At 71.4% G+C, this 55,193-nt stretch carries 55 protein-coding genes (2 of these 55 cut by a window edge); 23 read left to right on the top strand and 32 right to left on the bottom strand.

The genetic code is table 11. The features are described from left to right. Positions 1-705, bottom strand: partial view of an IclR family transcriptional regulator domain-containing protein gene (locus tag HNR67_RS44595; RefSeq protein WP_185003840.1) — the 5' portion only. Its footprint begins 747 nt before the window's first position; only the first 705 of its 1,452 coding nucleotides appear in the window; its start codon is at positions 703-705; its stop codon lies beyond the left edge, outside the window. Between the two features lie 119 nt (positions 706-824). Then, entirely contained in the window at positions 825-1,280 is a 456-nt protein-coding gene (locus tag HNR67_RS20420) for a MarR family winged helix-turn-helix transcriptional regulator (protein ID WP_185003839.1), read from the bottom strand. 54 nt (positions 1,281-1,334) lie between these two features. On the opposite strand from HNR67_RS20420, the gene HNR67_RS20415 reads away from it, so the two are divergent. Continuing rightward, on the top strand, positions 1,335-2,792 hold the full coding sequence (locus tag HNR67_RS20415) for an aldehyde dehydrogenase family protein (protein ID WP_185003838.1): 1,458 nt from the start codon (positions 1,335-1,337) through the stop codon (positions 2,790-2,792). Between the two features lie 487 nt (positions 2,793-3,279). On the opposite strand, the gene HNR67_RS20410 is transcribed toward HNR67_RS20415, so the two are convergent. Beyond that, a complete protein-coding gene (locus HNR67_RS20410; RefSeq protein WP_185003837.1) occupies positions 3,280-3,711 on the bottom strand; it encodes a GNAT family N-acetyltransferase in 432 nt (143 codons plus the stop codon). Positions 3,712-3,930: 219 nt separating this feature from the next. On the opposite strand from HNR67_RS20410, the gene HNR67_RS20405 reads away from it, so the two are divergent. Next, positions 3,931-4,191: a hypothetical protein gene (locus HNR67_RS20405; protein ID WP_185003836.1), complete on the top strand. Its 261-nt coding sequence runs from the start codon at positions 3,931-3,933 to the stop codon at positions 4,189-4,191. 42 nt (positions 4,192-4,233) lie between these two features. Here the strand turns inward: HNR67_RS20405 and HNR67_RS20400 are convergent, their stop codons facing one another. Continuing rightward, positions 4,234-5,826 carry a phytoene desaturase family protein gene (locus HNR67_RS20400; protein WP_185003835.1) on the bottom strand — a complete coding sequence of 531 codons (1,593 nt, stop codon included), beginning with the start codon at positions 5,824-5,826 and terminating at the stop codon, positions 4,234-4,236. Between the two features lie 486 nt (positions 5,827-6,312). On the opposite strand from HNR67_RS20400, the gene HNR67_RS20395 reads away from it, so the two are divergent. The 3 genes from HNR67_RS20395 to HNR67_RS20385 are packed head-to-tail and all read left to right on the top strand — an operon-like array spanning position 6,313 to position 9,176. Further along, a complete protein-coding gene (locus HNR67_RS20395; RefSeq protein ID WP_185003834.1) occupies positions 6,313-7,173 on the top strand; it encodes a DUF4436 family protein in 861 nt (286 codons plus the stop codon). Positions 7,174-7,182: 9 nt separating this feature from the next. Continuing rightward, a complete protein-coding gene (locus HNR67_RS20390; protein ID WP_185003833.1) occupies positions 7,183-8,103 on the top strand; it encodes an alpha/beta hydrolase in 921 nt (306 codons plus the stop codon). Positions 8,104-8,123: 20 nt separating this feature from the next. After that, on the top strand, positions 8,124-9,176 hold the full coding sequence (locus HNR67_RS20385; protein ID WP_312987693.1) for a copper resistance D family protein: 1,053 nt from the start codon (positions 8,124-8,126) through the stop codon (positions 9,174-9,176). Here HNR67_RS20385 and HNR67_RS20380 read toward each other — a convergent pair. Beyond that, complete coding sequence (locus tag HNR67_RS20380; RefSeq protein ID WP_185003831.1) at positions 9,169-10,305, bottom strand: hypothetical protein; 1,137 nt, start codon at positions 10,303-10,305, stop codon at positions 9,169-9,171. The two genes, HNR67_RS20385 and HNR67_RS20380, sit on opposite strands and share 8 nt — an antisense overlap. Positions 10,306-10,538: 233 nt before the next feature. Here HNR67_RS20380 and HNR67_RS20375 point away from each other — a divergent pair, with 233 nt between their 5' ends. Both HNR67_RS20375 and HNR67_RS20370 read left to right on the top strand, forming a co-directional pair. Then, positions 10,539-11,159 (top strand): Crp/Fnr family transcriptional regulator, encoded by a 621-nt coding sequence (locus HNR67_RS20375; protein ID WP_185003830.1) that lies wholly within the window; start codon positions 10,539-10,541, stop codon positions 11,157-11,159. 105 nt (positions 11,160-11,264) lie between these two features. Further along, positions 11,265-11,504 carry a hypothetical protein gene (locus HNR67_RS20370; protein ID WP_185003829.1) on the top strand — a complete coding sequence of 80 codons (240 nt, stop codon included), beginning with the start codon at positions 11,265-11,267 and terminating at the stop codon, positions 11,502-11,504. On the opposite strand, the gene HNR67_RS20365 is transcribed toward HNR67_RS20370, so the two are convergent. Beyond that, entirely contained in the window at positions 11,470-12,618 is a 1,149-nt protein-coding gene (locus HNR67_RS20365) for a mechanosensitive ion channel family protein (protein WP_312987691.1), read from the bottom strand. The two genes, HNR67_RS20370 and HNR67_RS20365, sit on opposite strands and share 35 nt — an antisense overlap. 181 nt (positions 12,619-12,799) lie before the next feature. Here HNR67_RS20365 and HNR67_RS20360 point away from each other — a divergent pair, with 181 nt between their 5' ends. Further along, entirely contained in the window at positions 12,800-13,768 is a 969-nt protein-coding gene (locus tag HNR67_RS20360; RefSeq protein WP_185003827.1) for a hypothetical protein, read from the top strand. A gap of 172 nt (positions 13,769-13,940) precedes the next feature. Then, the gene (locus tag HNR67_RS20355) at positions 13,941-14,528 is read left to right on the top strand and encodes a hypothetical protein (protein WP_185003826.1); all 588 of its coding nucleotides are present in this window, start codon (positions 13,941-13,943) and stop codon (positions 14,526-14,528) included. 8 nt (positions 14,529-14,536) lie between these two features. Here the strand turns inward: HNR67_RS20355 and HNR67_RS20350 are convergent, their stop codons facing one another. Then, positions 14,537-15,436 (bottom strand): LysR family transcriptional regulator, encoded by a 900-nt coding sequence (locus HNR67_RS20350; protein ID WP_221489985.1) that lies wholly within the window; start codon positions 15,434-15,436, stop codon positions 14,537-14,539. Positions 15,437-15,497: 61 nt separating this feature from the next. Here HNR67_RS20350 and HNR67_RS20345 point away from each other — a divergent pair, with 61 nt between their 5' ends. Next, on the top strand, positions 15,498-16,022 hold the full coding sequence (locus HNR67_RS20345) for a nuclear transport factor 2 family protein (RefSeq protein ID WP_185003825.1): 525 nt from the start codon (positions 15,498-15,500) through the stop codon (positions 16,020-16,022). On the opposite strand, the gene HNR67_RS20340 is transcribed toward HNR67_RS20345, so the two are convergent. Next, positions 16,009-16,647 (bottom strand): maleylpyruvate isomerase N-terminal domain-containing protein, encoded by a 639-nt coding sequence (locus tag HNR67_RS20340; RefSeq protein WP_185003824.1) that lies wholly within the window; start codon positions 16,645-16,647, stop codon positions 16,009-16,011. The two genes, HNR67_RS20345 and HNR67_RS20340, sit on opposite strands and share 14 nt — an antisense overlap. Positions 16,648-16,721: 74 nt before the next feature. Here HNR67_RS20340 and HNR67_RS20335 point away from each other — a divergent pair, with 74 nt between their 5' ends. Genes HNR67_RS20335 through HNR67_RS20320 form a run of 4 tightly spaced genes read left to right on the top strand, consistent with a single transcriptional unit; the run spans position 16,722 to position 20,357 of the window. Beyond that, positions 16,722-17,945: an efflux RND transporter periplasmic adaptor subunit gene (locus tag HNR67_RS20335; protein WP_185003823.1), complete on the top strand. Its 1,224-nt coding sequence runs from the start codon at positions 16,722-16,724 to the stop codon at positions 17,943-17,945. After that, positions 17,942-18,646 carry an ABC transporter ATP-binding protein gene (locus HNR67_RS20330; RefSeq protein ID WP_312987686.1) on the top strand — a complete coding sequence of 235 codons (705 nt, stop codon included), beginning with the start codon at positions 17,942-17,944 and terminating at the stop codon, positions 18,644-18,646. The genes HNR67_RS20335 and HNR67_RS20330 overlap by 4 nt, the downstream gene beginning before the upstream one ends. Continuing rightward, positions 18,643-19,830: an ABC transporter permease gene (locus HNR67_RS20325; protein ID WP_185003822.1), complete on the top strand. Its 1,188-nt coding sequence runs from the start codon at positions 18,643-18,645 to the stop codon at positions 19,828-19,830. Before HNR67_RS20330 ends, HNR67_RS20325 begins: the two co-directional genes overlap by 4 nt. Before the next feature lie 20 nt (positions 19,831-19,850). Next, a complete protein-coding gene (locus HNR67_RS20320) occupies positions 19,851-20,357 on the top strand; it encodes a DUF5666 domain-containing protein (protein ID WP_185003821.1) in 507 nt (168 codons plus the stop codon). Here HNR67_RS20320 and HNR67_RS20315 read toward each other — a convergent pair. From HNR67_RS20315 to HNR67_RS20290, 6 genes are all read right to left on the bottom strand, one after another. Beyond that, positions 20,335-22,446 carry a putative bifunctional diguanylate cyclase/phosphodiesterase gene (locus HNR67_RS20315; RefSeq protein WP_185003820.1) on the bottom strand — a complete coding sequence of 704 codons (2,112 nt, stop codon included), beginning with the start codon at positions 22,444-22,446 and terminating at the stop codon, positions 20,335-20,337. The two genes, HNR67_RS20320 and HNR67_RS20315, sit on opposite strands and share 23 nt — an antisense overlap. 153 nt (positions 22,447-22,599) lie before the next feature. Further along, complete coding sequence (locus tag HNR67_RS20310) at positions 22,600-23,748, bottom strand: WXG100-like domain-containing protein (protein ID WP_185003819.1); 1,149 nt, start codon at positions 23,746-23,748, stop codon at positions 22,600-22,602. Continuing rightward, the gene (locus HNR67_RS20305; protein WP_185003818.1) at positions 23,735-24,064 is read right to left on the bottom strand and encodes a hypothetical protein; all 330 of its coding nucleotides are present in this window, start codon (positions 24,062-24,064) and stop codon (positions 23,735-23,737) included. The genes HNR67_RS20310 and HNR67_RS20305 overlap by 14 nt, the downstream gene beginning before the upstream one ends. Further along, complete coding sequence (locus tag HNR67_RS20300) at positions 24,061-24,366, bottom strand: YbaB/EbfC family nucleoid-associated protein (RefSeq protein WP_312987683.1); 306 nt, start codon at positions 24,364-24,366, stop codon at positions 24,061-24,063. Before HNR67_RS20300 ends, HNR67_RS20305 begins: the two co-directional genes overlap by 4 nt. Positions 24,367-24,370: 4 nt before the next feature. Further along, positions 24,371-24,640 carry a YbaB/EbfC family nucleoid-associated protein gene (locus HNR67_RS20295; protein ID WP_185003817.1) on the bottom strand — a complete coding sequence of 90 codons (270 nt, stop codon included), beginning with the start codon at positions 24,638-24,640 and terminating at the stop codon, positions 24,371-24,373. A 54-nt stretch (positions 24,641-24,694) separates the two neighbouring features. Next, on the bottom strand, positions 24,695-25,870 hold the full coding sequence (locus HNR67_RS20290; RefSeq protein ID WP_185003816.1) for a DUF1015 family protein: 1,176 nt from the start codon (positions 25,868-25,870) through the stop codon (positions 24,695-24,697). A 99-nt stretch (positions 25,871-25,969) separates the two neighbouring features. Between HNR67_RS20290 and HNR67_RS20285 the strand changes: the two genes are divergently transcribed. From HNR67_RS20285 to HNR67_RS20265, 5 genes are all read left to right on the top strand, one after another. Then, positions 25,970-26,857, top strand: a complete 888-nt coding sequence (locus HNR67_RS20285) for an AraC family transcriptional regulator (RefSeq protein ID WP_185003815.1) — start codon at positions 25,970-25,972, stop codon at positions 26,855-26,857. A gap of 75 nt (positions 26,858-26,932) precedes the next feature. Further along, positions 26,933-27,655, top strand: coding sequence for a hypothetical protein (locus HNR67_RS20280; protein ID WP_185003814.1), 723 nt, complete (start codon positions 26,933-26,935; stop codon positions 27,653-27,655). 2 nt (positions 27,656-27,657) lie between these two features. Then, on the top strand, positions 27,658-27,999 hold the full coding sequence (locus HNR67_RS20275) for a hypothetical protein (RefSeq protein WP_185003813.1): 342 nt from the start codon (positions 27,658-27,660) through the stop codon (positions 27,997-27,999). A 15-nt stretch (positions 28,000-28,014) separates the two neighbouring features. Then, complete coding sequence (locus HNR67_RS20270; RefSeq protein WP_185003812.1) at positions 28,015-28,737, top strand: hypothetical protein; 723 nt, start codon at positions 28,015-28,017, stop codon at positions 28,735-28,737. 24 nt (positions 28,738-28,761) lie between these two features. Next, positions 28,762-29,388 (top strand): hypothetical protein, encoded by a 627-nt coding sequence (locus HNR67_RS20265; protein ID WP_185003811.1) that lies wholly within the window; start codon positions 28,762-28,764, stop codon positions 29,386-29,388. A 17-nt stretch (positions 29,389-29,405) separates the two neighbouring features. Here HNR67_RS20265 and HNR67_RS20260 read toward each other — a convergent pair whose 3' ends face one another. Next, on the bottom strand, positions 29,406-29,852 hold the full coding sequence (locus tag HNR67_RS20260; RefSeq protein WP_185003810.1) for a hypothetical protein: 447 nt from the start codon (positions 29,850-29,852) through the stop codon (positions 29,406-29,408). Between the two features lie 453 nt (positions 29,853-30,305). Between HNR67_RS20260 and HNR67_RS20255 the strand changes: the two genes are divergently transcribed. Both HNR67_RS20255 and HNR67_RS20250 read left to right on the top strand, forming a co-directional pair. After that, on the top strand, positions 30,306-30,758 hold the full coding sequence (locus HNR67_RS20255; RefSeq protein ID WP_185003809.1) for a hypothetical protein: 453 nt from the start codon (positions 30,306-30,308) through the stop codon (positions 30,756-30,758). Next, positions 30,755-32,494, top strand: coding sequence for an alpha/beta hydrolase (locus HNR67_RS20250; RefSeq protein ID WP_185003808.1), 1,740 nt, complete (start codon positions 30,755-30,757; stop codon positions 32,492-32,494). The genes HNR67_RS20255 and HNR67_RS20250 overlap by 4 nt, the downstream gene beginning before the upstream one ends. A gap of 45 nt (positions 32,495-32,539) precedes the next feature. Here HNR67_RS20250 and HNR67_RS20245 read toward each other — a convergent pair whose 3' ends face one another. Next, the gene (locus tag HNR67_RS20245) at positions 32,540-33,925 is read right to left on the bottom strand and encodes an aminotransferase-like domain-containing protein (RefSeq protein WP_185003807.1); all 1,386 of its coding nucleotides are present in this window, start codon (positions 33,923-33,925) and stop codon (positions 32,540-32,542) included. On the opposite strand from HNR67_RS20245, the gene HNR67_RS20240 reads away from it, so the two are divergent. Next, positions 33,924-35,132 (top strand): aminotransferase class V-fold PLP-dependent enzyme, encoded by a 1,209-nt coding sequence (locus HNR67_RS20240; protein ID WP_185003806.1) that lies wholly within the window; start codon positions 33,924-33,926, stop codon positions 35,130-35,132. The genes HNR67_RS20245 and HNR67_RS20240 overlap by 2 nt on opposite strands. Before the next feature lie 56 nt (positions 35,133-35,188). Here the strand turns inward: HNR67_RS20240 and HNR67_RS20235 are convergent, their stop codons facing one another. Then, the gene (locus HNR67_RS20235; RefSeq protein ID WP_185003805.1) at positions 35,189-35,812 is read right to left on the bottom strand and encodes a superoxide dismutase; all 624 of its coding nucleotides are present in this window, start codon (positions 35,810-35,812) and stop codon (positions 35,189-35,191) included. A gap of 123 nt (positions 35,813-35,935) precedes the next feature. Here HNR67_RS20235 and HNR67_RS20230 point away from each other — a divergent pair, with 123 nt between their 5' ends. Further along, positions 35,936-36,703 carry an SDR family NAD(P)-dependent oxidoreductase gene (locus tag HNR67_RS20230; protein ID WP_185003804.1) on the top strand — a complete coding sequence of 256 codons (768 nt, stop codon included), beginning with the start codon at positions 35,936-35,938 and terminating at the stop codon, positions 36,701-36,703. A 15-nt stretch (positions 36,704-36,718) separates the two neighbouring features. Here HNR67_RS20230 and HNR67_RS20225 read toward each other — a convergent pair whose 3' ends face one another. The 15 genes in view from HNR67_RS20225 to HNR67_RS20155 are tightly spaced (at most 13 nt apart) and all read right to left on the bottom strand, a layout consistent with a single transcriptional unit that may run on beyond the window. Further along, the gene (locus HNR67_RS20225) at positions 36,719-38,173 is read right to left on the bottom strand and encodes a DUF6519 domain-containing protein (protein ID WP_185003803.1); all 1,455 of its coding nucleotides are present in this window, start codon (positions 38,171-38,173) and stop codon (positions 36,719-36,721) included. Positions 38,174-38,184: 11 nt separating this feature from the next. Further along, on the bottom strand, positions 38,185-40,377 hold the full coding sequence (locus HNR67_RS20220) for a hypothetical protein (RefSeq protein ID WP_185003802.1): 2,193 nt from the start codon (positions 40,375-40,377) through the stop codon (positions 38,185-38,187). Then, a complete protein-coding gene (locus HNR67_RS20215; RefSeq protein WP_185003801.1) occupies positions 40,374-43,568 on the bottom strand; it encodes a putative baseplate assembly protein in 3,195 nt (1,064 codons plus the stop codon). The genes HNR67_RS20220 and HNR67_RS20215 overlap by 4 nt, the downstream gene beginning before the upstream one ends. Beyond that, positions 43,565-46,282 (bottom strand): putative baseplate assembly protein, encoded by a 2,718-nt coding sequence (locus tag HNR67_RS20210; protein WP_185003800.1) that lies wholly within the window; start codon positions 46,280-46,282, stop codon positions 43,565-43,567. The genes HNR67_RS20215 and HNR67_RS20210 overlap by 4 nt, the downstream gene beginning before the upstream one ends. Further along, positions 46,279-46,641 carry a GPW/gp25 family protein gene (locus HNR67_RS20205; protein WP_185003799.1) on the bottom strand — a complete coding sequence of 121 codons (363 nt, stop codon included), beginning with the start codon at positions 46,639-46,641 and terminating at the stop codon, positions 46,279-46,281. The genes HNR67_RS20210 and HNR67_RS20205 overlap by 4 nt, the downstream gene beginning before the upstream one ends. Continuing rightward, complete coding sequence (locus HNR67_RS20200) at positions 46,641-46,976, bottom strand: hypothetical protein (RefSeq protein WP_185003798.1); 336 nt, start codon at positions 46,974-46,976, stop codon at positions 46,641-46,643. The genes HNR67_RS20205 and HNR67_RS20200 overlap by 1 nt, the downstream gene beginning before the upstream one ends. 13 nt (positions 46,977-46,989) lie before the next feature. After that, positions 46,990-47,502 carry a phage baseplate assembly protein V gene (locus HNR67_RS20195; RefSeq protein WP_185003797.1) on the bottom strand — a complete coding sequence of 171 codons (513 nt, stop codon included), beginning with the start codon at positions 47,500-47,502 and terminating at the stop codon, positions 46,990-46,992. After that, complete coding sequence (locus tag HNR67_RS20190; RefSeq protein WP_185003796.1) at positions 47,499-48,626, bottom strand: hypothetical protein; 1,128 nt, start codon at positions 48,624-48,626, stop codon at positions 47,499-47,501. Before HNR67_RS20190 ends, HNR67_RS20195 begins: the two co-directional genes overlap by 4 nt. After that, positions 48,616-48,921 (bottom strand): LysM peptidoglycan-binding domain-containing protein, encoded by a 306-nt coding sequence (locus HNR67_RS20185; RefSeq protein ID WP_185010896.1) that lies wholly within the window; start codon positions 48,919-48,921, stop codon positions 48,616-48,618. Before HNR67_RS20185 ends, HNR67_RS20190 begins: the two co-directional genes overlap by 11 nt. A 12-nt stretch (positions 48,922-48,933) precedes the next feature. After that, positions 48,934-49,590, bottom strand: a complete 657-nt coding sequence (locus HNR67_RS20180; RefSeq protein ID WP_185003795.1) for a hypothetical protein — start codon at positions 49,588-49,590, stop codon at positions 48,934-48,936. Beyond that, a complete protein-coding gene (locus HNR67_RS20175; protein WP_185003794.1) occupies positions 49,587-50,663 on the bottom strand; it encodes a hypothetical protein in 1,077 nt (358 codons plus the stop codon). The genes HNR67_RS20180 and HNR67_RS20175 overlap by 4 nt, the downstream gene beginning before the upstream one ends. Before the next feature lies 1 nt (position 50,664). After that, on the bottom strand, positions 50,665-52,029 hold the full coding sequence (locus tag HNR67_RS20170; protein WP_185003793.1) for an eCIS core domain-containing protein: 1,365 nt from the start codon (positions 52,027-52,029) through the stop codon (positions 50,665-50,667). Then, entirely contained in the window at positions 52,026-52,280 is a 255-nt protein-coding gene (locus HNR67_RS20165; RefSeq protein ID WP_185003792.1) for a hypothetical protein, read from the bottom strand. The genes HNR67_RS20170 and HNR67_RS20165 overlap by 4 nt, the downstream gene beginning before the upstream one ends. Beyond that, positions 52,273-54,381 (bottom strand): ATP-binding protein, encoded by a 2,109-nt coding sequence (locus HNR67_RS46285; RefSeq protein ID WP_185003791.1) that lies wholly within the window; start codon positions 54,379-54,381, stop codon positions 52,273-52,275. The genes HNR67_RS20165 and HNR67_RS46285 overlap by 8 nt, the downstream gene beginning before the upstream one ends. After that, positions 54,378-55,193: the 3' portion of a DUF4255 domain-containing protein gene (locus tag HNR67_RS20155; RefSeq protein WP_185003790.1), read on the bottom strand. The gene runs 408 nt beyond the window's last position; the window shows 816 of its 1,224 coding nt (coding positions 409-1,224); its start codon lies off the right edge, out of view — the gene reads right to left on this strand; its stop codon occupies positions 54,378-54,380. Before HNR67_RS20155 ends, HNR67_RS46285 begins: the two co-directional genes overlap by 4 nt.

Here is a 55,193-nt window from a genome sequence, read left to right as displayed (position 1 = left end):
GTCCGGGGTGTGCCTGCTGGTGTGGCTGAGCACGCTGACCGCGCCCAGCTGACCGCGCCCGCGCACCGGCACCGCCAGGGCGAGCAGCCCGGGTTCCACCCACTCCTCGTCCAGGCACCAGCCCGCCTTCCAGGCCCGGTGCACCCGCAGGTGGAACAGGCGCAGCCGGTCGAAGGGCTCCTCGCGCAGCGGCGGCACCGCGGGAAAGCCGTGGTCGAGCGGGTCCGCGGCCCTGGCCTGGGACCACTCGTAGTACTGCTCGGCCTCCCAGCCCGCGGCCAGCACCACGCCTGCCGCGGACCGGTCGGCCGGCAGCAGGCCGCCGATGTGGAAGGCGAGGTACATCGCCCGCCGCCGCGCGGACTGGGCCACCAGCCGCGCGCCGCCGACATCGGGCACGGCCAGCGACACCGATTCGTCCAGTTCGGCCGACAGCCTGGCCAGCAGCGGGCGCAGCGGCTCGACCAGGCCCGATCCGACCAGGTAGGCGTTGCCGAAGATCAGCAACTGGGGAGTGGGCAGCAGGTCGGGACCTTCGGCGCGCAGCAGGCCCAGATGCAGCAGGGTGGCCGTGATCCGGTCGACGGTGGACCGCGGCAGCCCGGTCAGCCGGACCAGGTCGGCCCGGCGCAGCCTGGCTCCCTGGTGCGCGCCGATCACGCGCAACACCGTGAGTCCGCGTTCCAAAGGCCCGTTCTCCGGCACGGTCCGTCCCTTCCCGCCGATGGCTGTTGACGGCCCAGCTTGCGTCACGCCAGACTGCACCGCACTCAGAACGAACAAAACTTCGCTATGCGAACGCCGGAGGGTCATGTGCCCATCCTTCATTCATGCGACCGCAACCGATCAGCCAGCTCCGCCAGACCGGCGGCCAGTCCCCGGAACCGCTCGGGGTCCAGCCCCTCCACGAACGCCGTCCGCACCAGCGCGGCATGCCCAGGCGCGGCGGCGCGCAGCCGGGCCCAGCCCGCCGAGGTGAGTTCGGCGATCACGCCACGCACATCGGTCGGGCAGCTCCGCCGGGTCACCAGACCCAGTTTCTCCAGCTGCGCCACCTGATAGCTCAGCCCGCTCTTGGAGGTGACCGCGGCCTCGGCCAGCTCGGTCATCCGCAGCTCGCCACCGGCCTCGGACAGGCGCACCAGCACCTCGTACTGCGGATGCGACAGCCCGTTCTCCCTGAGCTGCTGCTCCACCAGGCGGTTCAGCAGGGCGCCCGCGGTCAGGAAGTCCTGCCACGCGGTCAGCTCCGACCCGTCCAGCCAACGCGGTTCGTCCACAACCCCCCACCCTACCCCCTTAGTTCAAACTTGAACCTCACCGGAGGAGATCCCGTGCGCACCCGCCAGCTCCTGATCAACGGCGCCGAACGCCCCGCCGCGAACCAGCGCACCACCCCCGACCACTCCCCCTGGACCGGCGAGGTGTTCGCCGAGGTCGCCGCGGCGAGTCCGGCCGATGTCACCCTCGCCACCGAGGCCGCCCAGGCGGCGTTCCCGGCCTGGGCGGCGGCCCGGCCCAGTGAGCGGCGCGCGGTCCTGCTCAAGGCCGCCGACCTGCTGGAACAGCGCGCCGAAGAGGTGGTCGAGCTGATCTCCGCGGAGACCGGCGGCACCCGCGGCTGGGGCCTGTTCAACGTCGACCTGGCAGGCCAGATCCTGCGTGAGGCCGCCGCCGCGGCCACCCAGCCGGTGGGCGAGGTGCTGACCACGGAGTTCGGCGGCCAACTCTCCCTGGCCGTGCGCGAACCGGCTGGCGTGGTGGCCGCGTTCTCGCCGTGGAACGCCCCGGTGATCCTGGGCATCCGGTCGATCGCGGTGCCGCTGGCGGTCGGCAACACGGTGGTGCTCAAGCCGACCGAGGACGCCCCCATCGCGGCCGGCTACTTCCTGGCCGACCTGCTGCACGAGGCCGGTCTGCCGCCCGGCGTGCTCAACGTGATCAGCAACGCCAGGGCGGACGCCGCCGAGATCGCCCGCGCCCTGATCGCCGATCCCAGGGTCCGGCTGGTCAACTTCACCGGCTCCACCGGCGTCGGCCGCCTGATCGGCATCGCCGCCGCCGAACACCTCAAGCCCGCGATCCTGGAGCTGGGCGGCAAGAACTCGGTGCTGGTGCTCGACGACGCCGATCTGGACCACGCCGCCGCCGCCGTCAACTTCGGCGCCTTCGCCAACACCGGCCAGATCTGCATGTCCGCGGACCGGGTCCTGGTGCAGCGGAAGGTCGCCGAGGAGTTCACCGCCAAACTCGCCGCCCGCGCCGCCACGCTGCGCCAGGGCGCCCCCACCGACCCGACAACCACCCTCGGCCCGTTGATCAGCGCCAACTCGGCCAACCGGGTGGCCACCCTGGTCGCCGAAACGGTCGAGGCGGGCGCCACCCTGCACACCGGCGGCGGCCCGGCCGAGGGCGCGGGCTACCCCGCCACCGTGTTGTCGGGCATCACCCCCGACATGCGCATCCACCACGAGGAGGTCTTCGGCCCGGTCTGCACCGTGCTCACCTTCGACACCGACGAGGAGGCCATCGCACTGGCCAACAGCACCGACTACGGCCTGAGCACCGGCATCCTGACCACCCACCAGGGCCGCGGCCTGACCATCGCCCGCCAGCTGCACACCGGCATCGCGCACGTCGGCGACCAGTCCGTGGCCGACGAACCCCAGGCCCCCTTCGGCGGCGTGGGCCAGAGCGGCTACGGCAAGTTCGGCGGCCGCTGGGGCGTGGACGCCTTCACCACCACCCGCTGGATCACCCTGGGCCCCCAGCACAGCAACTACCCGATCTAGACCCGTCAGCCCGCGGCCAGCCGATCAGGCAGCCGGACGGGCAGCCGACGGCTGTCTCCGCGCCCCGGCGGGCAGACAGGCGGGCTGAGGCAAATGGCCTGGCGGGCGACTGATCAGCGGTCGGCGGGCCGAGCAATCGCGGCCAACTGCGAGCGACGGATGGCGGCGGCGATCGGCGCCAGGAGGAGGAGGAGGAGGAGGAGGAGGAGGCGCGGCGGGAGGCGGCGGCAGCAGCGCTCGACAGTCGGCGCGGCGATCGGCGACGGGCGGGCGGCAGCAGCGGCCACGTGGTCGGCGGTCGGCAACGGCTGGCGGCGGCAGCGGTCGGCTGTTGTCGGTGATCAGCGGCGGGAGTCGGCGACAGCGGCGGCTGGCGGCTGGCGGCTGGCGGCTGGCGGCTGGCGGCTGGCGGCTGGCGGCTGGCGGCGCGATTGTCGCGGTGTTCCGCTCGCGGGAGTCGACCGCTCAGGTCCACCCCCGCGCCGCCCTACTCCGCGAGCCGTTTGAACAAGTGCACATCCTCATGCCCGCCGGGAATCCCCAACGTCCGCCCCGTCTCCACGAACCCGTGCCGCCGGTAGAACCCCGGCGCCTGAAAAGTGAAGGAGGACACCGAGATCCGGTCGCAGCCGCGGCGGCGTGCCTCGGCCTCGGCGGCCTGCACCAGGCGGCTGCCCCAGCCGTCCTGGCGGCTGTCCGCGCGTACCCACACCAGGTCGATTCCGGCCAGGGCGCCCCAGGTCCAGGCGACCAGGCCCGCGACCAGGTCACCCTTGTCGTCGGTGACTCGAACCGTGAACTCGGTTCGTTCGGCGTTGCCGGTGGCGGTGTTGTTGAACGCGATCAGTTCCTCGGTCAGCCGCTGTTCCAGGGCGGCGTCGGCGGGGCCGGTGGTGAGGGTGTGCGGCGGGGTGGTCATGGTGCGGAGTGTGGCAGCCGGGGCCGGCCGGGGGCTGGGGATTTCCGGGGTTGGCGATCTTGGGGCGGACACTGTGGCATCCGTGCCGGGGGTGCGCTTGGCGAGGTCACCCGCTTGGGCGGGGGGTTGCCCGGATCGGATGATCAACTCTTGCCGCGGGTCTGGTGGCGTGTTCGGATTCCGCCGCAGCAGTGCAGGAACGTCGATAGGAGAAAGCTCATGCGTCGTCGTCTCGCCCAGGTCGCCGCCACCGGTTTGGTCGTCGCCGGACTGTTCGGAGCAGGTGCCGGTACCGCACTGGCCACCGAACGGGACAGCCACGACGGCGGCCCCTCGGTCTCGGCGAGCCTGTCCCCGATCGGCGCCAACGTCGACCTGAGCCCGCTGACGTTGGACCTCAACGACAACGACCTGGACATCAGCCTGTCCGAGGGCGTGCACGGCACCCTGCTGGGCATCCGAATCGACATCGACCTCTGAGTCACCCGACCGTCGCGGCCCCGTCCGGCGGGGCCGCGGTGGTCAGCGGTAGATCATCCGGTGCAGGCCGCCGATCATTGTGGCGTACACCTCGCCGGTGATTCCGTTGCGGGCCAAGGCCGCGCGGGCCGCGTTGGCGCCGGGACCGCCGTGCACCGCGCCGCCAGGGTGGGCGCCGGCACCGGCCAGGTACAGGCGATCGATCGGGGTGTCGGCGCGGCCAAGGCCGGGCAGGGGACGGAAGACCAACTGCTGGCTCAGGGCCGTGGTGCCCGCGCTGACGCCGCCCTCGACCAGGCTGGCGTTGCGGCCCTGGAGATCGGGCGGGGACTGCACCGCGCGGCCCAGGATCATCGAGCGGAAGCCGGGTGCGTGCCGTTCCAGCAGGGATTCGGCCAGGTCGGTGTAGCGGTGCAGGCGGTCCGGGGTCCAGTCCAGGCCGCGGGGCACATGGAAGTAGGCCCAGACCGCCTCGGTGCCCGCCGGGGAACGGCTGGGGTCGGCGGTGGTCATCTGTCCCAGCAGGACGAACGGGTGCACGGGTTCTGTGCCGCAGGCCAGGTCGGTGGCGAAGCGGCTGATGCCGTTGAGGTCCGCGCCCAGGTGCACCACCGCGGCGCCGTGGGCCTCCGGGGTCAGCCAGGGGATCGGGCCGGACAGCGCCCAGTTGATCTTGACGGTGGCGTCGTCGTAGGTGAAGTGGGACAGGTCCCGCACCAGGCGGGCGGGTAGCCGGTCCAGGCCGACCAGGTCGCGGTAGAGCGGGATCGGGTGCACGTCGGCGAGCACCGCCTTGCGGGCCCGGTAGCGCTCGCCGGTCACGTCCTCGACGCCGACCGCGATCCCCCTGGCGGTCAGCACCCTGGCCACCCTCCGTCCACAGTGGACTCCGCCACCGCGTTCGGCGAGCCGGGCCACCAGTGCCGCGGTCAGCGCCCCCGCGCCACCGGCCGGGACCGGGAACCCGACCTCCTGGGCGAGCATGCTCAGCAGCCAGCCGAACACCGCGCTGCCCGCGCCGTCGGGGCTGAGGTCGGTGTGCATCGCGTTGCCCGCGAACAGCACCCGCGCGCCCTCCCCCGCGAACCGCTCGCCGGTGAAGCCACGCACCGAGGACAGGCCGAGCCGGGCGAACCGCAGGCCGTCGGCCGCACCCAGGGCCCGGCCCAGCGCGAGGGCCGGGCGGACCGGCGGGAAGGGGCGCAGGATCGCGTCGATGAGGCTGTCCCGGACCCGTTGCCACAGCTCGTACTCGGCCAGCCAGGCGTCACCGTCGGCCGCGGCGAAGGTGCTGACCGAGGCGGCGGTGTCGGCGAGGGTGGCGCCGAGGCGGACGCCGCGCTGGTCGGGCAGGACGTGTGCGAGCGGGTGCGGGGCGTGCCGCCAGCGCAGGCCGTGCCGGGCCAGGTCCAGGCCGGCCAGGATCGGGGAGGCGACGCCGAAGGGGTAGCAGGAGGAGAACAGGTCGTTGTGGAAGCCGGGGGCGGTGATCTCGGCCGTGCGCACCGAGCCGCCGGGGGTGTCCTCGGCCTCCAGGACCAGGACGTCCCAGCCCGCGTCGGCCAGCAGGTTCGCCGCGACCAGGCCGTTCGGGCCGGAGCCGATGACGATCGCGTCCACCTCGGGCACCGCCATGCCGAACCCCTTTCCCCGCCCGGTCCGACGGTAGCCGACTCGCGGCGGGGGTGGGGGGCGCCGGGCCTGCGAGGGGATGGGGGGCGGGGCTGCCGGGGGCGGAGGTGGGGGCAGGGGGCACCGGGGCCCGCGAAGGGGCAAGGGGCGGGGCTGGCCGGGGGTGGGGGTTGGGGGCTCCGGTTTTTTTTGGGGAGGGGGGGGAGGAGGGGAGGAAAGGAGGGAGAGAGGTGGGGCGTCCGGCCGTCGGCCGGGCGGGGCGACGGGGGCGAGGGCGGAGGCGTCGGAGGTCGAGGGCGGGCGTCGAGGGCGGGCATCGGGCGACGGGGGTCGGGGGTCGGGGGTCGGGCGACGAGGACGGAGGCATCGGGGGTCGAGTGGCGAGAGCGGGGGCACGGGCGGGGGCGGGGGCGGGGGCGGGGGCGACGAGAGCAGGGGCCTCGGCGTGCCAGCCCGCCATCCGCGACGTCTTGCCCTAACCTGGCCGCCGTGAGCGTCGCGACCGCCAAACGGCGCAAGTGGACCTACTTCATCACCCCCCTCGGCGTACTGCTCGCGGTCGCCGTCGGCATCCTCGCCTACTACCACGAGCGCGATACCCGCGAAGGCTTCTACGAGATCGGGGACACCGGCCAGGCCGAGCGGATCGATCTGGGGGTGGTCGTGCAGCGGGTGGACGCGCCCGCGCGGGAGCTGGTGTTGCAGGTGCTGGTGTCGCCGCATGGGGCGGTTCGGGATGGTGGGGATGAGCGGGCCGCAGCCAAGGATCTCGTGGTGGACAGCTCCTCGGTGGCGGCGGTTCCGCTGCGGTTCCGGGCGGGTGAGCGGATCTCGGCCAAGGAGCTGCGGGTTCCCCTGGATGACGGGGTGGTTTCCGACTTCCCGTTCGACCGTTACCGGACCCAGCTCTACTTCGAGGTCACCGCGGGCGGCACGCACGTGCCCACCACGATGAACTACGCCGACCACGACCCGTTCTTCCTCTCCCGGGTCACCGGCGGGGATGCCGCGGACGGGGAGGTGCGGGCGGATCTGCTGATCAAGCGCTCGCGCAGCACCTTCATCCTGGCCTGGTTCCAGGTGATCGTGATGTGGGCGCTGGCGTTGTCGGTGCTGGCTGGGGCGTTGCACATCGTCCGGCGCCGGCTGGGGCTGGTGTGGCCGGCACTGGGGTGGATGGCGGCCACGTTGTTCGCGCTGGTGGGGTTCCGCAACGCCGCCCCTGGGCTGCCGCCGATCGGGTCGATGATCGACTACTGCGCGTTCTTCTGGGCCGAGGCGGTGATCACCCTGGCGCTGGTCATGGTGGTGGTCAAGGGCATCCGGTTGAAGCAGAAGGCACCGGCATAGGATCGGGCGGTGGCCTTGCATCCTGTTGTCCGGCTGGGACTGTGGCTGGCGCAGCGGGTGCGGATGCCGGAGATGACCTCCCTCGATGACTACCGGGACTGGGACGCGCGGTCCTACCGGGTGATCCACCGGCTGATGGCCCGGCCGCCGCGGCCCGCCCGGCTGCTCGCCCGGCGGATCCCGGTGCCCGGTGGCGAGATCCTGCTGCGGATCTATCTGCCGCACGGGTCCGGACCGTTCCCGGCGCACGTGTTCGCGCACGGCGGGGCGTTCTGGATGGGCTCGATCGAGGACACCGATCCGTTGTGCCGCTGGTACTGCGCGCACGCGGGGTGCGTGATCGTGTCGGTGGCCTACCGGCTCGCGCCCGAGCACCCGTACCCGACACCGGTTGAGGACGTGTACGCGGCTTTCCGGTGGACCCGGGAACACGCCGCACAACTGGGCGTGGACCCGGCGCGGGTGTCCATTGGCGGGGTGTCGGCGGGGGCGGGGCTGGCGGCCGCGGCCACGCTGATGGCGCGGGATCGCGGGACTCCCTTGCCGGTTGCCCAGGTGCTGGAGATCCCGTTCCTGGACACCACGTTGGGCACCGCGGTGGACACCGGGGTGGGACTGTCCACTGTGTACCTGCGGGAGGCCGCAGGCCTCTACACCGGCGGCGGCGAGCACGCCTTGGCCGAGTACGCCTCCCCCGGGCTGGCCGCCGACCTCGCCGGGCTGCCGCCGACGCTGGTGCTCACCTGCGAGTACGACACCCTGCGCGGCAGCGGAACCGCCTACGTCGAGCGGCTGCGCGCGGCCGGGGTCGCGGTGGAGTGGTTCGACCTGCCTGGGCACATCCACGGCTCCAGTTACCTGACCCGGCTGCTGCCCTCGTCCAGGCGTTATGTCGACACGGTCGTCCACTGGCTGCGTACCGGCCGGTAACGGATGGCAGGATGCCGGGTGTGAGCCTGGGTGTGGATGGGGAGCGGGCCGAGGCGCCGGAGGTCTCGCCCGTACTGGCCCGTACGGTGCTGGCGTTGTGCCTGGTCGTGGCCGGGATCGCGGCGGCGCTGGCCGGGACGGCGCTGGTGCCGCTGGTGGAGGTGCCCGGACTGCCGACGCCCTGGGCGCTGGTGACCTTCGGGTTGCCGGTGGTGCGGGTGCTCCTGGACATCGCCGCGGTGGCCACCGTCGGGCTGAGCCTGCTGCCCAAGCTGGTCGGCATCGACGACCCCGAGCACACCGACGGCGTGCTGTCCGCGGCCCGCCGGTTCACCGTGTGGACCGCGGCGGTGTGGCTGGTGTGCGCGCTGGCCTCGGTGGTGTTGCAGGCCACCGACCTTTCCCCCGGCACCGCGCCCACCCCAGGACTGGTCTACGACTACGTGCTGCTGGTCGGGGCGGGCAAGGGACTGCTGGTCAGCGCGGGGTGCGCACTGGCCTGCGTGCTGATCGGGCGGTTGGCGGTGCGGCACGGCGAGGCGGTGCCCGCCGAGTTGCGGATCTTCGTCGCGGTGTTCGGCATCCTGCTGCTGCCGCTGACCGGGCACGCCTCCAACTGGAAGTGGCACGACGTCAGCATGGTCTCGATGGAGCTGCACGTGATGGGCGCGGCGATCTGGACCGGCGGGCTCGCGGTGATCGCCACCCTGCTGCTCGGCCACGGCGAACTCCTCGCCCGCGCGCTGCCCAAGTTCTCCAAGCTGGCCACCGTCGCCCTGTTCCTGGTCGGCGCGACCGGGCTGTTCAACGGCCTGGTCGAACTCCAGCTCACCCCCGGCGGCGGCCTGCCCGGCGCGCTGTTCACCAGCGTCTACGGGCAGCTCATCGTGGCCAAGACGGTGTTCCTGGTGGTGCTGGCCGGACTCGGCGCGCACATCAGGTTCCGGCTGCTGCCCCGGATCGCCCGCCGGGAGCGCACCGCGCTGTTCGGCTGGGCGAGTCTGGAGGTCGGCGTGATGGGCCTGGCCTACGGGATCGCGGTCGTGCTCACCAGGGCCCCGGTGATCAGCTAGCCGGCCAGGGGCTGCGCGCGGGCAGCACGTGCCAGCCCCGCCGCTGGTGCAGCCAGACCACCGCCGACCAGCTCGCGGCGAGCAGGATCGCGGCTGGCACCGCCGAGCCGTAGTCCACCGGCGGCGCGACCAGCACGAAGCCCTGCAGCGCGACCGCGCCGTAGCCGAGGCCGATGGCCAGCACCGAACCGATCGGGGCCCGCGCCCACTCCGGCACCGGCAGCAGGAAGGCCAGGTCCACGCCGAGCGCGGCCAGCACGAAGAAGAACGGCACCGCCGAGGGCGGGAAGTCGATCCCGGCCAGCAGCGGCCACAGCACCGCGCGGAAGCCCACGTACCCGGCCGCGATCAGCGTCGCGGTCCACCGGCGGCCGACCATCGCCCTGGCCATGGCCAGCACCAGCAGTGCCGCGGTGCAGGCCCACACCGGGTACACCCAGTCCGGCACCGGCAGCGAGAAGGCCACCAGGGAGTCCCGGTCCACGCTCGGCTTGCCGATCTGGTCGGCGGCGAACTGCAGCAGGATCGGCTCGGCGTAGGGCGAACCGCGGTCCCAGGCCGCCACCGAGAGCACGCCGTACTCCTGGTGCTGGTTGGGGAACCACACGTTCTCCAGGAAGAACAGCCACAGCAGGCCCAGCACCACCGGCCGGGCCCGGTTCTCCGGGGCGTCGACCCACCAGGCCCGGATCGCGCCGGCGATCATCACCGCGGTGCCCAGGTAGAGCAGCGCGTGCGAGACGCTCCATGAGGTGATGTCCAGGCCGTTGACCCGGTGGTTGATCAGGTCCAGCGGCACCGCGGTGAAGAAGATGCCGGCGCCCCACTGCATCAGGCGCAGGCCGAGCCGGTCGGTGCCGTAGCCGGTGTAGCCGTGGAAGAGCACCAGGGCGACCACGATCGCGTTGCCGGTGATGTTGATCAGGTGCGGCGGCGCGAGGTCGTCGCGCAGCCACTTGAAGTGCCAGGACACATCCCAGGACGCGCCGAGGACCTTGAGGAACAACGCGACGAGCCAGAGCCGGAACAGACCGCTCAGCAGCTCCGGCGGGGTCTCCCGGCCCGGAGCCCCTCTGGTCCAGTAGCGCTGCGCCAGATCCGCCAGTCGGCTTCTTGCCCCCGTGCTCATTCTCCGGATGATGCACCTCAACCCGCCGCTCGCGCGGAAAAAGCGGCAATTTCGACACTCGTGTCGGACTGTTCTCAGCGGATCGCAACCGATCCGTGATGAGCGTGATCGTGGTCACGGAAGGAGAAACCCCCGTGGGGGAGCCTGAGAACCGAACAACCGTCGGGCATCGGGGAAGGCGGCCTTCGATCGGCACTTTCTGGGGGCTCCTCGAGCCAGCCGAGCGTGCCGCGATGCGTTCGGCCGGTACCCGGCGGCGGTTCTCACCCGGTGCGGTGATCTGGAGCCAGGGCGAGCCGTCCCAGCACGTCTTCGTGGTGCTGGAAGGGCGTATCCGGGTCAGCACCGGCTCGGTGGCCGGGCGGGAGGCCGTGCTGGCGATCTGCGGACCCGGCGAGATCGTCGGGGAGTTGTCCGCGGTCGACGGCCGGACCCGCTCGGCCAACGTGGCCGCGGTGGACCAGGTCGAGGTGCTGGTGGTGCCCGCGGCCCGGCTGGACCGGCTGTGCGAGGAGCACCCCAGGGTGGCCTGGGCGATGCTGAAGGTGGTGGCCGACCGGTTGCGCCAGTCCGACCGGCGGCGCAGCGAGTACGTGGACGGTTCGGTCACCCACCGCACGGTGGCGTTGCTGCTGGACCTGGCCGAGCAGTACGGGCGCCCGGTGGCCGCCGGGGTGGAGATCGCGTTGTCGATCAGCCAGCAGCAGCTCGCCGACACCGTGTCGGTGTCCAGGGAGTCCCTGGCCAGGGTGCTGCGCGAGCTGCGGGACCGGCGGCTGGTGGACACCGGCAGGCAGCGGATCACCGTGCTGGACCTGCCCGGGTTGCGGGCGCTGGCCGCCGAGTCGGCGTGAGCTGGCGGACATCCCTGGAGTTGTGTGTCAGGTGACGCAATGGACCTGCGGAAACGGGTTTACACCTGTGCCCTGGAGAGTTCACCCGGGGAAGGGGTCAGCGTCATGAGTCAGCAGGAACAGGTTCGTCCGGACCAGTCGACGGTGAGCAGCCGACTGGTCATCACGTTGCTGTACACCGCGGTCCAGGTGTGGGCGCTGGTGCTGGTGGTCAACCGGTTCCCGGCCGAGGGTCTCCTCCAGCTCGCGCTGGCGGTGGCCCTGGCCGGGACGGTGTTGTCGGTGCTCAACGCCTGGGAAGAGGTGTTGCTCAGTTCTCGGCGGGGTTCCCGGCAGGACCGCTGAAGGCATGAGTGCGTTCCCTGCCGTCGGCGGTGTCGCCGAAGAGCCGGGCGTCCGCGTCGTCCGCGGGCGCCGGCTCGTCCCGGCCGCCACCGGGGCGGGCCTGCTCGACCCGCAGCCGGGGCAGCGCGTCGGCGTGCTGTTCGCGCAGCCAGCGGGCCAGGTCCTCGCGGACCAGGCAGCGCAGGTCCCACAGGCTGCCCGCGTCCGCGGCGCTGACCAGGGCCCGCACCCGGAGGAGGGTGTTGATCGCCTGGGTCACCTGGAGCACGCACACCCGGCCGTCCCACAGCTCACTGGCCTCCAGTGCCCGGCGCAGTTCGGCGCGCATCGCCTCCACCGGCACCGCGAAGTCCACGTCCAGCTCGACCGTGCCGAGCAGCCGGGATTCGCGGCGGGTCCAGTTCTCGAAGGGCTTGGCCATGAAGTAGGAGGTGGGCAGGATGAGCCGCCGGTCGTCCCACAGGTGCACCACCACGTAGGTCAGGGTGATGTCCTCGATCCGGCCCCATTCCTGTTCCACCACCACGACGTCCTCGATCCGGATCGCGTCGCTGAAGGCGATCTGCACCCCGGCGAAGACGTTGCCCAGCAGGGACTGCGCGGCCAGCGCGGAGATCGCGCCGATCACACCGGCGGAGGCGAGCAGGCTGGTGCCGGCGGCGCGGGCGCCGGGGAAGGTCATCAGCATCGCGCCGATGGTGAGCACCGCGATCACCGCCACCGCGACCCGGCGGATCAGGGTGATCTGGGTGTGCATCCGGCGGGCCTGCCGGTTGTCCGCCCGGTCCAGCCGGATCCGGGCCAGGGAGGCGTCCTCGAAGACCAGCACCAGCGCGATCACCAGCCAGGCGCCCGCGCCGATCAGTGCAAGGCCGAGGCCGTGCAGCACCGGTTCGCGCCAGCCGCCGCCGGGCGCGCCCAGCAGCAGGGACAGTTGCAGCGCGAACAGCACGGCCAGCACCTGGGCAGGCCGGTAGCCGCGGCGGGCCAGACTGGCCAGTACCCTGACGCGCCTGCCGAGCCGACGGATCAGCCGGTGCAGCAGGTACACGCCCAGGATCGCGGCGGCGACCGCGGCCAGCGCGCCCACGCCGAGCAGCAGGTACCAGGGCACGATGCTCCTTTCGTTGTGGGACAACGTCTCCCTGTGCGTTACCCGGACCGGCGGCATCACACACCGTGATCCGCCGCACGGTCGCCTGAGCGGGCGGAAACCGGTGCCCCTTGGTACCGGGATGACGATTTCCCGAGCTGCCCTGCTGTGCTGGATCCCGGCACGCACGAGGGAGTCCGACATGCGCAGAGCGAGAATCCTGTTGGTGCTACTGGCCTTGCTGGCCACGGTCAGCCCCGCGGCGCAGGCCGCGCCCGCCGTGCTGGCCTGGCAGCAGCCCTGGCCGGTTGGCGGGGTGGCCAGTCACCGGCCGTCGGTGGCCGCCTGCGGTGGCGGCACCTACCTGCTGTGGCGGGAACCGAGCGGACGGCTCGGCTTCGCCACCTGGGACCAGATGCGCCGCTGGCTGCCCAGGGCGCTGACCGTGACCACCCCGGAGGTGCCCACGCTGGCCTGCGACAACGGGGTGCTCACCATCCTGTGGCAGGACACCGCGACCCCGCCGAGGATCCAGGCCATCCGCAGCACCACCGCGGGCCAGACCTGGTCGCCGCCGCAACCGGTCGGCCCGCCCGGCGCCGGGGTCGGCCTGGCCGCCTCCGGCGGACCGAGCACCGGCGGTACGCACCCGTTCTACCTGGCCTGGCGGGGTGTGGGCGCGGACAGTCAGCTCTACGTGGCGGCCAGGGTGGGGGCGACCTGGCAGCCCGCGCGGGCGGTGCCGGGGGTGAGCAGCGAGGCGCCGCCGGACATCGACGCGTTCAGCGACCGGGTGCTGCTGACCTACCTTGGCGCGCAGGGTTCGGTGCGGATGAGCGCCGCGGGGCTGACGCCGATCGCCTGGGGGCCGTTCCCGAATCCGTGGGTTGGGCTGAGCACGCACACCCCGACCGCGACCCCGGCCCAGTCCAGCGGTGGGTTCCTGGCGCCGTTCGTGGTGTGGAAGGGCAGTGGCACGGACACCCGGCTGCACTACACGGCCAGGATCGGCACCGCCTGGCAGCCGTTGACCACGCTCACCGGCGCGGCCACCGATGTGGATCCGGCCACCGCGCCCGCGGTCTCCGGCGGGTCGGCGCTGTGGCGCGGGGTGGTGCTGGTGTGGCGGAATCCGGGCAGCGGACAGCTGATGTCCAGCTTCGGGCACTAGCGGCTGACGGTTGGCCCGCTGATCGCGGTGGGGGTGCGGTAGACGTGCATTCACTGTCGGGGTAACGACCCACCTCCCCTGCGCGACATGGTCGTGCGCACCACACGAACGCCGAGCGGGGGATCAACTTCATGGCCATCCAGCAGGCGATCGGCAATCCGGACGAATTCCGATGACCGACGCCAGCGACATCGACAAGGCGGAATATGACAGCCTCAGAGCGGAAAGCCTCTTCCACCAGACCAACGCGAGTGCGATTTTCGGCCTGAACCTGGTGGGCATGGGCGTGGGCATCACCGCCTCCAGCAAGATCGATGCCGCGCTGCTGGTACTCGCGGTGATCTCGTGCGTCCTCTGGCTCCGCTACTGCGACCATCTCATGGCCGTCTTTCGCATCGCGGCCTACCTGAACAGACACCTGCGGCCACGCCTAGTCGCCGGGCTCGGTGAACCCGTTCTCGATTGGGAGAACTTCCTGCGGTCCGCCGGGTCCGACGACAGGACTCGAATGCCGCGGCTTCCGTCAGCCGATTCCCGCATCGGATTCATCGTCGCCTCGCTGGGATTCATGCTGCCACCACCATTGCTGTGCGCGACCTTTCTCACGCAGAGGTGGAGCAGCGAGCAGGGCACCGCCTGGACTCCACTTGTGCTCGCCACCTCCCTCGCGGTGTTGATGTGGATGTACTCGATGGGACGCGGCTATCAGGTGATGCGCTGGATCCGCGCGACAGACCGCTGGATAAGCGGATCGCCTTAGGCATGTCCTCAAACGGACTGGCCCTGGCCGAGGCTGTCCAGGACCGCGCGGACGAAGGCGTGCAGCAGCGGGTCCGCGCGCTCCCGCGGCCAGGCCAGCGCGATCCGCAGTGGGTCGATGTCGGTGATGGGCAGCCAGGTCAGCTCGGGGTGGGTGTAGAAGCGGGCCATCGACTCCGGACTGATGCAGATCGCGGCGCCGGTGGCCACGCCCTCCAGCATCTCCTCCACGTTGTCGTTCTCCGGTCCCCAGCGGGGTGTGGAGCCGTCGGGGCGGGGGTTGACCGCCCACCAGTCGACCCAGGCGGACGGGGCGCGGCGGGTCCACATGACCGGGTCCTCGCGCAGGTCGCCGATGGTGACGGAATCCTTGTCCGCCAACGGGTGGGTGCGGGCCAGGGCGGCCCAGCGGGCTTCGGTGGCGACCGGTTCGACGTGCAGGCCGGTGGTGTCGGCGGGCAGCCACAGGAAGGCGATGTCCACCGCGCCCTCGCGCAGGGCCTGGGGTTCGCCGCCCCAGTCCAGGCGTTTGGGTTCGATCTTGCCGGGATGTCGTTGGGACAGCAGGGTTCTGGCCTGCCGGGCCAGTGGGCCCCAGCCGGTGGCGACGAAGCCGACCCGGAGTGCGCCGCGTTCGGCCGCGGCGGCCGAGCGGACCAGGCGCTGGGTGTGCTCCCACTCGGTGAGGTGGGTGCGGGCGGCGGCCAGTAGCGCGGTGCCCGCGGCGGTGAGGCGGACCTCGGTGCTGCTGCGCTGGAACAACTCGACGTCCAGGCGGGATTCGAGTTGCCGGATCTGGCGGCTCAGCGACGGTTGGGCGAGGTAGAGCGTCTTGGCCGCGGCGGTGAAGCTGAGGTGTTCGGCGACCGCGATGAAGTAGCGCAGCAGCCGGGTGTCCACGTCAGCCATGCCCGAACGGTATGGGCACGGGTATTGGACCGCGGTGAAGCCCGCGCGGTTGCCTGGGGTCATGACAGAGCGAATGGTGAGCCGGGCCAACCTGTTGCGGGCCGGGGGCGCGGGGCTGGCGGCGGCCGCGTTGCTGGGCGGGACGGCGCAGGCGGGTGGCCGGGACCATCCCAACGTGGCCTTGATCCGCCGCTACTACGCCGCCTACGCCAAGGGTGATCTCCGGGCGCTGCGGGAGTTCTTCGCGCCGGAGATCCGCTGGACCATCCCCGGCCACCACCCGCTGTCCGGCACCAAGGTCGGGGTGCGGGAGGTGCTGGCCTTCTTCGCCGAGCTGGGCCGGGCCGGGTTCCGTGCCGAGGTGTTGTTCCTCGGCGCGGACGGCGACTGGGTGGTGGACCTGCACCGCGGCTGGAGCACCAGCCCGCCGGGACTGGACATCACCTGGGTGCTGGCCTACCGGATCCAGCGCGGCAAGATCGTCGAGGCGATCAACTTCGCCGCCGACCAGCACGCCGCGGACGCCTTCTTCTGGCAGCGCTACCCCCTGGCGCCACTGCCGGACCGCCTGCTCAGAACGCGGTGATACTCGCCGGTGCGCGCTCGGCTCGGGTGAGCGCGCGCAGCACCGCGGGCGCGCCGTGCCGGCGCAGGGCCAGGCGGCTGAGCAGGTCCACCACCGCCTCGACCGCGGCGGGCGGGAAGTCCGGGGTGGGCACGCCGAGGCTGACCGCCAGGTCGTCGCTGTGCACGGTCAGCTCCATCATGCGGGTGAGGAGCATGTCCTCCAGGGTCAGCGACCACGGTCCCCAGAACTGGATGCGCACCGTGCGCTCCGGGGTCTCCGGCAGCGTCTCGGTCAGGGTGGCGATGGCCGCGTCCACCGTGTCGGCCAGCGCGGCCGGTCCGTCGGCGGCGGCTTCCTCACCGCTGTCCCGGATGCGCACGTTGAGTTCGTGGTCCAGGTCGGCGTCCACCCAGGCCACCCGGCTGTAGTGCTCCGGCAGCGAGATGGGCAGCTCGGGCGGGATGGGCCCGGCCAGGATCGTGGGCAGCGCGGTGACCTGGAAGGCCAGGTGACCGGCCAGTCCGGCCACCGAGAACTCCGGCAGCGCGCTCGGCTTGTCCCAGGACCCGGCCAGCGCCGGGTGCCGCAACAACCGCGCGGCCACCCGTGCGGTGGCCAGGAAGTCGGACCGGGTGGTCGGCAACGGGTTCCCCTCTCCCAGGCAATTCCCAGGGAACGCCCAGCGCGCTCCCACATCCGGCTTCGAGCATGCCAGCCATGACGAGGTCTCGGCGTGCCCTGGTGTTGAACCTAGCCCTGGGCGCGGTACTGGTCGCGGCCGCGGTGGCCGCGTACTTCGCGCTGCGCCCCGCCACCGCGGCCGGCACCCCGCAGAGCCGGACGGTGGCGGCGGGCAAGGCGACGGTGACCGCCACGGTGACCGCGGCCGGGTCGGTGCAGAGCGCGAACACGGTGGGCGCCAACTTCGGCACCACCGGCACGGTCAAGCAGATCCTGGTCAAGGTCGGCGCGAAGGTGACCAAGGGCCAGGCCCTGGCAAAGCTGGACACGGTGCCGTTGCAGGCCAAGGTGGATGAGGCGAACGCGAACCTGGACGCCGCCCAGCAGAGCCTGACCGCCGCCCAGACCACCACGAATCCCAACGGCCCCGACCCGGCCACGGTGGCCCAGCGCCGCAGCCAGCTCACCCAGGCCAGAACCGCGGTGACCGAGGCGAAGACCAACCTGACCGCGGCCACCCTCACCGCGCCCTCGGACGGCACGGTCATCTCGATCTCCGGCACGGTCGGCGCGCAGGCGGGCACCGGCGGGACCGGCGGCGGCGCGAGCAGCGGATCCGGCGGCACCGGGAGCGGCAGCACCGCCGCGAACACCAGTAGTGCCACCGGGTTCGTGGTGCTGTCGGACCTGAGCGACTTCCAGGTGCGGGCCACCATCGCCGAGATCGACGTGGCCAAGGTCAAACCCGACCAGCTCGCCAGCGTCACCGTGAACGCGTTGCCGGACCAGCAGTTCGCGGCCAAGGTCACCCAGGTCGACCTGACACCGTCGAGCACCGGGAACGTGGTGCAGTACGGGGCCACCCTGGTCCTGGACGGAGCCCCCGACGGGTTGAAGCCGGGGCAGTCGGCGAGTGTGCGGATCGTGGTGGCGCGGGCGGAGAACGCGCTGTCCGTGCCGACCTTCACCGTGCAGGGCTCCGGCGCGACCAGCCGGGTCACCGTCCTGGCGAACGGGCAGCCGGTGACCAGGACGGTGCAGGTCGGGATCAAGGGCGAGGCGCTGACCGAGATCACCGGCGGACTCACCGAGGGCGACCAGGTGGTGGTGCCCACCGCGCAGGGCACCACGCAGCAGGGCGGCGCGGGCGGATTCGGCGGTGGCCGGGGCGGCGGCGTGGCACCCGGCGGCGGAGCCGGTGGCGGTGCGGGCGGGGCTGGAGCCGGTGGTGGCGCGGGTGCCGGGACGGGTGCCCGGTGACCACTGTGGACAGTCCGCCGGTGATCCAGATCAACCGGCTCACCAAGACCTACGGCGCGGGCGCGACCGCGGTGGCCGCGTTGCGCGGGGTCGACCTGACCGTGCGCCGCGGCGACTACCTGGCCATCATGGGCGCCTCCGGCTCCGGCAAGTCGACCATGCTGAACATCCTGGGCTGCCTGGACATCCCCACCGCCGGGCGCTACCGCCTGGACGGCATCGACATCGGCGCGTTCACCGAGGCCCAGCTGGCCCTGCTGCGCAACCGGCGGATCGGCTTCGTCTTCCAGTCCTTCCACCTGGTCCCCCGGGTCTCCGCACTGTCCAATGTGGAGCTTCCGATGATCTACGCCGGACTGGGCCGCAAACACCGCAGGGAACGTGCCATGGCCGCCCTGGAACTGGTCGGGTTGCAGGACCGCGGGCACCACCTGCCCACCGAACTCTCCGGCGGCCAGCAGCAACGGGTCGCGGTGGCCAGGGCACTGGTCAACGCGCCCGCCCTGCTGCTGGCCGATGAACCCACCGGCAACCTGGACAGCCAGAGCAGCGCCGAACTGCTCGGCGTGCTGGACCGGCTCAACGCGCTCGGCCGCACCATCGTGATCATCACCCACGAGGACGAGGTGGCCGCGCACGCGAACCGGGTGATCCGCCTGGTGGACGGGCGGATCGTGGCCGACACCGGGAGCCGTCGATGAGCCTGTGGGAGATCCTGCGGGTCGCGGTCCGCGGGCTGCTGGCCAACAAACTCCGCTCGGTGCTGACCACCATGGGCATCACCATCGGGGTGGCCGCGGTGATCCTGCTGACCGCGGTGGGCAACGGGGCCTCGGCCGCGGTGGAACGCAGCATCGCCGGGCTTGGCACCAACCTGCTCACCGTCTCCCCCGCCCGCGGCACCGCCCGCCCGCTCACCACCCTGGACGCGGAAGCCTTGGCGGACAAGCTGATCGCACCCGACGTCGGCGCGGTGGCACCGATCGTCACCGCGCAGGCCACCGCCACCTACCGCGGGGTGAGCCAGCAGGTCGGGCAGCTCATCGGCACCCGGCCCGGCTACTTCGAGATCACCAACTCCCCGATCGGCTCCGGCGCGGCCTTCACCGAGGCCGATGTGACCGAGGCGCGCAAGGTGGTGGTGATCGGCCAGACCGTGGCCCAGGAGGTCTTCGGCGGCACCGACCCGCTCGGCTTGTCCTTGCAGTTGAACAACATTCCCTTCACCGTGGTCGGCGTGCTGGCACCCAAGGGCGCCACCGGGTTGCAGAACGCCGACGACACGGTGATCGCGCCGCTGAGCACCACCCAGTACGCGCTGTCCGGGGTCGGCTCGCTCAACCAGATCGTGGTCCAGGCATCCTCGGCCGACACCCTGTCCGCGGCGCAGGCGCAGGTCACCGCGGTGCTGAACCAGCGACACGGCATCACCGGTGACGCGGTCTCGGACTTCCGGATCGCCAACCAGCAGCAGCTGCTCACCGCGCGCACCCAGACCACCGAGACCTTCACCGTGCTGCTGGCCGCGGTGGCCGCGTTGTCGTTGCTGGTGGGCGGGATCGGCATCACCAACATCATGCTGGTCACGGTCACCGAGCGGATCAGGGAGATCGGCATCCGCAAGGCCATCGGCGCGCCCCGGCTGGCCATCTCCGGGCAGTTCGTCATCGAGGCCACCGTGCTGAGCATGGTCGGCGGCGGGCTGGGCGCGCTGATCGGCGTGCTCGCCGCCCAGTTCACCATCGCCGGGATCCAGCCGGTGGTGCAGCCCTCCGCGGTGGCCCTCGCCTTCGGCGTGTCCGTCCTCATCGGACTGTTCTTCGGCAGCTACCCGGCCGCCAGGGCCGCCCGGCTGCGCCCCATCGAAGCCCTGCGCCACGAATGAACCCCAAGGAGATTTTCCCCATGAGCACCCCCGACCCCGAACAGGTGCTGGCCACCCCCGTGGACGACAAGGATCTCGGCGAGCAGCTCACCGAGGCGGGCAAGGGCCCGTCGAAGCTGACCATCGGACTGGCCGCCGCCGCGCTGACCGCGGTCGCCTTCGCCGGTGGCCTGTGGGCCGCCACCGCCTTCGGTTCCGACTCGGCCAGCGCCGCGCCCGGTCAGCGCGGCGGTGCGGGCGGTGTCCGGCCCAGCGGCGCACCCCAGGCACCCGGCGGTCAGGGCCCCGGCGGCGCCCGCGGTGGCGCGGTCGGCACCGTGGACCGGATCGAGGGCGACACGCTCTACCTCAAGGGCGCCAACGGAACCGAGGTCAAGGTCAAGCTCGGCACGGACACCACCGTGCACCTCACCCAGCCCGGCAAGGTCAGCGATCTGGCCCCCGGCGACTCGGTGACGGTGACCGGTGAGCGGGCCGCGGACGGGTCGGTGACCGCCCGTCAGGTCACAGAGCAGCCCCCGCGCTGACCCCGCTGAACGCCTCGGCCGGGCGGGGCAGCCCGAGTTGCCTGCCCTGACCGGCGTCCACCCCGATCGCGGTCAGCCAGTCCAGTTTGGCCCGGCTGTCCACCCCGGAGGCGATCACCTTGAACCCGACCTGGTGCGCCAGTTCGGTCAGCGTGGCCACCGCGCGGGCCACCGGCGAACCCGGATCGGGGTCCTCACCGAGGCGGTCCACCAGCGCCCGGTCGAAGCGCGCGGCGTAGATGGGCAGGTCGGGCAGCCGGACGAAATCGGTGACATCGCGGCCGAACTCGTCCAGCCCGACCACCACGCCCATGTCGGTGAGCACCCGCAGGTTGTCGGCGGCGTCGCTGTCCTCCCTGGCCACCGTGCGCAGCGGCAGCCGCAACCGCAGCCGCTGCGGTGGCAGTCCGGCCTCGGCCAGTGCCTTGCGCACGGTGTCCACCAGGTCCGGGTCCTGGGACTGGTACGGGGTCAGGGTGGCCAGCACGATCGGCGGCTCGCCCTCGCTCGGCCGCCATTCCGCGGCGTCCCGGCAGGCCCGCTTGAGCACCCAGCGGCCCAGCGCCAGGATCAGCCCGGTGCTCTCGGCCAGCTCGACGCAGCGGTCGTGCGGCAGCGGTCCCAACTCCGGATGCGCCCACTCCACCAGCACCTCGGTGGCGATCAGCTCCCCGCCGCCGAGCCAGCGGATCGGCTCGTAGCGCAGGCTGAACTCGCCGTTCTCCACCGCGCCCGGCATGGACGCGGCCAGCTTGAACCGGGCCCGGTCGCGGGCCTCCCGCGCCGGGTCGAACAGGCCCCACTGCGCCTTCCCGCTGGCCTTGACCCGGTGCAACGTCAGGTCGGCCTGGCGCAGCAGCTCGGCGGCCACCATGCCCTTGGCCGGGCGCTGCACGATGCCGATGCTGGCCGAGACCGCCACCCCGTAACCGTCCAGGTAGGTGGGTTCGGCCAGTTCCTCGTTGATCCGGGCGGCCAGCGCGGCCACGTCCGGCGGGGTCGGCGAATCCTCGATCAGGATGGCGAACTCGTCGCTGCCGAACCGGGCGACCATGGCGTTGTACCCGGTCACCGCGGCCCGCAGCCGCTGCGCGGTGGTCTTGAGCAGCTCGTCGCCGATGTGGTGGCCCAGCCCGTCGTTGATCACGGTGAAGCTGTCCAGGTCCAGGTGGCAGAGGGTGATGATCTGCCCCTCCTCGACCCGGCCGAGCACGCTCTGCAGCCGCGAGTGCAGGTACTGCCGGTTGGGCAGGCCGGTGAGCTGGTCGTGCAGGGTCTGGTGGCTGAACCGGCCCTGCAGCAGGTGCAGGTTGGTCAGGTCCTCGACCATGGTGACGTGCCCGTTGGGCCTGCCGTCGGCGTCGTGCAGCAGGGAGACGGCCAGGTAGGCGAACACGCTGTCCGCCTCCTTGCTGACCAGCCGGGTGCGGCAGCGGAACCGGTCCACCGGCTCGTCCACCAGGTGCCGGTAGAGCACCGCGAGATCGGCGGTCTCCTCCGGCGCGAACAGGTCGGGCACGGTCAGGAAGCCCAGTTCGCCGCCGGTGTAGCCGAGGATCTCGGTGAAGGCCTGGTTGACCTCGATGAAGTTGCCGTCCAGATCGCTGATCGCGATGCCCATCGCGGAGGCGGTGAACAGCTCGCGGAACCGGCTCTCGCTGACCCGCAGCTCCCGTTCGGCGTCGCGTTTGGCGTGCAGCAGGGCCTTTTTCAGCTCCTCCTGCTGGTTGAAGGTCAACTGCCGGACCCCTTCGGTGTACCCGGCGGCGAACTCGGCGAGCAACGCGGTGACCCGCTCCTCATCCGGCGCGTCCCGGTGCTCGCTCAGCTCGCGGCGGCACCCCGCGCCGAGGATCTCGATGCTGCGGCGTAAGGCCAGCCTGCTGGTGATGTTGCCAACGACGAGCTGGGCGCCCGCGCGGCCGGCCGGACGGGCGTCGAACGGGTCGGCGAGGACCAGGTCGAGCAGTTCGTCGACCAGGTCGAGCAGCTGCAGCTCGAGTTGTTCCCTTGACAGCGGGACATAGGCGGCCGTGCCGACCGCCGCAGCCCACTGCCGGGCCAGCTCGGTGCGACCCGTGGCGCTCAATCCCACCTCTCCTGGCAGCGTGCACCAGAGGCCCGGCTGTGTCGACAATGGCAATACTCACCAGAGCCAGGCAATTACCGCCCGTAGCATATCGCGTTCGCGCACGATCACGACACGCCAGCACCCGCCGTCCCTCCATCGAGTCTGGCCGGTTCAGCCGCCTGGCCGCCCCACCTGACCTGGTTCTCGGCCTGGCAGCACCCGGTTCGGGTCGGCCAGGCGGTGCTCTCCGTCGCGGACGGTGTCGCTGTAGGCCAGATTCCCTGCCCCGTCGTGCACCACGATCGGCGCGGCGTGGGTGACCCCGGCCGCGTCGGTGTAGGAGCCGGTCCGCACCGCCTCGCGCACGTACCCGGCGAGCTGGTCGACCGGGGCGTCCGGGTGCCGGAGCCCGATGGTCCGGCCGACATCGTTGTTGTGCAGGTCCATCGCCTCCCGGGTGGCCGGGGTGCCGGGTCCGCGTTCGTGCGCGATGCCGAGGTCCCTGGTCCACTCGTCGCCGATCTCCCTGGCCAGCCTGGCGTTGAGGTAGACGTGCCGGAACGCGTCCCGGTGCCCGTCGCCCAGGCCGGTCGGATCGGTGAACTCCTTCTCCGATCGCTTCTCCACCTCCAGGGTGATCGCGCCCGCGCGGATCTGGTCGGCGAGGGTGAGCCGTTCGAGCACCGCCACCTCGCTGGGCAGCAGGTCCCGCGGCTCGACGTGCAGGCTCAGCGGGAAGCCCGGCCACTTCACCTTGGGGTTCGGATCGTCGAGGACCTGGTAGTCGCGGAGAACCTCATCCAGCGGCCTGCGCTCGTCCAGCGGCTGGATGGGGGTGAGCGCGTTCGACGCGATGGTGCTCGCCATCGCGTCCTGGTGGCTGTTGATCGTGGTGGCCAGGGTGCTGACGAAGAACTGCCGCAACGGCACGCCGAGCCAGCCGGGCAGCTGCGCGAGACTGCCGTAGAGCGGGATGTTCGCCTCGATCGTCGCGGCGATGTCGGTCTTGGTCCGGCCGACGGCCTCGGCGAAGTGCGCGGTCTTGCCGGACAGCTCACCCATCCCGGCGCTGACCTCCTCGAGTCGCCGCGTCTGTCCCAGCTTGGTGCCGAACTGCTGACCCGCCTGGTCCGGCCAGACCGAGTGCACGTCCGCTCCCGTGGTCCGGAACCCGGTGACGGTCTTGTCCATGCCGGTGCCCGCGCCCGCCCACTCCTGCGCGAGCCTGCCCATCGCGACCTCGTCGGTGTCCGGCCATCCGGTGTGCGCCTTGACCCGCGACCACAGTCCGTGGGTGTCGGCCGGTTCAGCGATCGCCATCCCGGCCTCCCCCAGCCTGGGCGAACCGGCGGGCGGCGTCCTGGTCCGCTCCCGCGTAGTCCTGCGCCGACCGCGTTCCGGTGCCGGCGCACGCGGCGCAGATCGACGACATCACCGCAGCCGACTGCCGCAGTGGTTCCCCGGCCTCCCGGTAGTTCGGCAGGAACGCGGCCGCGAGCCGGTCACCGCCGATCCCCGATTCGTGCGAGTCGATGTTCCCCTGCTGTTTTCCCCACCCGTCGGCGAATTCCCGGCCCACCTCGGTGAGCCGGGTCATCACGTCGGTCAGCAGCATGTTCAGGTGCGCTTCGCTCACCACGTCCTCCTGAGCATCTCGTCGAGTTCGGCGGCGACCCTGGCGCGCGCCTGGCAGGCGGCCTCCCGGACCGTGCCGGTGATGTCCGCGGCCAGCCGGGCGGAGTCGGAGCGCCGGTAGATCCGCTGGTCCAGCCACAGGTCCAGGAGTTCACCGCGGGCGCTGACGGTGGCGGTGATCAGGCCGTCGGCGGAGTCGGCCGCTGCTGTGACGGTGTCGCTCAGCTCGCGCAGGGCGAGCAGCATCCGCCGCCACTCGCGAAGGTCCGGGCCGGCGCCGATGACCGGGAAGGGGTGGGCCACGTCCTCACCCCGCGCCCAGTCGGCGGTCGAGTTCGCGCAGCACCGGTCCGAACAGCGGGTCCGCCAGCGCCGGATCGGCGTCCGGGGGCACCGGTCCGGTGGCCGCCCGGCGGGCCGCGGCGGTCGCGGCGCGCGCGGTGGCCAGGATGGTGGCGGCCAGCGCGGCGGCGTCCTTGGTGCGCTGGTGGCGTGGGTCCAGCCACAGCTCGTGCAGATCGCCGCACGGACCGACGGTGACTTCGACCAGGCCGTCCGGCGACTCGGTGGTGGTCATGGCGACCAGCGTGGAACTCCCCGTCCTGGTGCGGGGCGGGGTGACAGGAAGCGGTCAGCCGTTCAGCTCCGCCAGCAGCAGGCCGCTGCGTGGTTTGGGGGTGAAGTAGGTGCTCTTGCGCGGCATCCGGCGGCCGTCCGCGTGCACGGCGAGGACATCGTCGAGGGGCACCGGCGCGATCAGCAGCTCGATATCGCCTGCCTCGCGCGGCGCGGGACGGCGGCCGCCGGGCACGGCCAGCACCCTCGGCCCGGCCGGGTCCAGGCCGAGCGCGGCGGCGATCAGGGTCTCCTCCACCGCGCTGTGATCGATGCGCGGCAACGGTTCCCCGGCCGCGGGCGGCGGCAGCTCGACCCGCACCGCGCAACCCTCGGCGCGGGCCAGCACACTGCCCTGACGGGGTTCGTCGCCCGGCTCGGCCTCGTGCACGGTGAGTCCGTACGCCCGCCAGGCGTCGGCGACCTGGGCGAGGGTGAGCCCAGTACCGGCGAGGACGCGGTGGATCGGGCCGACCCGCAGCAGTGGTCCGGCGGTGATCAGGGCGAGCAGGCCACCCAGCCCGGCGGTCTCGGCGGCGGCGACCCGGTGGTTGCCGTCGGCCACCAGCAGCGGATGCCGCCCGGCCAGGGCGAGTAGCTCGTCGCGCTGGGGGCCGGGGCCCATCAGCCACAGGCGATGCCGGTTGCCGAGTACGTCCACAATGGACACCGCGGGTGCGCCGAGCCCGGCGACGGTGGCGCGCAGCGAGGTGGTGAGTTCCGCGCCGCCGGAGACCGGGACGAGCAGCGCGGAGCTGGTGAGGCAGCCGAGTTCGGCCAGCACCGCGGCGCGTTCGGCCACGATGTCCGGGTAGACCTCCTCGGTGCGCCGGACCGAGCGGCCGTGTGCCGGGTCCACCGCGGCCGGGTCGGCCAGGCAGAGCAGGCCGAGGGTGCTGCCGTCGGGACCGTCCACCTGGTAGGGCGCGACCACGTCGGCGACCCGGCGGTAGGACTCGCGTTGCAGGCGGCGCAGGCGGTCCCGGGCGTCCGGGAGCAACTGGCTCAGGCCGCGGCGGTGCGCGAGGGAGTCCGGGGTGCGGTGCGGATGCTGCACGGCGAGCAGGGTCACCCGGCCGGCGGACTGGGCCGACAGCGCGGCCCTGACCTGGCGCGGATCGGTGAACTCGTCCACGTCGGGTCCCGGCACGGCCTCCCGCACCACCCACGCCGTTTCCAGTGCTCGCAGCATCCCGCCACCGTCCCACCCGGTGAAAAAATGGTCAATCAGACCCAGGTAGCGGTGTCGCAACTGTCACAGTCGTTACCGGGGAAGGTAATCTAGCTGGGTATGGGGGTTGTTTTCGGACAGCACCGGCCAGGACGGGGAGCCAGCGCGGCGGAGAACCCGCAGCTCCCCGGACTCGGCATGGCCAGCGGCACCCTCGCCGAACTGCGCGCCGGCGCCGACGGCGAGGCCGCGCTGCACGCCCCGCAGCGGATCGACTTCCACCTGATCGCCCTGGTCACCGCGGGTTCCGGCACGCACACGGTGGACTTCGTGCCGCACGAGTGCCGCCCCGGCACGCTGCTGTGGGTGCGGCCGGGCCAGGTGCAGCAGTTCACCGCGGACACCGGGCTGCAGGCCGCGCTGGTGTTCTTCGCCCCGGCCTTCCCGCCCCGGCTGCGCGCCGCGGACTACCTGCTGACCCGGCGCGGCGGCCCGGTGCGCTGGCAGCTGCGCGGGGCCGAGCTGGCCGCGATCACCGCGAACCTGGAACTGCTGGCCGCGGACTACCAGCGCACCGACACCGGCGACTACACCGCGTGGACCGAACTGCTCCGGCACCTGCTGGCCACCCTGCTGCTGCGGATCGCCCAGCTGCCCCGGCCGAGTGAGACCGAGCGGAACGGGAACAATCCCACCTTCGCCCAGTTCCAGCGCGAACTCGAACGCTTCTTCGCCCAGACCAGGCAGGTCGAGGACTACGCGGACCGGCTCGGCTGCTCCAGCAAGACCCTCACCAGGGCCTGCCGCTCGGCCACCGGCCAGGCCGCCAAACAGCTGATCGACGCCAGGGTGGCCCTGGAGGCCAAACGTCTGCTCGCCTACACCAACCTGCCGGTGGCCAACATCAGCCGCAGGCTCGGGTTCAGCGAGCCGACCAACTTCGGCAAGTTCTTCCAGCGCGAGACCGGCCAGTCCCCCTCGACCTTCCGGGCCGGGCTGCTGCGTTAGCGCCACATCCGGCGACTTCCGCCCGGTCCGGCTAGGGTCGGCCGATGCGCAGCCAGGAGTCCGGTGGGTGGTGTCATGGCGCTTGACGAGGTCGAGCTGGCCACCCTGAACGTGCCCGATGATCCGCGGACGCGGGCCCGGCTCGCCGAACTCACCCACCCGGGTGGTGTGGAGCTGCAGCCGGCGGAGACCTACGAGGCCCGCGACCCGAGCGGGTTCGTCATCGTCACGGTCGACAAGTCCGCGAAGGTCACCAACGTCCGGATCCGGCCTAGGTGGACCGAGCACATCCGCCCGGAGGCCTTCCCCGCCGCGCTCTACAACACCTATGTGACCGCGCTCCAGCGGGCGCTCGCCGTGGAGCTGGCCCACCGTCCGAAGACCCCGCCACCTGCCCCGGCCCCGGATCCCGACCTCCTGGACCCGGCCGAGCTGTCCGTGGAGGAGTTCCTGTCCAGGACCCGGGCCCGGCTCGACGCCATCAACGAGCGGTACGACGAGATCCGGCGCCGACAGCAGGCCCCGCCTGCGGAGGTCCACGACGTCCGCAGCCCGCTGGGCTACCTCACGCTGCGCATGCGCGGCGGCGGCCCACTGGCGCTCAACGGCGACCCGCACGCCCTGGACAACTCCTCCGAGGAGGTGCTGGGCGAGGACGCGCGGCAGCTGTTCGTGCGGGCGGGCCTCGGCGTGGCGGGCGAGGCCCGGCCGACCCCGGAGCGGAAGCCGCGCGGCAGCTCCGGCCAGGCCGATGACGAGTACTTCTCGGAGTTCAACGTGTTGAAGGACGAGGACTGAGGATGACCGACAACTACAAGGTGGTCACCGAATCCCTGCGGACAGAGGCCAAGCTCTGGCAGCAGAAGGCGGACAAGACCCAGCCGATCGTGCAAGCCGTCAAGGAGACCTACCTGGGCTGGACCTCGTTCTTCGTCGGCGACCTCGCCATCTTCCCCGGGATCGCCAACGCCCAGATCCAGGCCAGGCAGTACGCGGAGTTCCGCGACTTCATGGAGCAGGTGCTCCAGGGCGCGGTCACCGAGTTCAACCAGATCGATGTCGCACTGCGGCGGATCGCCGACGAGTACGACCGCACCGAGAGCGTCAACGAGATCGACATCGGCAAGTTCTACAAGGCCTAGGGTGTGGTGATCAACATGTCCGTTTCCACCGACATGGTCAACGAGTTCAACAATCACTTCCACGGCCTTGAGACCAAGGTGAACGACTGCAGCAAGAAGTACAACGAGGCGGTCGACAACATCAACGACTGGCGGTTCCTGCTCGGTCCGGCGATGCTGCTCATCAAGCCCGCGATGGACGAGATCCGGGAACACCTGGCCAAGGTGCGCCAGCTGGTGCGGACCGCGCTCGCGCACCACACTCCCGTGGTGTCGCTGATCGTCCAGTCCTTCAACTGGGTGGAGAAGGTCCAGGGTCCGGTGAACGGGCTCGCCCACCAGAAGACCGACCTGGCCTACCACTGGGAGGGCAAGGCGGCGGCGAAGTACCAGGACAAGGTCACGGCGCAGAACGAGGCGATCAAGGCCTACTCGGCCAAGTCCGACAGCGTCAGCAAGTGGCTGATGGAGATCGCCACGCACAACGTCCAGTACATGACCAAACTCGCCGAGATCGCCACCAACTTCCTTGGTGAGCTGGTCGCGGTCGCGATCGAGGCGGCCACGGTGGTCGAGATCCCGTTCGCCGTGGACAAGCTCGCGGGCGCGATCGGCCAGCTCGTCACCGGCGTGCTGAACAACATGGTGGGCATCGTCGAGCGGTTCGTCGCGGCGATGGCCAAGGTCAGGGACATCATGAGCCTGATGACCGACACCGCGCTGCCCGGCAAGGCCTGGCCGCAGGCCATCGAGGGCTGACCCGCACCCACCCGAGAAGGAGCCATGGGCCACAACTCCCACCGCGCCTGGCCCCGGCCGGTCCTCGGCCTGGTGGCCGCGGCGACGGCGCTGCTCAGCGGCTGCGTCAGCCCCACCGGCACGCCGACGCCCACGGCAGGCCCGGTCAGCACGTCGGCCACCCCGGTCCCGGCCGCGCTGAAGTACACCTTCGCGCGGCTGCCCGGCTGCGTGGCGATCCAGGAGGCGGTGCGCGGACTGCCGCGCGGTACCCGCGAGGAGAACTCGACCGGGGGCAACTCGCCCGATCGCAGCTGCACCTTCCGTGGCGCGAACGGCGACCAGTCCTGGGTGGACCTCAACATCCGGGTCTGGGAGTCCTCGGAGAACGCCACCGGGCCCCAGCCAGGGAGCAAGCGCGCCAAGGACGACTTCGACCGCAACGCCACGCCGCGCGATGAGCAGGCGAGCGGTCTGGCTATCGGGGCGGCGGCCCGCTGGCTGGATCCCGACAGCAGCAAGATCGGCTGCCGGCTGGAGATCCTGGACGAGAACGCGGTGCTGAGCGTTTTCCACGTCTCCGGCAAGAACGATCCGGTGCGTGGCGAGCAGTGCCGGGGGCGGGCGGCCGACCTGGCCAAGCAGCTCCACTCCGCCGTGCAGCCGCGTTAGGGCAACCTAATTCGATGTCACCAATGCGACACCGGCAGATACATGACGAAGAATCCGAGGAACAGTCCCAGGATCGCCCACCGGCGCGGCGCGTTGCTGCGATTGAGAAACGAGACCGCGGCGGTCACGAATAGCGCGGCGCCAGCGGAGAGCCCCAGCAGGGCCACGGTGAAGTAGGGCGCGGGCCACGGCTCGGCCAGGTGGTTGGCGGCCAGCGCGAACCGGGCGGTCTTGTACAGCGGGAAGGCCAGGCTGCCCCCGGCCGCGGCCCAGGCCAGCAGCAACATCAGCCCGTCCGGCATGGTGTAGCGCCAGGACCGGACGGTGGCCAGGATCAGGATGCCGGAGATCGCGCGCAGCACCGAGTCGGCCAGCACCGCGGCCAGCATGGGTTCGGCGATGTAGTCGCCGCTGAGCACATGACCGGCGATGTCCAGGAACACCCACACCACATAGGTGACCACCCAGATCGCGGCCGCGTACGCCGGCCAGACGGGTATCCAGCCCGGACCCGCCGGCCACGGGGGCCGGACAAGCGTGCTGACCCCAGAGTTACCTCCCCGCATATGACAACGGTGGAGCCAAACTCGCTGGAACGGAAGCACCCCGGGCCGGAGAAAATTGAAATCACGGAAAGTAGGTGCGCACTCTACCAACGTGGTGGTCGCTTTCGCGGTTCACATGTCAAGTCGAACTGAAATCTCGAACAAGAACCGCCTTCGGTCGGGTCGACTCCAGCAAATCGGCCCCTACCAGGGAGTTTGCCCGTTTCGTACGGTCCGTGAGATCCCGGCTCCCCTGAGCCACCGGATAAGCGTCCCAGTACCGGCGGGAGACCTCTTTTGCCCAGAAGAACTCGAACCACCTGGTTCACCCGGGTGGCGGTGTTGGCGGCATTCGCCGCCTCGATTGTGACGGTGACCACGTTGTACGCACAGTCACCGTCCGCGGATGAGACCGGGGCGGCCCAGCCCGTCCCGCACGCGCCGGTGGCACCGGGCGCCGGAGCGGGCGACCCGTTGCCGCCCGCTCCGGAAGCCCCGGTCGCGGCCTCGGTGCAGACCGCGCCCGCCGGCAAGGTGCTGGCGCACGGCAAGGGCCTCCTCGTCGACGAGGTCGCGGTGAGCGAGCGGGCCAAGCCGGTGCGGCGACTGACCGTGTCCGGATCCTTCCAGGTCGGCGCGCTGGACTACCTGGTGCTGCTGGACGGCAAGCCGCTCGGCCGCGGTCTGCTGGCGGAGAACCTGGACGCGGCCAAGGTCGCGCTGCCCGCCGATGTCCAGCTCACCCAGGGCGCCACGGTGTCCTACCAGTACGGCCACGAAGCGCCGGTCACCGTCGGCACGCTGACCCTGGGAGGCCCGCGATGAGGCGTCTGCTCGCCGCGGCCCTGCTCGCCCCGCTGGCCGCCACGATGCTGGTCACCGGCACCGCCCAGGCCGCGCCGGCCGAGGTGCCGGATCCACTGGTGAACGGCTCGCACGAGGTGAGCGAGGCGCCCTACAACCTGGGCGACACCGCCTACACCCCGCCCGGGTTCGCCAAACCGGTGGAACTGGCCGGGCAGGTCTACTACCCGAAGGACGCCACCAAGGGTCCCTATCCGTTGGTGGTGTTCCTGCACGGACGGCACTCGACCTGCATGTCCGCGCCCACCGGCGGCAACCCCTCGCTGGCCTGGCCGTGCACGGACGGCAGGCTGCCGATCCCCAGCCACCTCGGCTACGCCTACGCGGCCCGCTCGCTGGCCAGCCACGGCTACGCGGTGATCTCCATCAGCGCCAACGGGATCAACGCGGTGGACAACTCCGACGCGCAGTACGGCATGGTCGCGCGGGGGCACCTGACCCTCAAGCACCTGGACCTGTGGCGGGACTGGCGGGAGCAGGCCGGTGCGCCGATCTCCCAGGAGTCGGTGCGCTCCTTCGACTTCGGCAAGGTCGGGTTGATGGGGCACTCGCGCGGCGGTGAGGGCATCGTGCGCGCGGTGGAACTGAACTCGCAGCGGCCGACGCCGTACGCGATCAAGGCGATCCTGCCGCTGGCCCCGACCGACTTCCACCGGCGGATCCCGCTGAACCTGCCGGTGGGCACGCTGATCCCGACCTGTGACGGCGACCTGTCCGACCTGCAGGGCGTGCACTACTACGACGACGCCCGCTACACCGATGCCAATGACATCGGGGTGCACTCGATCTTCACCGTGATCGGCGCCAACCACAACTACTTCAACACCAACTGGACGCCGAGCAGCGGGCTGGCCGGGGCCTGGGACGACTGGCGTTCCTCCAACACCTCCTCGCAGTGCCACCCCTCGCAGTCCACCCGGCTCTCGGAGGAGAAGCAGCGGGACGCGGGCAACGGCTACCTCGGCAGCTTCTTCCGGCACTACCTCGGTGGCGAGACCGCGTTCGCGCCGCTGTGGCGCGGCGAGATCGGCACTCCCGCCTCGATCGCGGCGACGGTGCTGGTGAGCTACCACTCGCCGAGTGTGAACAACCGGCGGCTGGACGTGAACCGGTTCGCCGCCGCGGATTCGCACCAGGTGAACCAGCTCGGCGGGCAGGTGACGCTGGGCGGCACGCTGACCACGAAGCTGTGCGGTGGCACACCGTCCACAGCGGACGCTTCCTGTCTCAACACCAAGCAGTCCAGCAGGCAACGTGAGCCGCATCGCGGGTACGGCACCCTGGGTGTGGCCGCGCAACGGCTGGTGTGGGGTCACATCTCGGACACCCTGAGCAACACGATCCCGTTGGCGCACCAGGACATCCGCAAGTTCGCGGCGGTGCGGTTCCGGGCCGCGGTGGACTTCACCGACCCGGCCAACCCGGCTGGCGTCGCCCAGGACCTCCAGGTCGTGGTGACCGACCGGGCGGGCGGCAAGGCCACGGTTCCGGTGTCGCAGTTCGGCAAGCACCTGGACTACCCGCACGTGCCGCCGGGCAGCGCGGATGTCATCCCGCACTTCCTGTTCCACCAGGTGCGGGTGCCGCTGAGCGCGTTCACCGGGGTTGATCTGTCCCGTGTGGACAGTGTGTACCTGGCGTTCAACAAGACGCCCAAGGGCGCGATCGCGGTGGCGGACCTGACCTTCTCCGACTGAGTCGCGCTTTTCCCTGACGGCCCCCGGTTCCTGTTCCGGGGGCCGTCAGTCTTGCGCGACCCTGCCCAATACGCGGGCGGCCTCGGTGAGTTCGGCCAGGTCGGCCGCTGCGGCGAAACTCAGTCGCAGGTGCGGGGCCGGGGGTTCGGCCGGGAAGTGGCCGCGGCCGGAGACCACGGTGACGCCCTGGGCGCGGGCGGCGCGCACGATGCCGGTCTCCTCGGTGTCCAGGCGCAGCCACAGGTGCAGGCCGCTGACCGGGGCCCGCACTGTCCACTGTGGAGTTTCGCGGGCGAGTGCGGTGGCCAGGGTGGCGCAGCGGTCCTTGAGCGCGGCGGCCAGTGTGCGGCGGTGCCGGTCCCAGGCGGGGTTGCTGAGCAGGTCCAGTGCGGCTTCCTGGAGTGGGCGGGCCAGGAAGAAGTCGTCCACCAGGCGGGTGGCACGCAGCCTGGCCAGGGCCGGGCCGCGGGCGATCAGCGCGCCGACCCGCAGGCTGGGCGCGGTGGGTTTGGTCAGCGAGGTCAGGTAGACCACGGTGCCGTCCGGGTCGTCGGCGACCAGTGGCGGCGGGGGTGGCGTGCCGTGGCCGAGGTGCCGGGCGTAGTCGTCCTCGATGACGAAGGCCCTGGACGCGCGGGCCAGTTCCATGACCTGGCGGCGGCGTTCGGGCGAGAGCACGGCGCCGGTGGGGTTGTGGCAGCCGGGCTGGAGGTAGATCAGCCGGGCGCCGGTGGTGCGCAGGGCCTCGGCCAGGAGGTCGGGACGGATGCCGTCGGCGTCCAGTGGCACCGGGACCGGGGTGAGTCCGGCGGCGCGGGCGGCGGCGAGGGCGCCCTGGTAGGTCGGGGATTCCACCAGCACCGGGCTGAACGGGACGGCCAGCGCGCGGAAGGCCATCGCCAGGGCGCCCTGGCCGCCGCCGGTGATCAGCACGTCCTCCGGGCCGAGGTCGCCGCCCGCCATCCGGGCGAACAGGGTGCGCAGTGGGGCGAGACCACTGGACGGGGCGCGGTCCCAGGCGTCGGGGCGGCGGGCGGCGCGGGTGAGCGCGGCGGAGAGGGCGCGGGTGGGTTGCAGGGACGGGTGCAGGTAGCCGCCCGCCATGGTGATGGTGCCGTCCGGGGGTGCGCTGAGCAGGTCGGTGGCGGTGAGCGGGTCGGCGGGGCGGCTGGGCAGCACCACGGTCTGCCAGGAGGTGTCACCGCGCACCGGGGCGGCGCGGCGGGGTGCGACGAAGGTGCCGGTGCCCGGCCGGGTGACCACCGCGCCCTCGGCGGCCAGTAGCGCTACCGCACGGCTCACACTCACCGGGCTGACCCCGAGCCGCCGCACCAGCTCCCGGCTGGTGGGCAGGCGATCCCCTGGCGCGAGACCGGCGATCTCGATCCGCAACCGGTCCGCCAGCCAGTCAACGGTGCTACTCTCGGACATGAGAGGTAACGATAGCGCTATCGCGCTGGATCTGGCAGCGCTACGCGCGGACACCCCCGGCTGCGAGTCCGTGATCCACTTCAACAACGCGGGCTGCGGACTGCTCGCCCGGCCGGTCCTGGCGGCCATGCGGGAGCACCTGGAACTGGAATCGCTGATCGGTGGCTACGAGGCGTCGGCGGCGCGGGCCGGGCAGGTCAGGGACTTCCACGCCGCGCTCGCCGAGCTGATCAACTGCCGCCCGGAGAACATCGCGTTCGCCGGTAGCGCTACCCACGCCTACACCAAGGCGCTGTCCGCGATCCCGTTCGAGCGCGGCGAGGTCATCCTGACCACCCGCAACGACTTCGTCTCCAACCAGATCGCGTTCCTGGCCCTGCGCAAGCGCTTCGGCGTCGAGGTGGTGCACGCCCCCGACCACGCCGACGGCACCGGTGTGGACGTGGCGGCGATGGTGGAGCTGATGCGCACCCGGCGGCCGCGCCTGGTGGCGGTGACGCACGTGCCGACCAACTCGGGTCTGGTGCAGCCGATCGCGGAGATCGGGCGGCATTGCCGGGAGCTGGGGTTGTTGTACCTGGTGGACGCCTGCCAGACGATCGGCCAGTTCGAGATCGACGTCGAGGAGATCGGCTGCGACCTGCTGTCCTCGACCTGCCGCAAGTACCTGCGCGGGCCGCGCGGCTCCGGGTTCCTCTACGTCTCCGACCGGGTGCTGCGCGCGGGCTACGAGCCGCTGTTCATCGACATGTACGGCGCCCGATGGACCGAGCCGGGCCGGTACGAGCCGGTGGACTCGGCGGCGCGGTTCGAGGAGTGGGAGTTCCCGTACGCCACCCTGCTGGGCTGCGCGGCCGCCGCCAGGTACGCGCTGCGGGTGGGCATGGCCGAGGTCGAGCGCTACTCCCCCGCGCTCGGCGCGGACCTGCGGGACCGGCTGGCCGGGCTGCCTGGGGTGCGGGTGCTGGATCGCGGGCCGCGGCTGTCCGCGATGGTCACCTTCACCCTGGCGGGCTGGGAGCCGGAGCCGTTCAAGGCCGCCATGGACCTGCGCGGGGTGAACTCGGCGCTGAGCTTCCGCGAGTTCGCCCAGTTCGACTTCCGGGACAAGGAGGTCGAGTGGGCGTTGCGCCTGTCGCCGCACTACTACAACACCGGCGAGGAGGTGGCCAGGGTGACGGCGATGGTGGCCGAACTGGCCAGGTGAGAGCCGGTGGTGACCCGGGCGCGCACTTGGGGGTCGCGCCCGGGTCACCCGGTGGCTCAGGGCAGCAGCAGGCCGTTGCGGCCGGCGCGGGCGTCCTCGAAGCGCTTGCCGACCTCGGCCCAGTCCACGATGTTCCACAGGGCGTTGATGTAGTCGGCCTTCACGTTGCGGTACTGCAGGTAGTACGCGTGCTCCCACACGTCGAAGACGACCAGGGGGGTGGTGGCGATCGACAGGTTGGAGTGGTGGTCCTTGAGCTGCTGGGTGATCAGCCGCTGGCCGATCGGGTCCCAGGCGAGCACGCCCCAGCCGGAGCCCTGGATGGTGGTGGAGACCGCGTTGAGCTGGGCCCGCAGCTTGTCGAAGGAGCCGAACTCCTCATCGATTGCGGCGGCGAGTTCGCCGGTGGGCTTGTCCCCGCCGTTGGGCGAGAGGATCTTCCACCACACCACGTGCATGGCGTGCCCGGCCAGGTTGAAGGCCAGGGTGTGCTCCAGGCCCACGATCGAACCGAAGTCGCCCTTGTCCCGGGCCTCGGCGATCTTGTCCAGGGTGTCGTTGGTGCCCTTGACGTAGGCGGCGTGGTGCTTCGAGTGGTGCAGCTCGTTGATCTCGCCGCTGATCGCCGGCGCGAGCGCCGAGTAGTCGTAGTCCAGCTCCGGCAGCACGTACTGAGCCATGGGTCTGTCTCTTCCCTCGAAACCGTCAGTTCTCGATCACAGTTCACAACCTCCAGGTAGCTGGAGGTCAACCCGATGTGACGTCGGTCATGCGCGGTATCAGGAGATCGATATGCTTGCCAGGTGGGCACCGATGAGCGGGGACGTTTCACGGGCAAGGTCGCACTGATCACCGGCGGTACCAGTGGCATCGGCCTGGCCACGGCCGAACTGCTGGTCCGCGAGGGTGCCAGGGTGGTGGTGACCGGCCGCAGCGAGGAACGGCTGGCCGCGGCCCGGCGACACCTGGGCAGTGTGGACCGGGTGCTGGCCATCCGCGCCGATTCGGCGGTGCTGTCGGACCTGGACGCGCTGATGGCGCAGGTCCGCACCCAGTTCCGCGGGGTGGACGTGCTCTTCGCGAACGCGGGCACCGGGGTGTTCAAGCGCACCGAGGAGTTCACCGAGGAGGACTTCGACTGCGTGGTCGACGTCAACTTCAAGGGCGTCTTCTTCACCATCCAGAAGGCCCTGCCGTTGTTCCGCAACGGCGGCTCGATCGTGATCAACTGCTCCGCGTCGATGCACCGGGGCAAGCCGGAGACCAGCCTGTACAGCGCCACCAAGGCCGCCGTGCACAACCTGGCCCGCACCCTGGCCGCCGATCTGGCCGAGCGGCAGATCCGGGTCAACTCGGTCAGCCCCGGCTACATCAACACCGACATGCTCAACGAGGCCACCCTCGGCCCGGCGATCTCCGCGGTGCTGCGCAGCGAGACGGTGGCCCGCCGCTTCGGCCGCGCCGAGGAGGTCGCCGAGGCGGTGGCCTTCCTGGCCTCGCCGGGCGCGAGCTACGTCAACGGCCAGGACCTGCTGGTCGACGGTGGCCTGGTCCGCTCGGTCAGCAACTGAGCGGGTGAGCGCCGCTCAGCCCCTGGGACGGCGCGTTGCCTTGTTCTCCGCCTCCGGGCTCTCCAGTGGGAACGGCGTGGCCCCGGCGGTGAAGCGCCGCCGGGTGTTGTGCACGGTGTGGTCCGGCGCCACGAACGCCAGCGGCGCCAGGTGCTGCTCCGGCCCGTGCGGCCGCAGCGCGACCGGCTGCCGCCCCTCCTCCGGCCACTCGACATCCCCGGTGATCGCCCGCGCCGGGATCAGCCAGTAGTCCCCTGACTCGTACCGCCCGCCCTCGCTGAACTCGATCTCCACCCCGTCCTCCAGCGCGATCCAGGTCTTCTCCACCAGGGTGATCGCGTTGTCGGTGGCGCGGTGGGGTTTGGGCGGGGCAGGGGTGAGCGGGTCGGTGGCCGGGGGTTCGGCAGGACGCTGGTCCCAGCGGCGCAGGTAGGGGTGGCGGGCCTGGTTGAGGCCGGTGGTGGTGAGCTGGCCGGAGAGGGTCAGGCCCTGGCGGTCCGGGTCGACGGCGGTGATCTGGAGCAGTTTGGCCGGGGTGTCGCGGGCGGTGTGGGCGTCGTCGACGACCTCCACCCAGTCGCCGACGTCCAGGGCCAGTTTGTGGTCGCGGCCGGGGCGGGTGAGCTGGACCCGGTTGCCCGCGGCGCGGGCGATCGGGAAGGTGACCGAGCCGTTCTCCCTCGACCACTTGAAGGTGGCGGGCAGGTCGGGTCCGGCGACGCCGCCGCGGTGGATCTCGACCCGGTAGAGCTGGTTCTCCAGGCCCCGGTAGCGCGATTCGGGGTCGGCGGTGCACGGGTTCTCGTGCGCGTCGGCGGGCCGCTGGGCCCTGGCACGTAAACCGACCGGGCGGTTGGCGCGGGCGTTCTGCCAGGCCGTCCACTTGTCCTTGAGCTTGTCGGCGATTTCCTGGGGGGTGCCGGTGACGTCGGTGAGCGGGATGACGGTGGCACCCGCCTGGAATTGGCGGACGGCGTGCACCTGCCAGCTCAGCCTGCTGCGCACGCTGGTGTCCGGGGCGAGATCACCCAGGGCGACCTCGCGCAGGGCCGGGTCCTGGATGGCGGTGACCAGGCGTTCCCGCGCGTCCAGGTAGACCAGGTAGGGCGGGTCGGGGAGTTTGGTGCGGTCGGCGACCTGGTCGAGGTAGGCGTCGGGCTGGGTCCAGAAGGTGGTGCCGGGGCTGGTGGCAGGCAGGCCGTTGACGTAGTAGCGGCCGGGGCCGATGGTCAGGTCGTCGTGCCGGGGCTGGCCAGTGGGGTCCAGCGGGAAGGTGATGGCGAAGCCGCAGTTGTCCTGCGGACCGCCGTGCGGGCCGAGCAGGTCGGTCAGGAGTTCGCGGAGTTGCCGCTGGACGATGGTGGTCTGTTCGTTGAGGTCGGCGTCCAGGGTGACTCGGCCCTGCTGGGCGAGAACGGCCGTGTAGTGCTTGGCCCCGTGGAAGGTGACCCGTGAGAAGTCGCCGTGCATGGTCGATCCCCTTAGCTGACAAAGATGATTCCGGCCTCGCAGCCGGCCGGGAGGTGCTCGTTGATCCGGGTGCGCAGGTTGTCCGCGCGCTGCGGTTGGAACAGGTCGTGGAAGACGCCGGGTTCGCTGGCATCGTCGGCAGCGCGGCGGGTGGCCTCGGCGCAGTCCAGGGCGAGCTGGGCGTAGCCGGGTTCGCCGTAGCGCAGGCTGGTGAAGCGCGGGCGGATCCTGGCGGTCACCAACTCGGCCTCCGGTGGGTTGTCGGCCAGGGCCACGTCGGGCTGGCACTGGTGGCGACGCGGGGTGCGTGAGCCGGGTTCGATCCAGCTGAACCGGAGGCAGCCTTCGGCCAGGCGGTCAACGCAGGTCTCGCCGAGCAGGATGGCGTTGTCCACCAGGCCGAGCTGGTGCACCCGGGTGCGGCCGATGACGGTGCTGCGGATGGCGGAGAAAACCGCGTGCGCCGGGCGGCAGTCCGGTCCGGTGACCGCGTCCACTGTGGACGATGTGGCGTCGATGACGCTGTCGGTGCTGTGGATGCGCACGGGTTCGGTGCGGGTTTCGCTCTGGCTGACCCGGATGGTGCCGACGACGCAGTGTTCCAGGGCCAGGCTGGCGGTGGTGTCGATGAGTTCGAGGCTGGGTTCCTCCTCGAAGGCCGGGCGGCAGTGCTCGTCCAGGGACCAGCCGGGCACCAGGGTGCAGTGCCGGAACCGGACCGGGCCCATCGGACCGGAGACGCGCACGCTGCGGCCGGTGATCAGCAGACCGTCCACAGTGAACTCCGGCGGGGCCGGGCAGCAGCCGTCGGTGTCGGTCATGGGTGCGGTGCCGACGATGCGCAACGCGTCCGGGCGGTTGCTGTACCAGTCGAGCAGCCGGACCACCGGGCGGCGGCCCTCGGCGGCGCGGATGGTGAGCTTCTCCCCCGGCAGCAACGGGATGTCGATCTGTTCCTGGTACGCGCCGTTGTCGGTGATCTCGATGATCGCCTGTGGGTGCTTGGCGCGTTCCTGTTGCCACTGCCCGATCGCGTCCATGATCCGTTCGGCGCCGCCTGGTCCGACCGGGTAGCGCTTGATGTGCTTGGGCGGCTTGGTGATCCCGCGGTGGTACTCGCCGCCGCCCAGGTCCGCGGAGAAGCCGTGGTGGTAGGTGACCCAGACACCCGATTCGGGTGCGCCGCGGCTGGCGAAGGCGATCCGGCCCAGCACCGGGTCGATGGCGACCTGACCGCGTTGCGGGCGGTACTTCCAACCGGACAGATCGGCGGCCACGACGTCGGCCAGGGGCACCGGGTTGTCCGGGGAATCCCGGTACACGCACAGGCTTTTGCCGGGTCCGTAGTAGTCGGCGAGGCGTTCGGCGAAGGCGCGACGGCGGAGGAACGCGGGCACGTTCTCCTCTTCGGCGATGTGCGTGCCACCGGGTTCGGGGACCGGTTTGGCGATCAGTGGCAGGTCGTTGCCCAGGATGGAGAAGGTGTAGTGGTGGTAGGCGCGTTCGATGCAGTACGCGGGGGCCTTGGTCACCGCGTACGGGCGCAGCCGCCAGACGAACAAGCCGACGTCGGGGATGTTCGGGCCACCGCGGCGATAGCGGGAATCCGGGCGGGAGACGCGCACGGTGTGACTGAGCGTGTCGAAGGGGCCGGGCAGTCCGGCGGCGCGCACGGCGGGGTCGTTGCCGTGCCGGTCCAGTGCGTCGCCGTGCCGGAGATCGGCGAGACGGCCCCGGCGGCGTCGGCCTCGGTTGGCCCGTTCGTCCACTGTGTACAACCGGACCGGGGTGGTTCCGTGCAGCAGAGCCGAGAACTGGACCGCGCGGGCAGGCCAGTCGGCGACGTCGGCGGCGAGTTGTTCCAGCAGGGCGAGGTTGCCCTTGCGGCGGCGGTTGCGGATGGTGTCGGCCACGTCGCGGCGCGGGGCCAGTGCGGCCAGCAGCGCGGCGGCGCGCTCCGGTGGGAGTTCCTCGCCGGGGCCGCGCAGCGGCTGGTAGCCGACCAGGTCGCCGAGGTAGGGCACCGCCCATTCCTGGCTGGTCTCGATGAACCAGTTGCGGTAGAGCAGATCCAGGTCGGCGTCGAGCAGGTCGGCCTGTTCGGTGATCACCGCCAGCAGTGCGCGCAGCTGGTCGCCGCGTTCGGCGTCCCGGCGCCGGTAGACGCCGGGCAGGAGCTGGAACAACCGGTCGTTGCTGGTCATCGAATCCTCCGCAGGATCAGCGTGTCCGGCACGCCGGGGGTGAACACGGCCAGCTGGGCGGGCCGGATCTCCTGGCGCACCAGCACCTTCGAACCGGTGACCAGGTCGATGCCGGTCAGCTCGGGGTTGAGCGCGGCCAGGGCGTCCAGGGACAGCGACCAGGTCTCGGCGATGCCGGTGAGCGAGTCGCCGTAGCGGACCTCGTGCTCGTGGTGGTCCAGCCTGGCCGCCTCGGCGGGCACGGTGTCCTGGACCTGGTCGAGGTAGCGGGCGATCTGGCCGATCTCGCGTGGCCCGATCTGGTGCGGCACCCCGCTGAAGGCGTCCACGTCCACGTGGTCGACACCGGGCACCGCCTGCATGGTCGCCACCACCTCGCTCAGGTGCGCCGACTGGCCGAGTTCCCTTGCCGCGAAACCGAATCGGTCGAGCAGCCGGGCCCGCAGCCTGCCCTCCACCTCGGGCCATTCGTACTCCGGCCGGACCTTGACCCCGGCGGCGAGGACCAGCACGGTGAGTTCCCGGACGGCCAGGACCACCGGCAGGTTCAGTTCGCCGAAGCGGGTGAGTGAGGCGGCCAGGGTGCGGAAAAGCCCGCTGTGCGGGGCGATCGGCGCGTCCCGGACCCCGGCGATGGTCACGTGCACGACCTCGCGGCGGCCGTCGGAGAGCGCGGTGGCACTGGCCTTGCCGATCCCGGCGCGGGCCTGGGTGAAGTTCTGGTAGTCCGCGACCGAGACCAGGCGGTCCAGGGCCATGGTGCGCAACGGGGTCACCCGGCGGGCGTCCGCCGGTCCGTCCGCGGCCGCGCCGCCGGTGGCCTGGATCGGGTTGACCACCTCGTCCACCCCGGCGGGTCGGGTGGCGGGCTGGTCGATCTTCCCGGCCGGCACATTACCGGCCTCGCCCGCGCCGATCCGGTAGCCGGCGGTGACGTTCTCCGCGCCGGTGGGCACCCTGGCCCCGTGGTGACCGTCGCCGAAGAGCACCGCGGTGGCCCCGTCGGCGACGGGTTTGGTCACGTAGCCCAGGTCGGTCGGACCGAGGTCGCCGAGCAGTTCGGTTTCCCGCCAGCGGACTCCGCCCACCCGCACGGCGAGGGTGTTGCTCGCGCCGAGCGGGGTCTCACTGGGCAGCCAGGTGATCGGCTTGCCGCGCACGGTGAATCGCTGGTTGGGCACGGTGGCGTCGCCGCTGCCGAGCACCTCGGACCTGGTCTCGCCCTGGGTGGCCTCGACCACGTTGCCGTGCACCCGCACCGTGGAGCGGTGGTACTTGTAGGCCAGCGGCACGGCGAGGATGACTGTCGTGTGTGGACGTTCGCCGGGGATGTCGATGTCGGCGCCCTGTTGCACGCCGCCGATCATGACCAGTTCGGCGGCGGTGACCCCGCGCATCCCGTTGGGCAGGTCGGCGCGTTCACCGGCGACGATCAGCCAGCGACCGGTGGTCAGATCCCGGTGCAGCCGGTCGAGTTCGAGCTTCCCGCCGCCGACCGGGCCGAGGATCGGGTCGCCGAGCACGGTGAGCGGTTCGGCCTGGAAGCGCACGGCGGTGAGCCGGACCTGGGCCACGGTGCTGGCGTCGGTGCGCCACGGGCGGTCCAGGGTGAGCACGGTGACGGTGGCCGAGTAGTCCTGGAAGGTAACCACCCGCTTCTCCACCTTGCGCACCTTGACCACCAGTTCGGCGGGTCCGACCGGCGGGCGTTCCAGTACCAGCCAGCTGTCCGGGGCGATGGTGTCGTACTGGGCGTCCAGGGCGAGTTCGGTGGGTTCCCCGGCGCCGATCGGGTCGTACTTGGGTTCGTCGGCCAGGTGCACCTCGCCGCTGCTCGGCGGGGTGGGCAGGGTGAGGCCGAACGGGGAGCAACTCGATCGGAACACCCACAGTCGTTCCACTGTGGACGGTGGGGTGAGGTCGAGGTCCGCCCATGCCTGGTACAGCACGGAGGTCAGGCTCGGGTCGGCAGCGGTGAGCACCCGGACACCGGTGTCGGAGGCGGGTTTGAACGCGTCGGTGACGGCGCGGTCGAGTTCGGCGGACCCGGGCGGCGGCTGGGAGGGCGGGGTGCGCAGCGCGGGCAGCAACCGCACCAGGCCCTCCACCGTTTCCGGCCGGTCCTCCGGCGGGGGCGGCGGGCATTCGTCGACGGGGCAGTCCGCCGCGGCCGCTTTGGCCGCGGACAAGGCGAAATCGGCGGGCGGGTAGCGGTCGCCGAGCACGATGGCGGCCAGCCGGAGCGCGTTGTGCCCGGCCAGCAGCACGGCTTCCAGCCGGTCCAGCCAGTAGGGCGGGGCGAGCACGTTGGCCCGGCCGACGGCCAGGATCTCCGGGATCCGGTACATCGCGCTGTGCAGCACCCGGCGCAGGTCCTGCTCGGCGGTGCCGGGGAGTTCGGCGCCCAGTGGGGTCAGCAGGGTCTCGGTGACGGCAGTGGTGAACTTGTTGCGCGGGTCCCTGGCGGTGGTGACCGCGTTGATCAGCGCGGTGAGGCCGTTCTGGTAGTCGCGGCGCGGGTCCGGCGGCTGGAAGTCGATGATGGTGTAGCCGAGTTCGGGCTGCGGGCGGGCGCCGATGGCGGTGCGCAGGATCGGCGGGTTCTTGGCGCCGAAGTCGAACAGCAGCCGGTTGCCGCCGCTGATGTTGGCGTCAACGCCGTCGACCTCGATCCGCGGCAGGGCCGGGATCTCGCTGATCGCCAGGTCCCTTGGCTGGAAGCGGCGGATGCCCAGGTCGTTCCAGTCGGCCTTGGCCCGCAGGTCCACGCTGGTCTCGAAGCTCTGCGGCGGGGTGCCGACCGCGCTGCTGGTGGCCCGGTTCCCGGCGTCCAGGACGGTGTCCGTGCCGTCGGCCATGGTGTAGGACAGGTAGGCGCTGGCGCCGACCGAGGGCCGCGGCTGGTGGCCGACCAGGCGGCCAAGCAGCCGGATCGACTCGGGGTCGGTGGCGGTGCGCAGGTAGCCCTCGTTGGCGAAACGTTCGGTGTAGAAGCTGAGCACCTCGCCGAGGCAGGCCCAGCCGTCGAGCAGCGCGATGCTGAAATCGTCGGTGTCCCTGGCGGTCAACGGGTCCAGCGCGGGATGCGCGGACAGCTTCTTCTTCGCCGCGTCGAGGAGACCGCGGTGGGTGCCGATCCGGTGGGCGATGGCGGCCAGGCCGGTCCGGTTGTGGATGGGGTTGCCGGTCATCGTCCACCTCGGACAGTCACGGTCAGGCGGCCGTTCTCCGGCCGGGCGGGGTCGTTGTCGAGCTGGGCCACCTCCAGTGCGGCCAGTGGCAGCAGTCCGCGGTCGAGTTCCCCGGCGGGCGGCGCGAACAGGCGTTGCAGCCTGGTGAGCCGGACGCCGCGCACCCCGGGCAAGGCCGCGGCGGTGGCGATGATCCGGCCGGCCCGTACGGGTTCGCCGAAGGTCTGGTTATCCGGGTGGAATAATCCGTTGCCGCCCAACGCCTTCAGCAGGGCGGCCCGGACGTGCGCGTTGACGTGGTTGGCTTCCGCGCACACCTCCAGTGCGACGTCCACCGGTACCAGCTGGGCGGCGCCGACCTGGAGGTCGTGGCCGATCTTGCGGTAGTGCCGGAGGGTGTCCCGCACGGTGTCGAGCAGCTCGGGTGGTGGTTCGCTCTGGCCGAGTGGGTCCACCGCCACCTGGGCCTCGTACCAGCTGCCGTTCCAGCGCAGCGCGGCCGCGGCCCGCTGTACGCCGCGGACCTGTCCGGCCAGGGTGGCGTAGTCCTCGGCGGTGACCGCACGCAGCAGCCGGGTGGTCGGTTCGACCGGGGCCCGGTCGCGGACCTGGCTGACCGGTTCGGGGTTGGTGCCGCCCTTGCCGGGCAACGGGTTGCGGACCCGGTTGATCCCGGCGATGGTGCGCTGCCGGGTGAGCAGGCGGGTGATGGTGTCGCGGCCGACGTTGCCCGCGGTTGGTTTGCCGATCCGGTATTCGGCGGTGAGGTTGTCCTCGGTGCGGGGTGTGCGGCCGTGCCGGTTGTCGCCGAAGCGCAGGTGCAGGCGGCCCTCGTCGTCGAGTTCGCCGACGAAGTGCCGGTCGGCCGGGCCGCTGTCCAGGAGATCCCGGCGCGGGGTCCAGGTGTTGCCGTCCTCATCGCGCAGGAGCACGGCGGGCAGTGCGGTGCGCGGGTCGGTGGGCAGGTTGCGGGCGAGGGGGCCGAGGAACTCGGGGCGGCGCGGGTCGAGTTCGCAGCCCTCGCCCCAGCTCTGCTCCAACTCCCAGGCGATGCCCTCATCCAGCACCACACCGCGGCGGGCGCGGCGGGTGAGCACGTTGATCCGGCGCAGTTTGGCGGCCAGGAACTCGTCGAAGTCGGACAGCAGCCGGACCAGGGTGCCCAGTGGGTCTCTGCCGAGCCTGGCCAGTGGCTTCCGTCCGAACAGGACGGTGAGCCGGGTGGTCTCCGGTTCGGTGAGGGTGCCGCCGTCGCGGACCTTGGCCCACAGCTCGCGGACGAATCCCCTGGCGCGGGCGGGGATGCGGGCGACCAGTCTGGCCTGCTGCTCGGCCACGATCTCCGGTGCGCCGAAGGCGGCGTGCTGGGTGACCGGGCCGCGCTTGAGCACCGGCGCGGGCACGGTGATCGGCTCGCGGGGCAGCAACCGGCCGTGTTCGACCAGGACCAGGTTGCCGCGGGCCACGCTGACCTCCAGGGGCGGGCAGCCGGGTTCGCGGTCGGTGGCGATCAGCAGCGGGAAGGTCAGCGCGTCGGCGCGATCCCAGCTGACCTCCAGGAGTGGTTCGTTGTCGTAGAGCGGATCCACGGCCGGGGTGACCCCGGTCAGCCGCACCACCTGGCGGTGTGCCGGGTCGGCGTCGGCGGGACGACCGGTGGCCGGGCCGGTGATCTCCTCGAACAGCAGGAGATCACCGGGGGCGAGCTGGAGATCGCAGTCCCACAGGGTCGCCGAGGTGGTGCCAGGGGGCAGCAGGGTTTGTTCGCCGCCCCAGGTCCACAGCGAGATCCGGTTGTGCGCCTCGTGCAGGCACAGGCCGTCCGGGGTGAGCGGCTCGAAGATCTCGTAGCTGCCGTCGGGCACGTGCGCGGCGCGGAGCTGGGCCTCGGTGACCGCGGCCTGGCCGGGCAGGATCCCTGGTTTCAGGGTGATGAACCGGAATTCGCCGGGGTTGAGCTGGATCGGGCGGTCGACCTGGAGGTGCACGGCGGTGCGGGCCGCGCAGCCGTCGTGCATCGGGTAGTCCACCAGGCGGACGTGGCGGCGCACCGAGATGCGTTCGCGCGCGGTGTCCAGATATGCCTCGCCGGCCACCGCATCCTGTTTGTAGCTGAGCCGGTCGCCGGTGTAGGCGAGCAGTTCGGCCAGTGCGATGCCGAGGTCGGGCACGCGGCGTTCCCGCCAGTCCGGCACGGTCAGGCTGAGCCGATCGAGGAGCAGCTGCCGGAATCCGGAATAATCCTTGGCCAGGTAGTCGATCGCGGGCGGCAGGTCCGTCCCCTGTGAACTCTCGCCGGGCTTGCAGTCGGCGTCGGTCGGGCAGTGCTGCTTGAACGAGAAGTCCAGGCTGGCGTAGCGCGGGTCGAAGGCGGGATGCGGTTGTCCGGTGGGCACGCCGTCGGGTCCGGCGGTGACCGCGTGCAGGGTGTAAGTGGCAAAGTCCCCTACCCGGTCCAGGTTGAGCCGTACCCGGTCCTCCAGGTCGGGGTCCTCCGGGGAGAGCAGTTCGGCGGTGCGGACCCGGATGCCGGTGATCCGCCTGCCGCCGGTGATCCGGAAGTGCTCGGGGCCGAGGTCCTCGGGGGCCTTGCCGTAGAGCAGCACGGTGAGCACCAGACCGGTCTCGTCGACCTCGACCGCGTCCAGGCCGTTGCGACCGGAGGCGCGCAGCCTGGCTCGCCGTGTCTGTCCATAGTGGAGTGTCTCGGTCATGGGGTCACGCTCCCCTCGATGGTCTCGGTCTGGATCTCGCCGGTGCTGAGCAGCCGGTACCGCAGGGTGACGCTGATCGTGGACTCCTCGGCGAGCACGGTCAGCTCGATCACGGTGAGCACATCGCCGAGGTAACGCTGCAACGCGGCCTGGGTGCTGGCCTGCAAGGTGGCGGCCAGTTCGGGACTGTTCGGCGCGAACACCAGTTCCAGGAGTCCGCAGCCGAAGTCCGGCCGGTTGACCCGCTCCCCCGGTGTGGTGAACAGCAGCTGCTCGATGAGGTCGCGCACGTGGTCGGGGTGGCTGGTCTCGGCGGTGCGGCCGCGGTGGTCGATCTGGTACGGGAAGTCGACGTACATCACAGCCCCCTGACCCGGGCCTGCACGGACAGCACGAGCGGGTTCACCGGCGGCGGCCCGTTGCAGATGGCCGGACCGGGGCCGGCGGGGGTGGGCTGCAACAGCACCGGCGCGCCCATCGCACGCACCCGGACCGCCACGCCCTTCCAGTCCACCATGGTGCAAGGCGGTGGCGGCGGCACGATCGGGCACCCCGTCACCATGATCCGCGCGGCCGAGGTGGCCACCGGCTGACCGTTGACCCGCACCCGGATCTGGCCCGGGTTGGTCACCTCGGCCCGCCCGGCGTGCCCGCAGGTCAGCACCGCACCGGCGTGGAACAGTAGTCCTGGCATGGATTTTCCCCCCTCAGGTGACCTGGAGTGCCGGGCCGTTGACGCTGACCGTGTTACCGGCCAGGGTGATCGTCGCGCCCTTGCCGTTGGACAGCAGGATTCCGGCGTCGGTGATGGAGATCAGCGCGGTGCCGTGCCGCAGGGTGAGGCCGCCGCCGGGGCTGTCGTTGAGCACGATGGCGTTCTGCGCCGAGGTGGCCAGCACCATCACCGGCACCCCCGGCAGCGCGGCGTTGACCTCGGCAGGCACCTCGTGCTTGCCGCCGCGCCAGAATCCCAGCCACACCGCGCGTTCCGGGTCGCCCTCCTCGAACCCGATCCACACCCCGGCCATCGGCAGCGGCCGCACGTAGATGCCGCCTCCGCCAGGGGTGGCCAGGGGGGTGGCGGGTTCGGCCCAGATGGCGGGCAGGTCGCCAAGCACATCGGAGACCTTGACCAGCAACCGGCCCCGGTCCAATGGGTCGATGGCGGAGACCACCACGCCACGGTAGAGGCCGGTGAACTTCGTGCTCTGCTCGATCATGTCGGCACCTGCTGGGTGAGAGAGACGAGTCCGTCCCTGCTGAGGCTGAAGGTCTGCTTGTACTGGCCGCGCTGGAGGTCGTGGGTGACGCTGGTGACGTAGTAGAGGCCGTCGTAGGCCAGGCCCGCGCCGCGCACCCCGACCAGTTCGCGGGAACGCAGGATGTGCCCGTACCGCAACACGTCCAGGCTGCCCTCGGCGGTGACCGCGTCCGCCTCCTTGGCGGTGGCGGCCAGGCCGAGCAGGCTGACCTCGGCGAAGGATTTGTTGGCGGTGCTGGGCAGTGGGGCTTCCTTGAGCTGCGGGGCGGGCCGTAGGGCCAGCGGTGGGCGCAGCAGGCTGAGGTCGGGCACCGAGACGGACCGGGTCAGCTTGGTGAACGGGATGGTGATGTCCATCGTCCACCGGGTGCGGGCCAGGCCGTTCATGGTGAAGCTCAACGATTCCACGTTGGTCGCGGTGCCGGAGTCCACGGTCAGCGCGGGTTGTGGCACGCCGATGCGGATTTCCGGTCCCCAGTAGGCGATGCTGGTGCCGGGCAGCCGGTTGGGGATGAGGTAGAAGGTGTACCCGACCTCGCCCGCCAGCCGCTCGAGGTACTTGAGGTCGGTGTCGGTCTGCACCGCGCCCTGTCCGGCGATGTCGGGGATTTCCGGGATGACCGCGGCCACCGCGCCCGGCAGGATGCCGTACTTGAAGTACTTCTCCTTGGCCAGGATCTTGGCGACCCGGAGTTCCGGTGGCAGGAACAGGTGGTTGTCGCGTTCCTTGACCAGGTCCAGCAGTACCAGCAGGTCCTCGCCGGTGATGGTCAGGGTGGCGGTGCCCGGTTCGGTGCCGGGGTTCATCGACTGGGTGGTGATCACGCCGTCCACCAGCACCTGTGGCAGGCCGCGGACCAGTGCCACCAGGATGATCCGGGTTTCCGGGTCGAGCAGTCCGGCAGGCAGCAGGGTGGTGGTGATCGGCGAGTTCCGGCTGACCGCGAAGGTGAGCTGGAACCCGGTGCGGTCCCGGGCACTGCTGATCACCTTGGCGGACTGCAACGCATCGGTCAGCAGGGCAGGGGCCGGGAGTACCGCGACCTTGCCGAGGTAGAGCTGGAGCTGGAAGTCACCCGCCATCGCCGGTCCCCGGCACACCGTGGGGCAGGGTGATCCGCAGCCGGCGGCCGGGGGTCTCGGTCAGCTCGTCCGGGTCGACCGCGCCGTTGGCATCGGCGATCCGCCAGGCCGCTTCGGCGTCGCCGAGCACCTGGAAGGCGATCACGTCCAGGCGTTCGCCCGGTGCGACCACGTGCTCGGCGATCTGGCTGAGTTCCTTGGGTTTGGGCAGCGGGCGGCGGCGCAGGTGGGTGATCACCCGGCCGTCGGGCAGGGTGTGCTGGGTGGTCGGCACGCCGTGGTAGCGGCTGGACATCGGGATCACGGCTCACACTCCGGGAAGGCTGGGCAGGCCGACCGCGCCGAGCGAGTCGGTGACGAGATCGGCGAACAACTCGCGGCGGGTCTGGTGCCGCAGGTAGAGCTGGCCGCCCCGGTGGTCGAACCCGAGGTCGTCCACGGTGAGCACCTGCGCGCCCACGCTGACCTTGGCGCGGATCGGGTTGAGCGCGGTGTCGAAGGCTTCCTCGGTGACACTGAACTCGGTGATCCGCACCGGCAATACCCGTTTGGCGCCAAGGACGAGCAGGGTCAGCGGGGCTTCCACCGGGGCGATGTCGATCAGCCCGATCCGGGCGTCGTTGTTCTCCCCGGTGAGCTGTTTCACCGTGGGTGAGAAGGACATCTCCAGTGCGGCCAGGATCGGGTGCAGCCCGTGCTCGGCCACGATCCGGTAGCGCTCCGGTTGGTCGAGCTGGTCGGCGGCATCGAACTCGGCGTCGAACTTGTAGGTCTCCTGCGCGGGTCCCTTGAGCCGCAACGATTCCAGCCGGTCGCCAGGGTTGTCGGCGGTCTGCGGGCGCAGGGTGCGGGTGAGCGTGTCCGGGTTGTACTGGAAGGTGATCACCTTCTTCTCCCGGCCCATCCTGGGCTCCACCAACACAAAACCGCCCCGCGCGATCTTCGGCGTGATCCGTCCGGTCATCGCGGCGCTCCTGTCGAACGGGGGGTCAGGTCGATCTCCAGGGTGAATCCGATCTGGAAGTCCACCGGGCGGTCCTTGCCGGGTTCCAGGCTGCCGTTGAACTTCAGCCGGAACGGGTCGCCGAGCTTGCCCAGGGCCGGAATGGCCGAGCCGAGATCCAGGCCGAGGTCGAGCTTCTGCGGCCCGACGGTGACCGAAACCCCGTTGGGCAGCCATTTCGACGGCAGGTCCACGGTCAGGCCGAGCAGCTTGGGCAGCAGGAACTCGCGCAGGTCCTTGTTCTGCGTCATGCCGTACACGGTGACCCCGGCCATCGTGCCGCCGACCACCCCGACCGCGACCCAGCCATCCGCGCGGAGTCCGTTGAGCGCCTCGTTCTTGAGCCGGTCGGCGGTGCTCTTGAGCTGGTTGACCTGACTGGCGATCTCGGGCAACTTCAGCGTTGCCTTGAGCACGGTCTTCCCGGCCTCGGCGTAGCTGTCGCTGGTGCTCGCCTCGCCTTCGGCGGGTACCGGGGAGCGGCCGGACTGGTTCGCCTTGGTCACCAGCGGCGGCTTGTTCAGCGGCGCTTTGGCTGGGGGCAGGGGTTTCGGCGGGGTGAGCGCGGAGTTGAAGGTCAGTGGGTCGATGCCGACCCGCACCGAACCACCCGCGGCGGTGTCGACCTGGGTGCGCAGCAGGTGATTGGCGATCCCGAAGGACACCAGCATCGCGCGCACGGCCTGGACCCGTTGGGTGGCAAGGGGATCGCCGCCGCCGGTGATGACCAGCCGCAGGGTCGGCACCCGGACCAGGTGCCGGGTGACCACCCCCGCCAGCCAGCGTCCGGCACGCTGGTGTGCCGCGGTGACCGCGCTGTTCTCCCGGCCGAAGCCGGTGTAGTGGCCCGCGGCGCTCAGGGTGGCGCGGATCTGTTCGAGGGCCTCGTCGCGGTCCTTGTCCCCAGTCAGCGGGACCGCGCCGAGACCGTCGACCTCGATCGGGCCGAGCGGGGTCCACGCCCTGGTCAGTCCGGGGGCGGGGGCGGGCGCCGGGGTGGCGGGCCGGGTTTGCTGGACGCGTTCTCCTGGCATGTCAGCTCCAGTTCCCGGGTCCGCGGTACTCCGCCGAGTGGTCCTTGTCGTCCAGGTGCATCATGTCGCCGCTCTCCGGGCCGAAATCGGTGCCGCCCCAGCGCAGTCCGCGTGCCCTGGCGGCGTTGACCAGCTCGCGCGGCAGGTCGAGGAAGCCGCCGTGCGGGGTGCGATCGACCTGGCCACCGCCGGTCTTGTCCTGGAACGGGTAGTCCTTGTCGCCGAACACCGGCTGGCCGACGCCGCGCAGGAGGTCGAAGTCCCGCCGGATCTGCTCGATGTTCGGATCCTCCGGCGTGAGCGGGGTGGTGAGCACGGTCCTGGACACCCGGCGGGCCGGGATCTTCGGGTCCTCGGTGCGGATCGCCGCGAAGTAGTCGATCATCGCGTCGTTCTCCTGGGCGATCAGCTCGAATTCCTGGTCCCGGCTGGGTGCTTTGCCGGGCGCGACCAGTCCGGTGTCGACCGCGATCTTCCGGACGCCGTGCACCAGCGCGGAGGCGCGGTTGAGCATGCGGCGGGCGATGCGGTCGTAGACCGGGTCGACCAGCGCCGAGATGCCCTGCTCGCCGTTGGAGTGGGTGACGTAGACGTTGCGGCCCAGGTTGAGGTCCACCGCCCGGCCCCAGGTGTGCATGCCGCCGGAGTAGTAGCCGAGCACACTACGCACCCCGAGGTCGGCGCCGCCGTTGGCGGCCAGCGCGTCGGCCTCGACCTGCTTGAGTTTGCGCAGGAAGCGCGGGTGCACCGGGCCGCGCGCGGCGATGGCCACGCCGAAGACGGTGCCGCCGACCAGTTTGGACCGGTAGTCGGCGTAGTCCGCCGCGCCGAACTCGCGGGCCTTGGCGTCCAGGGCCTCCTGCTTGGCCGCTGCCTCGGCCGCCAGCTCCTCCGCGGTCTTCTTCTTGGGCACCGGCTTTGGCTTCTCGCCCTTGGTCTGCCGGGCCAGCACCGGCGACTGTCCACTTCGGACAATTGGCCTGCGCCCTTCGGCGACGGCCTCGACCGCGCTCCTCGCCTCTCCCTCGGCGTGATCGGACACCCGGCTCACCGGCAGCCCCGGAGTGGGCTGGGCGTTGCCCTGTTGCAGGGTGTGCGCCAGTTCGTGTGCGAGCAGGCCGCGACCGGCCATTGCGGACGGCCGGTAGTCCTCGGCGCCGAAGACGATGTGCTGTCCGACGGTGTAGGCGCGGGCGTCCAGGGCGTTGGCGGCCGCGGCGGCCTCGGGGCCGGTGTGCACGCGGACCTGGCTGAAGTCGGCGTCGAACCGGGCCTCCAGGTCGTGCCGCAGCACCGGCTCCAGGGGCCGCCCGTGGCTGGTGACGGCCGGGGTGCCGGGGTCGCGGGTCTGGTGCGCTCTGGTCATTCGGCACCCCCGCGCACGGCCTGGTGCACGGACTGGGCGATGGCGGTGGCGAGTTGGCCGGGCCGTCCCGTGACGACGGCCCGGCCAACCACCCGGCGACGCCGCGCCGGGGCCCAGCGCCCGGCGGGAGTCGCGGTCAGCAGGCGGGTCAGTTCCGCGTGCACCGCCTCGGTGATCTCGGTGACCTGGTGGGGTTGCGCGACGCCGTCTAGCACCAGGTGGTCGATGCGCAGTTCGATCCGGTCAGCCATGGCGGTTCACCAGCTCGAAATCGCGGTCCTGCACCGGCAGGTCGAGTTTGCGGAACTCGGTGCGGGCGGCGGCCAGCACCACCGGCATGGTGATCACGCCGTCGCCGCTGGCGGCCAGGAAGGCCGCGTTGAGCGCGATGTTGCGCGCCATGCCGCCGCTGACCTGCAGGGTGGCCAGCCGGTCGAAGTCCAGTTCGGCGATCGGGGCCTGCGGCGGGAACGCCTTGCGCCAGATGGCCTTGCGCTGTTCCACCCCTGGGAAGGGGAAGCCGACGATGAAGCGCAGCCTGCGCAGGAACGCGTTGTCCAGTGCGTTGCGCAGGTTGGTGGCCAGCACGGCCAGGCCGCTGTAGGACTCCATCCGCTGCAACAGGTAGTTGATCTCGATGTTGGCGTAGCGGTCGTGGCTGTCCTTGACCTCGCTGCGTTTGCCGAACAACGCGTCGGCCTCGTCGAAGAACAGGATCGCGCCACCGGTCTCGGCCGCGTCGAACAGGCGGCGCAGGTTCTTCTCGGTCTCGCCGATGTACTTGCTGACCACCGCGGACAGGTCGATCCGGTACAGGTCCAGGCCGAGTTCGGCGGCCAGCACCTCCGCGGCCATGGTCTTGCCGGTGCCGCTGGGCCCGCTGAACAACGCGGTGACGCCCAGCCCTCGGGTGATCCGGTCGCCGAAGCCCCAGTCGCTGTGCACCCGGGTGCGGTGCGCGACCTGGTCGGCGATCCGGTGCAGCAGGGTCAGTTCCTCCGGTGGCAGCACGATGTCGTCCCAGCCGACCTTGGGTTCCAGGCGCTGGGCTAGGGCGTCCATCCGCGGCCGGGTCCTGGCCAGGCAGCCCCGCCACAGCGCGCGTTCCCCGCCGCCTGCCAGCGCGCCGAGTTCGCTGATCGCCGCGGTGTCCAGGGCGAACTGCGCGGCCAGCCCGGTGATCACCTCCTCGGGCGCCTTGGGGCCCAGGGCCTGTCGCCAGGCGGCGACGCGCTCGGTGGCGGTGGGCGGGGCGATGTCCACCACCACCGAGCGACGTCCCAGCTCGGGCCGGCTCTCCCTGGTGCCCAACAGCACCGGGCCGCCGATCCTGGACACGAACCGGCCCACCGGGGAAACCGTTGGGGTCTCGGCGGTTCCCGCGGGGTCATCGCCGATGTCCAGGTACAGCGCGAGTGGCAGGAGCGCGGATTCCCGCTGCCACAGTCGAGCCAGCTCGTCGAGCTGTTTCGGTTGGTCCGGCAGCAACGCGGCCGGCATCCGGTAGAGCACCAGCCCCACCTCGGCCGCGGCCCGTTGCGCGATCAGGAGTTTGCTGGGCTCGTCGGCCCCGGCCAGCTGCACCACGGCCCCACCGCCGGAGACCCATTCCGCGCTGACCTGTTCCTGCGCGGCCCGCTGCGAGGGCGGCAGTTCGACCCGCCGGGCTTCCTCCACAATGGACACCAGCGGGTCCAGTCGGTCGTCGAGGTGGTTGAGTCCCTTGAGGTAGCTGACCACCCGCTCGTCGGTGCGCAGCGCACTGGTCACCAGGGGCTGGCCGGGCAACTGGTTGATCTCCAGGAACCGCCAGCGGCGCAGCCCGCGGTGCGGGGCGACCACGTCCCAGGCCGGGTCGGGCAGCACGCTGAGTGCGAGCCCGAAACTGGGGAAGCCCATGCGTTCGTTGCCGTGCGCGAGTGCGCACAGGCTGGTGATGGACGGGTCCAGTTCGGCGGCCGCGCACAGCAGCAGCGTGTCCCGCTCGAACTCCGACAGCCCGAACAGTTCGGCCACGGTCAGCAACGCGGGCCGGTGCTCCCCGGTCGCGGCCTCGGCCCGTACCCGGCTGACCACCTCCAGCTCACGGGTGAGCGCGGCCAGCGCGTTGGGCGGCGCGGGCTGCGGTGGTGGCGGTGTGGCCGGGGTTTCGGGTTCGGGGTCCGCGGCGAACCAGCGGGCCCGGCGGACCTGGGCGGGCGGCTGCGGTGGTTGCGGTGCGGGTGGCGGCGGCGGAGGTGGGGGCGCGCCGCGGCGGAGTTCGATGTGGTGGCGCAGTTTCAGCCGCAGCCAGGCCAGGGAGGCCCCCAGGTAGCGGTCGTTGGCGAGCTGCCAGCCCGGATCGGCGTTCACAGCACGATCACCCGCTGGGTGTCGTCGAAGACCGGGATGACCGGCTCGCGGTCGACCAGGCGGGTGTCCACCCCGTCCACCCGGATCCGGGTCAGGTGGATTCCTTCCTCGGCGAAGGGCACCCGGAACGCCAGGGATCCGGTGGCCTCGCTGAACGCCCGCGGCGGCACGGCCCGCGAGCCCAGCAGCAGGAACACCCGCTGCCCCGGCCGCACCGCCGGTTCCAGGGTGACGGCGACCTCCACCGATCCCTCGGCGTCCTTGCGCCGGTGCACCCGCATCGGCATCCGGCTGGTGATCCGCGGCCCGATGCCGACCGGGATCGCGTTGCTGTGCAGGCGATCCCCCTCGGTGCTGGTGAGCGAGACGGTCGCGGTCCAGAATCCGGCCGGGGTGCGCTCGGCGTCGGCGGGCACCCGGAAACCGAGATGGGTGGCGGATTTCTCGGTGATCGTCGGCTTCACCGGCGTTTCCAGGAGCGGGTGACTCAGGCTGACCTCCAGGTCCGCCCCGGCCAGATTGGTGCCGCGCAAGATGATCGGCTCACCCAGCAGTGCGGCAGGCTGGTCGTGCACGGCCTCGACCGTGTCCAGGGTCGGGAACCCGGTGCCCACCTCGGGCACCGCGATCGGCCCTCGGTCGTCCTCACCGCGGCGCAGCACCGGCACCGGCGCCCGCGACTCGCGTTCGCTCTCGATCAGCACCACCCTGGCCTCGTAGGCCATCGACATCCGGTACGGCGTCTGGAAGGCCGACCACAGGTTGGTCAGCTCGTCGGTCCCGGCGGGCAACGGCGTCACGCTGACCGACTC

Origin of the sequence: Crossiella cryophila (assembly GCF_014204915.1) — a bacterium.
Taxonomy (GTDB): Bacteria; Actinomycetota; Actinomycetes; order Mycobacteriales; family Pseudonocardiaceae; genus Crossiella; species Crossiella cryophila.
Note: the sequence above shows the minus strand (reverse complement) of the source record. Positions and strands in the feature narration are given on the sequence as shown.

Bases quoted from the DNA above. Each gene is read 5' to 3' on its own strand.
- HNR67_RS20205 (WP_185003799.1), bottom strand. From the start codon at position 46,641: ATGTACGTCGACTTCCCGTACCAGATCGACCACCGCGGCCGCACCGCC.
- HNR67_RS20165 (WP_185003792.1), bottom strand. From the start codon at position 52,280: ATGGCTGACCGGATCGAACTGCGCATCGACCACCTGGTGCTAGACGGC.
- HNR67_RS20370 (WP_185003829.1), top strand. From the start codon at position 11,265: ATGAGTCAGCAGGAACAGGTTCGTCCGGACCAGTCGACGGTGAGCAGC.
- HNR67_RS20200 (WP_185003798.1), bottom strand. From the start codon at position 46,976: ATGCCAGGACTACTGTTCCACGCCGGTGCGGTGCTGACCTGCGGGCAC.
- HNR67_RS20410 (WP_185003837.1), bottom strand. From the start codon at position 3,711: ATGACCACCCCGCCGCACACCCTCACCACCGGCCCCGCCGACGCCGCC.
- HNR67_RS20210 (WP_185003800.1), bottom strand. From the start codon at position 46,282: ATGACCGAGACACTCCACTATGGACAGACACGGCGAGCCAGGCTGCGC.
- HNR67_RS20250 (WP_185003808.1), top strand. From the start codon at position 30,755: ATGAGGCGTCTGCTCGCCGCGGCCCTGCTCGCCCCGCTGGCCGCCACG.
- HNR67_RS20325 (WP_185003822.1), top strand. From the start codon at position 18,643: ATGAGCCTGTGGGAGATCCTGCGGGTCGCGGTCCGCGGGCTGCTGGCC.
- HNR67_RS20405 (WP_185003836.1), top strand. From the start codon at position 3,931: ATGCGTCGTCGTCTCGCCCAGGTCGCCGCCACCGGTTTGGTCGTCGCC.
- HNR67_RS20170 (WP_185003793.1), bottom strand. From the start codon at position 52,029: ATGACCAGAGCGCACCAGACCCGCGACCCCGGCACCCCGGCCGTCACC.
- HNR67_RS20285 (WP_185003815.1), top strand. From the start codon at position 25,970: ATGGGGGTTGTTTTCGGACAGCACCGGCCAGGACGGGGAGCCAGCGCG.
- HNR67_RS20190 (WP_185003796.1), bottom strand. From the start codon at position 48,626: ATGGCGGGTGACTTCCAGCTCCAGCTCTACCTCGGCAAGGTCGCGGTA.
- HNR67_RS20335 (WP_185003823.1), top strand. From the start codon at position 16,722: ATGACGAGGTCTCGGCGTGCCCTGGTGTTGAACCTAGCCCTGGGCGCG.
- HNR67_RS20295 (WP_185003817.1), bottom strand. From the start codon at position 24,640: ATGACCACCACCGAGTCGCCGGACGGCCTGGTCGAAGTCACCGTCGGT.
- HNR67_RS20290 (WP_185003816.1), bottom strand. From the start codon at position 25,870: ATGCTGCGAGCACTGGAAACGGCGTGGGTGGTGCGGGAGGCCGTGCCG.
- HNR67_RS20185 (WP_185010896.1), bottom strand. From the start codon at position 48,921: ATGTCCAGCCGCTACCACGGCGTGCCGACCACCCAGCACACCCTGCCC.
- HNR67_RS20310 (WP_185003819.1), bottom strand. From the start codon at position 23,748: ATGGCGATCGCTGAACCGGCCGACACCCACGGACTGTGGTCGCGGGTC.
- HNR67_RS20380 (WP_185003831.1), bottom strand. From the start codon at position 10,305: ATGAGCACGGGGGCAAGAAGCCGACTGGCGGATCTGGCGCAGCGCTAC.
- HNR67_RS20375 (WP_185003830.1), top strand. From the start codon at position 10,539: ATGCGTTCGGCCGGTACCCGGCGGCGGTTCTCACCCGGTGCGGTGATC.
- HNR67_RS20235 (WP_185003805.1), bottom strand. From the start codon at position 35,812: ATGGCTCAGTACGTGCTGCCGGAGCTGGACTACGACTACTCGGCGCTC.
- HNR67_RS20400 (WP_185003835.1), bottom strand. From the start codon at position 5,826: ATGGCGGTGCCCGAGGTGGACGCGATCGTCATCGGCTCCGGCCCGAAC.
- HNR67_RS20265 (WP_185003811.1), top strand. From the start codon at position 28,762: ATGGGCCACAACTCCCACCGCGCCTGGCCCCGGCCGGTCCTCGGCCTG.
- HNR67_RS20280 (WP_185003814.1), top strand. From the start codon at position 26,933: ATGGCGCTTGACGAGGTCGAGCTGGCCACCCTGAACGTGCCCGATGAT.
- HNR67_RS20240 (WP_185003806.1), top strand. From the start codon at position 33,924: ATGAGAGGTAACGATAGCGCTATCGCGCTGGATCTGGCAGCGCTACGC.
- HNR67_RS20220 (WP_185003802.1), bottom strand. From the start codon at position 40,377: ATGACCAGCAACGACCGGTTGTTCCAGCTCCTGCCCGGCGTCTACCGG.
- HNR67_RS20275 (WP_185003813.1), top strand. From the start codon at position 27,658: ATGACCGACAACTACAAGGTGGTCACCGAATCCCTGCGGACAGAGGCC.
- HNR67_RS20215 (WP_185003801.1), bottom strand. From the start codon at position 43,568: ATGACCGGCAACCCCATCCACAACCGGACCGGCCTGGCCGCCATCGCC.
- HNR67_RS20270 (WP_185003812.1), top strand. From the start codon at position 28,015: ATGTCCGTTTCCACCGACATGGTCAACGAGTTCAACAATCACTTCCAC.
- HNR67_RS20345 (WP_185003825.1), top strand. From the start codon at position 15,498: ATGACAGAGCGAATGGTGAGCCGGGCCAACCTGTTGCGGGCCGGGGGC.
- HNR67_RS20355 (WP_185003826.1), top strand. From the start codon at position 13,941: ATGACCGACGCCAGCGACATCGACAAGGCGGAATATGACAGCCTCAGA.
- HNR67_RS20360 (WP_185003827.1), top strand. From the start codon at position 12,800: ATGCGCAGAGCGAGAATCCTGTTGGTGCTACTGGCCTTGCTGGCCACG.
- HNR67_RS20320 (WP_185003821.1), top strand. From the start codon at position 19,851: ATGAGCACCCCCGACCCCGAACAGGTGCTGGCCACCCCCGTGGACGAC.
- HNR67_RS20350 (WP_221489985.1), bottom strand. From the start codon at position 15,436: ATGGCTGACGTGGACACCCGGCTGCTGCGCTACTTCATCGCGGTCGCC.
- HNR67_RS20245 (WP_185003807.1), bottom strand. From the start codon at position 33,925: ATGTCCGAGAGTAGCACCGTTGACTGGCTGGCGGACCGGTTGCGGATC.
- HNR67_RS20195 (WP_185003797.1), bottom strand. From the start codon at position 47,502: ATGATCGAGCAGAGCACGAAGTTCACCGGCCTCTACCGTGGCGTGGTG.
- HNR67_RS20225 (WP_185003803.1), bottom strand. From the start codon at position 38,173: ATGCACGGCGACTTCTCACGGGTCACCTTCCACGGGGCCAAGCACTAC.
- HNR67_RS20180 (WP_185003795.1), bottom strand. From the start codon at position 49,590: ATGACCGGACGGATCACGCCGAAGATCGCGCGGGGCGGTTTTGTGTTG.
- HNR67_RS20175 (WP_185003794.1), bottom strand. From the start codon at position 50,663: ATGCCAGGAGAACGCGTCCAGCAAACCCGGCCCGCCACCCCGGCGCCC.